Below are 57,671 nucleotides of genomic sequence, written 5' to 3' on the forward strand. Positions count from 1 at the left end.
GACGTCCTCCCCGAGGAAGTAGGGCTTGAACTGGTTCATGCCCGCGTTGGTCAGCAGCAGCGTCGGGTCGGACTGGACGAGCGGGCCGGACGGGACGGCGTGGTGGCCGCGTTCCCGGAAGAAGTCCAGAAAGGTCGAACGGATGTCAGAAGAGCGCATGGGACGGCCTCACGAGGTCGATGGGATGACGGCGCACACCGCCGAGCCGGGCCGGGCGCGACTGCCCGTTCCCCGGCTCGGCGCGGCTAGCTCGCCGTCCCACCTCGTGAAAGACCATCGGATTTCCCGCTCGATTCGCCTGTGACCCGATCACGCTACCAAGCGGTGCCGCTCCGCCGCACTTCCTTAAACGCTGCGGGAGCGGTACCGGGGCGGCCTCAGGACGACCGGAGCGCGTCGAGTTCGGCGGTGCGCGTGTCGTAGTCGGCGCGGGCGGCGTCGATCTCGTCGAGGTGGGCCTCGGCCCAGCCGACGAGGGCGCTGGCGGCGTCCAGGAGGGTCGCGCCGAGCGGGGTCAGCGCGTAGTCGACGCGGGGCGGCATGACCGGGAACACGGTGCGGCTGACGATGCCGTCGCGCTCCAGGCCGCGCAGCGTGACCGTGAGCATCCGCTGGCTGATGCCGTCGATCTCCCGTTTGAGCTCGGTGAACCGCTTGGTGCCCTCGCCGAGCATCGCGATCACCTGGAGCGACCACTTGTCGCCGACGCGGTCGAGGATCTCGCGGGCGCGGCACATCGAGGGGCGGTGCTCGCGGAACGCGTTCGGCTCCATGGTTCTCTCCAGGTGACCGGGGCAGTTAAAAGTGCCTTCTTGTGCAGGTATCCGGGGCGGAAGCACGATGGAGGCGGTTCCGATCCAGAACCGCCTTACTCTTCATAACAATAGGAGACACGATGACCGCCCAGCTTGTCGAGATCCCCGGCTACGTCGCGGGCACCTGGACGATCGACCCCGTGCACTCCAGCGTGGGCTTCGCGATCCGGCACCTGATGGTCAGCAAGGTCCGGGGGCGGTTCGCCGAGTTCGAGGGCACGATCGTGACGGGTGAGGACGTGCTGGACTCCTCGGTGACCGCCACCATCGACCTCGCCTCCGTCGACACCGGCAACGCCCAGCGCGACGAGCACGTCAAGGCCGCCGACTTCCTGGAGGTGGAGAAGTACCCGTCGATGACCTACCGCTCGACCGGCCTGCGGCGCGAGGGCGACGGGTTCGTCCTGGACGGGGAGCTGACCCTGCGCGGCGTCACCCGCCAGGTGCCGCTGCGGCTGGAGGTCGGCGGCTTCGGCCCCGACCCGTTCCTGCAGGACGACCCGTTCAGGGGGGCCCGCGCCGGCTTCACCGCGACCGGCGAGATCAACCGGCTGGACTTCGGCGTGGGGGACGACGGCACGATCCCCGGCGGCGGGCTCGCGCTGGGGGAGAAGGTGCAGCTCGTCCTGGAGATCGAGGCGTCCCTCCAGGTCTGACCGCCGGGCCCTCCGGAAAACCCGGCGTTCAACCTCCGTTTCCCTGTCGTTCCGACATCTCGCCGTATCGGGCGAGATCATGCGAGAAGGGTGAAATCTGCCCTTGATGCCGTGATCGTGGGGGCCCAGGATGGCGCGCGGGGGCGTCACGAGGCGGAGGGCGCGGAGCGACGCGGAGGGACGCGGATGCCGAACGGGACGTCCGGCACCGGGACGGGGACGGCCGGCGCGACCGGGGAGGGCGGCCGCCGCGCGCGGCTGGCGGCGCCGGGCATCGTGGGGCTCCTCGCCGCGGTGATCACGGGGGTCACGACCTCGCTGGACGCGCTGGAGCTGCCCGGCCCCGCGCAGCTCATGGTGACCGGCGGCGTCGCCGCGCTCGCCGGGGTGGCGGCCTGGGCGGCGCAGCCGCCGGGCCCGGGGGACGGGGGCGACCAGCGGGAGGTCGCCGGGCGGCCGCCGGCGCAGCTCCCGCCGGTCATCGCGCACTTCACCGGCCGCGGCGAGCCGCTGGACGCGCTGCGCCGCGCCGTCGCCGACGGCACCGCCTCGCCCGCGTCGCCGCTGGTGGTGTCGCTGCACGGGCCGGCGGGGGTGGGCAAGTCGGCGCTGGCCGCCCGGTTCGCGCACGAGATCGCCGACGACTATCCGGACGGGCGCCTCTACTTCGACCTGCGCGGCGCGGGGGACGCCCGGGTCCGCCCGGAGGAGGTGCTGATCGGGTTCCTCCAGGCGCTGGGCGTGCGGCTGGCGACCGACCCGGGGGGCCTGCCGGAGCTGCAGAAGCTGTGGTGGACGTGGACGCGCGGCCTGCGCCTGCTCGTCCTGCTGGACAACGCCCGCGACGGCGACCAGGTGAAGGCGCTGCTGCCGCCGGGCGGCGGCAGCGTGGTGCTGGTGACCTCGCGGCAGCCGCTGCACCTGCGCGGCACCTTCGACCGGAGGCTGCCGGAGTTCAGCGCCGCCGACGCCGTCGAGCTGCTCGGGCTGCTGGCGGGCCGGGAGCGGATCCTCGCCGACCCGGACGCGGCGGCCGAGATCGCCGACCTGTGCGGGTACCTGCCGCTGGCCGTCGGGATCTGCGGCGGGCGCCTGGCGGCCCGCGAGTCCTGGACGCCGCGCGCGATGGCCGACCGGCTCCAGGACGAGCGCCGCCGCCGGCTGGACGAGCTGGAGACCGCGCGGGAGATCGACAAGAGCGTCCGCGCGAGCCTCGCGCTCAGCTACGACGACTGCAGCCGCACGCAGCGCCGCCTGCTGCGCACGCTCGGCCTGCTGGCGGTGCCCGACGTCCAGGCGTGGGCGGCGGGCGCGCTGCTCGGCGTGTCGGACCTGGAGGGCGACGACCAGCTGGAGGCGCTGGTGGACGCCCAGCTCGTCGAGTGCTCGGGGACGGACGCGACGGGCGCGATGCGCTACCGGCTGCACGACCTCGTCCGCCTCTACGCGCAGGAGCGGGCCGAGCGGGAGGACACCGCGGCCGAGCGGGACGCGGCGGTCGAGCGCGTCCTGGACGGCTACCGCGAGCGCGCCGAGCGGGTCGCGGCGAGCCGCTGGCCGCAGGACTGGCAGCGCGGGGCCGGGCAGGTGCCGGGGCCGGAGTACTCGGCGGTGGACTGGCTGAGCAGTGAGCGGCTGGCCGTCCTCGCGCTGCTGGACCAGGGCGCGGGCCGCGGGATGTGGGGGCTGGTCTGGCGGCTCGGCCGGGCGTCCTGCTCGATCTTCCACTCGCTGCGCGTGTTCTGGCCGGAGTGGCGCGCGGCGGCCGAGGTGACCCACCGGGTCGCGGCGCACATGGACGACGAGCGCTCGCTGGGCATCGCGCTGCTGGAGCGCTCGTCGGTGGAGGGCAACCAGGGCCGCATGGAGAACGCGCTGGCCGACGCGTCCGCCGCGCTCGCGCTGTTCACCTCCGCCCGCGAGACGTGGTGGCGGGCCCGCGCGCTGCGCACGATGGGCATGTGCATGCGGGACGAGGGCAACCTCGACGAGGCCCAGCGCTACCTGCTTGAGGCCATCGAGGAGTTCCGGCGGGAGGACGACGCGTGGTGGCAGGCCCGCACCCAGCGGAACCTGGCCGAGCTGCGGCTGGCGCAGCGCCGCTTCGAGGAGGCGCGCGGCCTGCTCGAAAGCTCGCTGGAGGTCTTCCAGCGCAACGGCAACCGCTACTCGGAGGCGCAGACGCTGCGCGCGCTCGGCGAGGTGCTCGCCTCCGAGGCGCGCCGGCTCCGCGCGGCGGGCGACGACGCGGCGGCCGAGATCAAGTACAGCCTGGCCGCGCCCGCGCTGGAGCGGGCGGCCGAGGCGTTCCGGCTGCGCGGCGAGCAGTGGGAGGAGGCGCGCTGCCTGCGCGCGGCGGGCGAGGTCGGCGACCTGCGCAACGGGCTGCGCGAGCTGGCGTTCGTCCGGCACGCCGAGCAGATGCTGGACGCGCTGGGCGACACCTGGGGCGTCGCCCGCACCCGCATCTCCGAGGGCCGCGCGCTCGGCCGCCTGGGCCGCCACGCCGAGGCCGCCGCCGCGCTGCGCCGGGCCGTGGCCGACTTCGACGAGGTGGGGAACCGCTGGTGGCAGGCCCGCAGCCGGCGGACGCTCGCCGAGATCCTGCTGGACGGGGGCGCTCCCGCCGAGGCCGCCGAGCCCGCGCGCGAGGCGCTGGAGCTGTACCAGAGCCTCGGCAACGCGGCGGGCGTGGCGCGGGCGCGGTCCGTCCTGGACCGCGCCTCGGGATCCGGTGGGCAGTAGGGAGCAGTGGAAAAGGGGCGGGCCCCTGACCGGCGTCCGGTGTTGGTCAGGGGCCCGAAGTCTCGACTGTCTGAGGGGCTGGGAGGTGCCCCCTGCGAACAGCTCAGCCGAGACCGTTCTTGATCGCGGTGATCAGCTCACCGCCCGTCGTGTCTCCGCTCAGCTCCCAGAAGAAGGAGCCGCCGAGGCCCTCGCCCTTGGCCCAGGCCATCTTCCCGCGGATGGTGGCCGGGGTGTCATAGCTCCACCAGTCGCTGCCGCACTTGGCGTAGGCGGTGCCGGCGATGGTCTTGTTGGCCGGGCACTTGTTCTTGAGGACCTTGTAGTCCTCGATGCCCGCCTCGTAGGTGCCGCCCGCGGGACCGGTGGCGGTGCCGCCGGGGGCCTCTTCGGTGACGCCCGTCCAGCCGCGGCCGTAGAAGCCGATGCCGATCAGCAGCTTGTTCGCCGGCACACCGAGCCGCTTCAGCTTGCCGATCGTGTCGGCCGTGTTGAAGCCCTCGTGCGGGATGCGGTCGTAGCGGGTCAGCGGCGAGTGCGGCGCCGTCGGGCCCTTGGCGTCCCAGCCGCCGAAGTAGTCGTAGGTCATCGGGTTGTACCAGTCGACGTACTGCGCGGCGCCTCCGTAGTCGGTGGCGTCCATCTTGCCGCCCTCGCTGGCGTCGGCGGTGATGGCCGCCGTCACGAGGTTGCCGGTGCCGAACTTGGCCCGGACGGCGCCCAGGAGGTTCTTGAACGCGTCCTTGCCGCTGGTGTCGCAGCTCAGGCCGCACGCGTTCGGGTACTCCCAGTCGATGTCGATGCCGTCGAACACGTCCGCCCAGCGCGGGTCCTCGACCAGCTTGTAGCAGGAGTCCGCGAACGCGGCCGGGTTCTTGGCGGCCTCGGTGAAGCCGCCCGACCAGGTCCAGCCGCCGAAGGAGAACAGCACCTTGAGGTTCGGGTACTTCTTCTTGAGCTTGCGGAGCTGGTTGAAGTTGCCGCGCAGCGGCTGGTCCCAGGTGTCGGCGACGCCGTCGACGCTCTCACCCGCCTGGTAGGCCTTGTCGTAGTCGGCGTAGCTGTCGCCGATCGTGCACCGGCCGCCCTGGACGTTGCCGAAGGCGTAGTTGATGTGGGTCAGCTTCGCGGCCGAGCCACTGGTGTCGATGTTCTTGACGTGGTAGCCGCGCTGGTAGATGCCCCACTGGGCGAAGTAGCCGATGACCTTGTCACCGGTGCCGGGGCCGGTGCCGCCGCCCTCGTCGGTGGTGACCGAGACCGGGGCGGACGCAGGGGACACGTTGCCGGCCTTGTCGCGGGCCTTCACCGTGAAGTCGTAGGCGGTCTTCGGCGTCAGGCCGGTGACGGTGACACCGGTCCCGGTGACGGTGGCGGCCTTGGTGCCGCCGTTGTAGACGTCGTAGCCGGTCACGCCGACGTTGTCGGTTGACGCGTTCCAGCTCAGCGCCACGGTGGTGGCGGACTTGCCGGTCGAGTGCAGGTTCCCGGGAGCGGTGGGGGCCTGCGTGTCGATTTCAGGCTCACCGGAGCCGTCGCAGGGGGAGCCGTTGATCTTACAGCCGGTGAACCAGCCCGGTCCGGTGCCGCCGAAGCCGAAGCTCACGGTCTTGCCGGCGGCGAGGCTGCCGTTCCATCCCACGTTCGTGAACGTGTAGTGGTCGCCGGAGACCGCCTTGTTCGCGTCCCACACCGATCCGATGGACGTGCCGGAGGGAAGGTCGCCCTCGATCTTCCAGGAGCTGATCCCGGCGCCCGTCCCGTTCGTGATCGTGCAGTTGCCCTGGAAGCCGGAGCCCCAGTCGGAGGTCTTGGTACACGACGCGGTCACGGCCTCCGCCGACGACGCGGGTGGCGCCGAGAGCAGGGTCGAGGCCACCGCTAGGGTCGCTACGCCGACGAGCGCTGTCGCTCGCCGGCCGCCCGGTCTGGACATGAGTCTCCGTTCAGTCCGTCCCCCGAACCAACAGGAAATCTCGGCCTTCTCTTAGGAAACTTTCCTAAGAAATTGCGCTGATGGTAACCGGGCGCGCAGGGGCGTTCAAGGGGCCCGCGCCGCCCGCGAACCGGGGTGTGCCGGGTGGTCTGCGTGACTGCCTGGGGACATACGGTCGTCTCGGCGGACCGAAAAAATCAGGTCGTACCGAACCATCCGGGGGCGTCCAGGCGCCACAGCCCGGTGGGCGCGATCTCCTTCAGATCGGCCTCCAGGGCCCGCACGCGGTCCGCTCCGAGCCGCTCCGTCCACGCGTCCCGGATGCGCTCGAAGATCTCCGCCGACCGCACGAGCGAGTCCACCCCGTGCGCCGTCAGCCGGACGATCTTGCGCCGCGCGTCGGCGGGGTCGGCCGCGCGCTCCACGTATCCCAGGCGCTCCAGCGACTCGACCATCTTGCCCGCGGCCTGCTTGGACACGCCGAGCCGGCGGCCGAGTTCGACCGCCGTGGTGCCGTGGGGGCCGATCGCCTGGAAGACGAAGCCGTGCATGGGGCGCATGTCGGGATGGCCCTGCCTCGCCAGCTCCTCGTGGGCCTCGTCGATGATCGTGCGGAACGCGAGGAACAGGCGGAGCGGCAGCTCGAAGCCGGGCGGGTCACCGCTCGGGCCGGCGGGTGCGCTTGACATAAAAGACAACCTCATTGACTATATGGACAACCACATTGTCTAACTTAGGGGATCGAGAGCCATGACGCTCGTCCGCGACGCCGAGAGCCGCCGCACCGACACGCCGAACGGGACCATGACCACCTTCGCCTCGCCGACCCAGGGCGGCACGTCCGGCCTCGCCGTCTGGCGGGTCGACATGCACGCGGGCAGGACGGGGCCCCGGCACGCCTTCGACACCGAGCAGGTATGGACGTTCCTGGAGGGCACCGCGACCATCGACCTGGACGGCCGCACGCTGGAGGCCGGGCCGGGCGACACCCTCGTCCTGCCCGCCGGCGCGCCGCGCCAGATGACCGCCGCGCCGGACGCCGGGTTCACCGCCGTCGTCGCCGCGCCCGCCGGATGCCTCGCCTACGACCCCGACGCCCTGGTCGACCCGGGCAGGTGCGACCTCGCGCCGCAGGGCGAGGAGCGGATCGTTCCACTCTGGGCGCGCTAGGGGTCAGGTGCCGAGGTAGGCGAGGACGGCCAGCACCCTGCGGTTGTCGTCCTCGGACGGCGGCAGCCCGAGCTTGCCGAAGATGCTGTTGGTGTGCTTGCTGATCGCCTTCTCGGTGACGAACAGCTGCCCGGCGATCGCGGCGTTCGAGCGGCCCTCGGCCATCAGCCCGAGCACCTCGCGCTCGCGGGGGGTCAGCGCCTGCAGCGGCTCCTCGCGGGCGTGCCGGGTGAGCAGCTGGGACACCACGTCGGGGTCGAGGGCCGTCCCGCCGCCCGCGACCCGGCGCACCGCCTCGACGAACTGCGCGACGTCGGACACGCGGTCCTTCAGCAGGTAGCCGATGCCGCCCGAGCTGTCGGACAGCAGCTCGCGCGCGTAGAGCTGCTCGACGTGCTGCGACAGCACCAGCACCGGCAGGCCCGGCACCTGCTTGCGGGCCTCCAGCGCGGCGCGCAGGCCCTCGTCGGTGAAGGTCGGCGGGAGCCGCACGTCCACGACCGCGACGTCCGGACGGTGGGTGGTGAGCGCGCGCAGCAGCGACGGCCCGTTGTCCACGGCCTCGACGACCTCGAACCCGAACGCCCCCAGCAGGCGGATCAGCCCGTCCCGGAGGAGGGCAAGGTCTTCGGCGATGACAACGCGCACGGCAGCTCCATGGTCACGACGGTCGGTCCGCCCAGCGGACTCGTCACCGCCATCGTCCCATCGAACGCCCCCAGCCTGCGCTCGATACCGCGCATGCCGCTGCCCCCGCCGGGGTCGGCGCCGCCGGTCCCGTCGTCCCCGACGATCATCAGCAGCCGGCCCGACGCGTGCTCGATCTGGACCCACGCGCGGGCCGCGCCCGAGTGCTTGACGACGTTCGCGAGGATCTCCGCGACCGCGAAGTAGGCCGCCGACTCGACCGGGGCGTCCGCCCGTCCCGGCAGGTCGATCCGCACGTCGACCGGCAGCGGCAGCGTCAGCGCCAGCGCGCGGACGGCGCCGTCCAGGCCCCGCTCGGCCAGCACCGGCGGATGGATGCCCCGCACCAGGTCGCGCAGCTCGGTCAGCGCCGTGCCGCTGGACGCGCGCGCCTCGGCCAGCAACCGCTGCGCGGCCTCGGGGTCGTGCTTCATCATCTCCTCGGCGAGGCCGATGTTCATGCTCAGCGCCACCAGCCGCGCCTGCGCGCCGTCGTGCAGGTCGCGCTCGATGCGGCGCAGCTCGGCGGCCGAGGCGTCCACGGTCTCCGACCGGGACTCCGAGAGCCGGCGCACCCGCTCGGTCAGCGCGCCCTTCGTCGGCGCCAGCAGCGACTGCGTGAACAGCGCGTGCGCCTTCAGGACGACCCCGCCCAGCGGGACCGACACCACCGTGAGCGCGGCGCCCAGCACGACCGCGCCGGCGATCCCGAGCACGCCGTAGTCGTTCACCATCCAGAACGGGCCCCAGCCGTACTCGGTGATCAGCGTCAGCCACGGCGCCACGAACACGCCCTCCAGCCCGTACAGGGTCATGCCGCCCGCGAGCACGCCCGCGACCAGCCCGAGCGGGACGTTGAGGATCACCCAGAGCAGGTCGCGCCAGGTCGCCGGGTCGGTGAGCAGCCACCGCAGCCGGGCGAACGCGCCGAGCCCCCCGGGCGGCTCCGCGCGGTAGGGGACCGGGATCTCCACGCCCGACCACTCCGCCGCCCACGCGCGCTGCTGGTTCGCCACGCCGCGGATCGCCTGGATCGCGACCGGCGCCATCACCACCCCGAACCCCAGCGGGATGAACGCGATCGACAGCACGGTCAGGATGAACAGCGGCAGGTTCGCCGCGTACGCCACGACGATCTGGATCACGCTGCGCACGAAGTTGACGAGCGCCGTCCGCGCGCCCTCCGCGAAGCGGTCGACGAAACCCTCGCTCACCTGTGCTCCTCCTCCGGCCGGCCGAGGACCACCCCGTCCCAGTGTGCCCTTGCCCACCATTGTGGGCCGTCCCGGGAGGCCGGACGGTGGGGCTAGACCCCGTCTTCGCAGGGAACATGGGGGAGTTAACCCCACCCCCGAGGACGGCCGACGTCCGGGAGTGACAAGACAAGCGGCCCCGTTCCCTGGACAATGCTCAGCGATATCCAGGGGAGAAAGCGAATCCACGTCGTGACAGCCAGCACCAGCCAGACCTCGACCGACCAGACCGCCGCGAGCGGCCCGACCACGGGGGGCAAGGAGATCGAGGCGCCGCCGCCGATCACCCACCGGATCGCCGGGGAGCTCGGCGTCCGCGAGGGACAGGTGCGGGTCGCGGTCGACCTGCTCGACGGCGGGTCGACCGTCCCGTTCATCGCCCGCTACCGCAAGGAGGCGACCGGCGCCCTCGACGACGCGCAGCTCCGCGCGCTGGAGGAGCGGCTGCGCTACCTGCGCGAGCTGGACGAGCGGCGCGCCGCGATCCTGGAGTCGATCGAGTCCCAGGGCAAGCTGACCGACGAGCTGCGCGCCCAGATCATGGCCGCCGACGCCAAGGCCCGGCTGGAGGACATCTACCTCCCCTACAAGCCCAAGCGGCGCACCAAGGCGCAGATCGCCCGCGAGGCCGGTCTCGAACCGCTCGCCGACCTGCTGCTGGGCGACCCGTCCCACGACCCGCACGAGGCCGCCGCCCCGTACGTGGACGCCGAGAAGGGCGTCGCCGACGCGGCCGCCGCGCTGGAGGGCGCCCGCGCCATCCTCGTCGAGCGCTTCGCCGAGGACGCCGACCTCATCGGCGCGCTCCGCGAGCGCATGTGGACGCGGGGGCGCGTGGTGTCGCGCGTCCGCGAGGGCAAGGAGGAGACCGGCGCCAAGTTCGCCGACTACTTCGCCTTCGCCGAGCCGTTCGCGAAGCTGCCCTCGCACCGCGTCCTCGCGCTGTTCCGCGGCGAGAAGGAGGAGGTGCTCGACCTGGACCTGGAGCCCGAGGAGGCCCAGGACGACACCGACCCCTCCGCGCGCAGCTCCTACGAGGTGGAGATCGCGCGCCGCTTCGACGTCGTCGACCAGGGGCGCCCGGCCGACAGGTGGCTGCGGGACGCCGTGCGCTGGGCCTGGCGCACGCGGATCCTCGTCCACCTCGGCATCGACATGCGCACCCGGCTGCGGCAGGAGGCCGAGGACGAGGCGGTCCGCGTGTTCGCCGCCAACCTGCGCGACCTGCTGCTCGCCGCGCCAGCCGGGACCCGCGCCACGATGGGCCTCGACCCCGGCCTGCGCACCGGCGTGAAGGTCGCCGTCGTGGACGCCACCGGCAAGGTCGTCGCGACCGACACGGTCTACCCGCACGAGCCGCGCCGCAAGTGGGACGAGTCGATCGAGACCCTCGCCCGGCTCGCCCGCGAGCACAGGGTCGACCTCGTCTCGATCGGCAACGGCACCGCGTCCCGCGAGACCGACAAGCTCGCCGCCGACCTCATGGCCCGCCACCCCGACCTCGGGCTCACCAAGATCATGGTGTCGGAGGCGGGCGCGTCGGTGTACTCCGCCTCCGAGTACGCGGGACGGGAACTGCCCGGCATGGACGTCTCGCTGCGCGGCGCCGTCTCCATCGCCCGCCGCCTCCAGGACCCGCTCGCCGAGCTGGTCAAGATCGACCCCAAGTCGATCGGCGTCGGCCAGTACCAGCACGACATCTCCGAGGTGAAGCTGTCGCGCTCCCTCGACGCCGTCGTGGAGGACTGCGTGAACGCGGTCGGCGTGGACGTCAACACCGCGTCCGCGCCGCTGCTCACCCGCGTGTCGGGCATCGGCGAGGGGCTCGCCGAGAACATCGTCGCGCACCGCGACGCCAACGGCCCGTTCCGCAGCCGGGGCGGCCTCAAGGATGTGCCGCGGCTCGGCCCGAAGGCGTTCGAGCAGTGCGCGGGCTTCCTGCGCATCCCCGGCGGCGACGACCCGCTGGACGCCTCCAGCGTGCACCCCGAGTCCTACCCGGTCGTCCGCCGGATCCTGGACGCGGCGGGCAACGACATCCGGGGCCTGATCGGCAACACCGCCGTGCTGCGGGGGCTCAGGCCCGCGGAGTTCGTCGACGACACCTTCGGGCTGCCGACCGTCACCGACATCCTCGCCGAACTGGAGAAGCCCGGCCGCGACCCGCGTCCGGCGTTCCGGACGGCGACGTTCAAGGAGGGCGTCGACAAGCTCTCCGACCTCGAACCCGGCATGGTCCTGGAGGGCGTCGTCACCAACGTCGCCGCGTTCGGCGCCTTCGTGGACGTCGGCGTCCACCAGGACGGGCTCGTGCACATCTCCGCGATGTCCAGCAAGTTCGTGTCCGACCCGCGCGAGGTCGTCAAGCCGGGCGACATCGTCCGCGTCAAGGTCCTGGACGTCGACCTCCAGCGCAAGCGCATCTCCCTGACCCTCCGCCTGGACGAGGATCGGAGACAGGGCGGCGAGCGCGACCAGGCGCCCAACCGGGGCGGCGGCCGGGGCGGCCAGAACGGCCGCGGGAACCAGAGCGGCAGGGGGAACCAGAACGGCGGCCAGCGCGGCAAGGGCGGACGCGGCGGTCAGGGAGGTCAGGGCGGTCAGGGAGGCCAGGGCGGACGCGGCGGCCGAGGCGGGCAAGGCGGAGGCCAGCGCGGCCAAGGCGGGGGTGGGGGAGGTGGCGGAGGCGGCGCGATGGCCGACGCCCTCCGCCGCGCCGGGCTCGACAAGGGCCTTCCACCAAAGAAGCGATGACCCCGCCTCTACCGCATTGTCGACATGAAATCGACCGCTCTGTCCTCTGCCGGCCGTCTCGTGGCGCGATCACGCGGCCGCGAGGCGTGTTTCTCGGTGGTTGTGGCACACCGATGTCCGCAGACGTTGCCGGTACCCCATAGACTTGGCCGCGCGAAGGCGCGGAGCCCCGTTTCGGCATGCCCGCGCCACCTGAGAGACTGACTGGCTGAGCACGCGTCGAACGCCGCGGCCGAGACAGCGCCCGATCAAGGAGACCTACCCCAGTGAAGACCGATGTCGAGGAGCTGACCCCCACGCGGGTCAAGCTCACCGTCGAGGTTCCGTTCGACGAGCTCAAGCCGAACCTCGACAAGGCGTACAAGGAGATCTCGCAGCAGGTGCGGATCAAGGGCTTCCGGCCCGGCAAGGTCCCCGCCCCGCTGATCGACAAGTACGTCGGCCGGGGTGCGGTGCTGCAGGAGGCCGTCAACGACGCGCTTCCCGAGCTGTACGGACGCGCCGTCGAGGAGACCGAGATCTTCGTGCTCGGCCAGCCGGACGTCGAGGTCACCGAGCTCGACGACGGCAACCAGTTCGCCTTCACCGCCGAGGTGGACATCCGGCCCAAGTTCGAGGTGCCCGACTACGACGGCCTGGAGGTCGTCGTCGATGACGCCGAGGTCACCGACGAGCAGGTCGAGGAGACCGTCGGCAACCTGCGCGAGCGGTTCGCCTCGCTGACGACCGCCGAGCGGCCCGTCGAGGAGGGCGACTTCGCGACCGTCGACCTCGTCGCCAGGATCGACGGCGAGGAGGTGGAGGACGCCTCCACCTCCGGCTACTCCTACGAGGTCGGCAGCGGCTCCACCATCGAGGGCCTGGACGAGGCGCTCACCGGCCTGTCCGCCGGCGAGGAGAAGACCTTCACCAGCACCCTGGCCGGCGGCGAGCACGCCGGCGAGGAGGCCGAGATCACGGTCACCGTGCAGAGCGTCAAGGTCAAGAACCTCCCCGACCTCGACGACGAGTTCGCCCAGCTCGCCAGCGAGTTCGACACGCTCGATGAGCTGCGCGGCGACGTCCGCACCCGGCTCGGCCGCCAGGTCCGGCTCCAGCAGCTCTCCGACGCCCGCGACAAGGCGCTGGAGGCCCTGCTGGAGAAGGTCGACATCCCGCTTCCCGACAAGGTCGTGGAGGAGGAGGTCGGCCGCCGCAACCAGCAGCTCGACCAGCAGCTCCAGATGGCGGGCCTCACCCGGGCCGACTACCTCAAGGACGAGGAGAAGACCGAGGAGGAGTTCGAGGCCGAGGTCGCCGACGCCGCGCGGCTGGCGGTCAAGGGCGGGTTCGTGCTGGACCAGCTCGCCGTCCAGGAGGAGCTGGGCGTCGAGAACGAGGAGCTCAGCGAGTACGTCGTCTCGCAGGCCATGCAGATGGGCGTGCAGCCGCAGCAGCTCGCCGAGTACCTCACCCAGAACAACCAGCTCCCCGCGATCGTCTCGGAGGTGCTGCGCAGCAAGGCGCTGAACCTCGTGGTCGAGCACGTCACGGTGAAGGACGAGTCCGGCAACGAGATCGACGTCGACGCCGTCCAGCGGGAGCTGAACGGCGAGACGGGCGAGACCGTCACCGTCGAGGAGGACGCCGCCGAGACCGGCGATGCCGCCGAGACCGCCGAGGCTCCGGCGGCGGAGGAGACCTCCGCGCAGGAGGCCCCCGCCGCGGCTGAGGCCGCCGCTGAGGAGGCCCCGGCCGACAAGACGGACGATGAGGAGAAGAAGGACGCCTAACGCCTTCTCCGCCCAATCCAGGGCATCGGGCACGCCCCGCATCCGACCACCGGATGCGGGGCGTTTCCATGTCCCGCTGCTGTCGCGCGTCGGTCGGGTATTCGTCCCGAGGCGAACGAGCGCGTGTCGCGGGTGTGCCGCGCCCGCGTCCGGGGAGATCGTGACGGGGCGGGCGCCGACCGGATACGCCCCTGGCGAAAAGGCGGCCCCACGGGCTTGGCCAGGCCCCTGAGCGCGTTAATGTCCAATCATCCGAACCGATTAAAAGGACCGGAGGAACACCCGGTGAGCATGCCTCCGACTTTCGACGAGTCGTCGCGGATCCAGGCGCGGGTCGCCGAGGCGCCCCTGTTGCCTCTGGGCGACCAGCTGTTCCAGCGGCTGCTGCGCGAGCGCATCGTCTTCCTCGGCCAGCAGGTCGACGACGACATCGCCAACCGCATCTGCGCCGAGCTTCTGCTGCTGTCGGCCGAGGACGGCCGGCGCGACATCACGATCTACATCAACTCGCCCGGCGGCTCGGTCACGGCCGGCATGGCGATCTACGACATCATGCAGTACGTCCCGAACGACATCGTCACGGTCGGGATGGGTCTGGCCGCGTCGATGGGCCAGTTCCTGCTCTGCGCGGGGACCACCGGCAAGCGCTACGCGCTGCCGCACGCGCGCATCATGATGCACCAGCCGTCCGGCGGCATCGGCGGCACGGCCTCCGACATCAAGATCCAGGCCGAGCAGATGCTGTACGTCAAGAAGACGCTCGCCGAGAAGATCGCCGAACACACCGGCCAGCCGCTCGACCAGATCGAGCGCGACTCCGACCGGGACCGCTGGTTCACCGCCGACGAGGCCAAGGACTACGGGTTCGTTGACCACGTGGTGCTCAGTGCCACCCAGGTGCCCTCCGAGGGCACCGTCTCCTGACGACCTGAACCATTAATCGGAGGCACACAGTGAGCGACCTCATCCGACCCGGCTTCACCGATCTCACCCGTCCCGGCGTCCAGGCGGGCGGGTCCGCGACGCCGGTCGACAACCGCTACATCATCCCGTCCTTCGTCGAGCGCACCACGTACGGGGTCAAGGAGATGAACCCGTACAACAAGCTCTTCGAGGAGCGGATCATCTTCCTCGGCGTGCAGATCGACGACGCGTCCGCCAACGACGTGATGGCCCAGCTGATCACGCTGGAGTCGATCGACCCCGACCGCGACATCAGCATCTACATCAACTCGCCCGGCGGCTCGTTCACCGCGATGACGGCGATCTACGACACGATGCAGTTCGTCAAGCCCGACGTCCAGACGGTCTGCATCGGCCAGGCCGCCTCCGCCGCCGCGGTGCTGCTGGCCGCCGGCACGAAGGGCAAGCGGGCGGCGCTGCCGAACTCGCGGATCCTGATCCACCAGCCCGCCACCGAGGGCACCTACGGGCAGTCCAGCGACATCGAGATCCAGGCCCGCGAGATCATGCGGATCCGCGAACTGCTGGAGAGCATCCTCGCCGAGCACAGCGGCCGGGGCATCGAAGAGGTCCGCCGCGATATCGAGCGCGACAAGATTCTGACGGCGGACGAGGCGAAGGAGTACGGTCTCATCGACGACGTCTTCGTCAGCAGGAAGCGCAAGGCCGAGGTAGTGTCGTCCTGAGACGACACGAGGACGAGGGAGTCCCCCAGCCCGGTCGTCATACTTCCGGGCGAGGGGCTCACCTAGTCCGTTGGAGGCGGTAACGTCGAGTCCAACGTCGAGAGCCTTCGGGACGCAACCGAGCTGCGCCGCATCCTCTCAGGCGCGCGGCCCCACGAAAAGGAGACAGTTGGGTGGCACGCATCGGCGACGGTGGTGACCTGCTCAAGTGCTCGTTCTGCGGCAAGAGCCAGAAGCAGGTCAAAAAGCTCATCGCGGGTCCGGGCGTGTACATCTGCGACGAGTGCATCGATCTCTGCAACGAGATCATCGAGGAGGAGCTCTCCGAGACCTCCGACCTCAAGTGGGACAACCTGCCGAAGCCGCGGGAGATCTACGAGTTCCTCGATTCCTACGTCATCGGCCAGGAGACGGCGAAGAAGGCACTCTCCGTCGCCGTCTACAACCACTACAAGCGGATCCAGTCGGGTGACACCGGCAGGGACGACCCGGTCGAGCTGGGCAAGTCCAACATCCTGCTGCTGGGCCCCACCGGATCGGGCAAGACGCTGCTCGCGCAGACGCTCGCCAAACTCCTCAACGTCCCGTTCGCCATCGCGGACGCCACGGCGCTGACGGAGGCCGGATACGTGGGCGAGGATGTCGAGAACATCCTGCTCAAACTGATCCAGGCGGCCGACTACGACGTCAAGAAGGCCGAGACCGGGATCATCTACATCGACGAGGTCGACAAGATCGCCCGCAAGAGCGAGAACCCGTCGATCACCAGGGACGTCTCGGGGGAGGGCGTCCAGCAGGCGCTGCTGAAGATCCTGGAGGGCACTACCGCCAGCGTTCCGCCGCAGGGCGGCCGCAAGCATCCGCACCAGGAGTTCATCCAGATCGACACCACGAACGTGCTGTTCATCTGCGGCGGCGCGTTCGCGGGCCTGGAGAAGATCGTCGAGTCGCGGGTCGGCAAGCAGGGGATGGGCTTCGGCGCCCAGATCCGCTCCAAGTCCGACTTCGAGGACGCCTCGGCCGTCCTGGGCGACGTGATGCCCGAGGACCTGCTGAAGTTCGGGATGATCCCCGAGTTCATCGGCCGGCTGCCGTCGATCACCTCCGTCCACAACCTGGACCGCGAGGCCCTGATCAACATCCTCACCGAGCCGAAGAACGCGCTGGTGCGCCAGTACCACCGCCTGTTCGAGCTGGACGGTGTCGACCTGGAGTTCACCGACGACGCGCTGGAGGCCATCGCCGACCAGGCCATCCTGCGCGGCACCGGCGCCCGCGGCCTCCGCGCGATCATGGAGGAGGTGCTCCTGTCGGTGATGTACGAGGTCCCGAGCCGCCACGACGTGGCGCGCGTCGTGATCACGCGCGAGGCCGTCCTGGAGCACGTCAACCCCACCCTGGTCCCGCGCGACCGGCCCAAGCGCGAACCCCGCGAGAAGTCCGCCTGACCGGCGGCCGGAGCCCCGCCGGGGCCCCGGCCCCCAAGGTCCGGAGAGCAGCGCGCCCGTGGTCCCCACGGGCGCGCTGCCGCATTCCACGACAAAACCCCCGACGAGCCGCAACGGCCTCCCTCGGGCCGCCCGCCGCCACGCCCCGATCCCGCAGGAAGCGACCCGCGAGGCGCCAGCCGCCGCGGACGGCGCATCAGAGCCCGCGAGGGCTGCCCTGCTGCGCGCCAGCGGCCCGGATGGCGCGTCAGACCTTGCGGGGAGTCGCTCTACCGGGCGCGGATGGCCCGGACGACGTCTCAGGGTCCGCGAGGACGCCCTGCCGGGCGCGGGTGGCCCGGGTGGTGCATCAGAGTCCGCGAGGAAGCCCTGCCGGGCGTGGGGCCGCGCGGGGCCCGGGGGCCAGAGCCCATCAGGGGGAGGCGGCTGGGGGCGAGTCGCGCGGGCGGTGCGGCCGAGATGTGTCGGCCGAGGCCGGTCAGGGGGCGGCCGAGCCGGGCGCGGGTGGTGCGGCGGAGTCCGCGAGGGTGTTCGGCGTGGTGCGGGTGGCCTGGGGGACGGGCCGTTGGGGCAAGGCGGCTGGGGGCGGTGCGGCCGTGGTTGCCGGCTGCGCAGCCGGGCCGGTGAGGCCGGTCAGGTGCGGCTCGGCGGGGTCAGCGGGGGGTGGATTCGCCCAGGCCCGCCTCGCGGGCCAGCACGATGGCCTGGGCGCGGTCGGCGACGTGCAGCTTCATGAAGATGTTCGAGACGTGGTTGCGGACGGTCTTCTGGCTGAGGAAGAGCGTCCCGGCGATCTCGGCGTTGCTGCGGCCCTGCGCGATCAGTTCCAGGACCTCCCGCTCGCGCTCGGTGAGCTCGGGGAAGGCGGCCTGGCGCGGGTCGGGCATGTCGGTGAAGTAGGTGAGGACGCGGCGCGCGATCTCCGGGCCGTAGATGGCCTCGCCCGCCGCGACGGCCTTGACGGCGCGCGCGATCTCCTCGGCGCCCGACTCCTTCAGCAGGTAGCCGCGGGCGCCGGCGCGCATCGCGGCGAAGACCGAGTCGTCGTCGCGGAACATCGTGAGGACGAGGACGCCGATGCGCGGACTGGTGCGGGTGATCGTGCGGGTGGCCTCGATGCCGTTGCCGCCGGGCATGTGCAGGTCCATCACGACGACGTCGGGTTGCAGTTCGGCGGCCATCCGGACGGCGTCGGGGCCGCACTCGGCCTCGCCCACGACGTCCACGCCGAGCGCCTGGAGGAGCCCCTTGAGGCCCTGCCGGAACACCGGATGGTCGTCGGTGATGAGCACGCGGATGGACTCAGTGCCCACTGCCTCGCCTCCGCTCGGCGGTTCGGGCGCCCTCCGGCGCCGGGTTCCGTGGTCGCGTCGCAGGGCGATGGTACCCGGAGGTCGTCCCGGCCACAGCGAGCGGAAGATGCGCGGTGACGACGGTGCCGCCGCCCGTCCGGGACGCGACCGAGCAGCCGCCGCCGAGTTCGGCCGCCCACTCCTTCATCGCGGCGAGGCCGCGGCGCGACTTCGGCCGGCCGCCCCGGGACGTCTCGTGCAGGCCCGGACCGGTGTCGGCGACCAGCAGGTGGAGTTCGGTGTCGCGGGTCAGCAGGACCAGCACGGTGCTGCCGGGGGCGTGCAGGCGGACGTTGGTCAGCGCCTCCTGCGCGATCCGGTACGCGGCGACCTCCACGGCGGCGGGCAGCCCGGCGGGGTCGCCGTCGAAGCGGACGACGACCCGGTCGCAGCAGCCCTCGGCGAAGGACTGGATGGCGGCGACGAGGCCGAGGTCGTCCAGGGCGGGGGGCCGCAGCCCGTGCGCCATGTCGCGGATCTCCCCGACGGCGATCGCGAGCCGGTCCCGGACGTCCGACAGCAGCGGTTCCATCCGCTCGGGCTCGCAGGCGAGCGTGATGCGCGCCGCGTCCAGCGACATCGCGAGGCTCGCCAGCGTCGGGCCGAGCCCGTCGTGCAGATCGTGGCGGAGCCTGCGGCGCTCCTCCTCGCGGCTGGCGAGGATCCGTTCCCTGGAACGTTGCAGTTCTGAGGTGAGACGGAGGAGGTGGGGGATGCCCGCGGCATGTGCCGCCGCGGCCCCCGCGGCGAACGCGCCGGCCAGCACGGCGGCGCGTGCCAGTACCGCTCGCATCCCGTCCCAACCCCTCTCGCTCCGCGGCCGTGGACTCCCGCCCCGCGCACGCGGGCGTTCGCCGTCAAGCCTTGCGGGCGGGACGACCCGGTGTCAGGTGACCTGTGTCCCGACCGCGACGGGAAACGCCGGGACGCCCCGCCGGCGCCGCCCGGCGTTCCACCCCCGGTGGGCCCGTAGAATCGTCGGTCGTGACACAGCCCAGCACTGAGCGCGGCCAGGAGGCCGGCGCGGACGTCGACCTGCCCACCCAGTACCGACCGGCCGATGTCGAGGGCCGGTTGTACGAGCGCTGGGTATCGGCGGGGCTGTTCACCGCCGACCCGGAACGCGACCCCTCCCGCCCCGCCTTCTCGATCGTGATCCCGCCGCCGAACGTCACCGGTTCGCTGCACATGGGGCACGCGCTCGACCACTCCATCCAGGACACGCTCGTCCGGCGCAACCGGATGCGGGGCCGGGAGGTGGTGTGGGTGCCCGGCATGGACCACGCGGGCATCGCCACGCAGAACGTGGTGGAGCGCGAGCTGGCCAAGGAGGGCCTGTCCCGGCACGACCTCGGCCGCGAGGCGTTCGTGGAGCGGGTCTGGAAGTGGAAGGGCGAGTTCGGCGGCCGCATCCTCGGCCAGATGCGCCGGCTCGGCGACAGCGTCGACTGGACGCGCGAGGCGTTCACGATGGACGAGGACCGCGCCCGCGCGGTCCGGACGATCTTCAAGCGGCTGTTCGACGACGGGCTCATCTACCGCGCCGAGCGCATCATCAACTGGTGCCCGCGCTGCCTGACCGCGCTGTCGGACATCGAGGTCGAGCACGCCGACCGCGAGGGCGAGCTGGTGTCGATCCGGTACGGGTCGGGCGAGGACGCGATCGTCGTCGCGACGACCCGGGCGGAGACGATGCTCGGCGACACCGCCGTCGCCGTCCACCCGGACGACGAGCGGTACCGGCACCTGGTGGGCCGCGAGATCGAGCTGCCGCTGACCGGCCGCCGCATCCCGGTCGTCGCCGACGAGCACGTCGACCCCGCGTTCGGCACCGGCGCGGTGAAGGTCACCCCGGCGCACGACCCGAACGACTTCGAGATCGGCCGCCGCCACGGCCTGCCGTCGCTGACCGTCCTGGACGAGCGGGGCGTCGTCACCGCGCACGGCCCCTTCGAGGGCCTGGACCGCTTCGAGGCGCGGCCCGCCGTGGTCGCGGCGCTGCGCGAGCAGGGCCGGATCACCAAGGAGGTCCGCCCGTACGAGCACTCGGTGGGGCACTGCCAGCGCTGCGCGACGGTCGTCGAGCCGCGCGTGTCGCTCCAGTGGTTCGTGAAGGTCGAGCCGCTGGCGCGGGCGGCGGGCGACGCCGTCCGGGACGGGCGGGTCGCGGTCCACCCGCCGGAGATGGCGGCCCGCTACTTCGAGTGGGTCGACAACATGCACGACTGGTGCATCAGCCGCCAGCTCTGGTGGGGGCACCGGATCCCCGTCTGGTACGGGCCCGGCGGCGAGGTCGTCTGCCCGGGGCCCGACGAGGCGGCGCCCGAGGGCTGGACGCAGGACACCGACGTCCTCGACACCTGGTTCTCCTCGGCGCTGTGGCCGTTCTCGACGCTCGGCTGGCCGGCCAAGACGCCCGAGCTGGAGCGCTTCTACCCGACGTCGGTGCTGGTCACCGGCTACGACATCCTGTTCTTCTGGGTCGCGCGGATGATGATGTTCGGCCTGTACGCGATGGACGGCGTCGTGCCGTTCAAGGAGATCGCGCTGCACGGGATGGTCCGCGACCAGCACGGCAAGAAGATGTCGAAGTCGTTCGGCAACGTCGTCGACCCGCTCGACTGGATCGACCGGTACGGCGCCGACGCGACCCGTTTCACGCTGCTGCGCGGCGCGAACCCGGGCGGCGACGTCCCGGTCGCCGAGGACTGGGCGCAGGGGTCGCGCAACTTCTGCAACAAGCTGTGGAACGCGACGCGGTTCGCGCTGATCAACGGCGCGCACGTGCGCGGCGCGATGCCCGCCGAGGTGTCGACCGTGGACGCGTGGGTGCTCTCGCGCCTGCACGCCGTCATCGCCGAGGTGGACGCCCACCTGGACTCCTACGACTTCGCCAAGGCGTGCGAGACGCTCTACCACTTCGCGTGGGACGAGGTCTGCGACTGGTACGTGGAGCTGGCGAAGGTCCAGCTCGCGGACGAGCGGGCGGAGGCGACGCGCCGCGTCCTCGGCGAGGTGCTCGACAACCTGCTGCGGCTGCTCCACCCCGTGATCCCGTTCGTCACCGAGGAGCTGTGGACGTCGCTGACGGGGCCGTTCCGGGGGGAGCGGGGGGTCGCCCCCCCGCAAGAGACCCGCGAGGCCACGGTGGTCACCGCGTCCTGGCCCGCGGCGGACGCCGGGCGCGCCGACCGCGCCGCCGAGGCGACGGTCGAGTCGCTGCAGCGCCTGGTCACCGAGGTCCGCCGGTTCCGCGCCGACCAGGGCCTCAAGCCGGGCCAGCGCGTCGCCGCCGAGCTCGCGTGGGGGGACTCGCCGCTGGCCGCGCACGAGGAGGGCGTCCGCGCGCTGCTGCGGCTCACGCCGCCCGGCGAGGCGTTCACGGCGACCGCGGCGCTGCCGGTCGAGGGCGTGACGGTCCGGCTCGACACGGCGGGCGCCATCGACGTCGCCGCCGAGCGCAAGCGGCTGGAGAAGGACCTCGCCGCCGCCCGCAAGGAGGCGGGGCAGGCGCGCGGCAAGCTCGGCAACGAGGCGTTCATGGCCAAGGCGCCCGAGGCGGTCGTGGCGAAGAACCGGGAGCGGCTGGGCCAGGCCGAGGCCGACATCGAGCGGCTCCAGGCACAGCTCGCGGCGCTTCCGGCGGGCTGATCCAGGCTACGATCCGTCTCGTCCGCGGGCCGTGGGCGGCGCCCCCGCGCGGGCAAGGGAATCTTCGGGAGTGCAATGGCCGGTTCACCTTCTCCGTCCGACGCGCCGGACGTCCCGTCCGGTGACGACGTGGCCGTGGCGCGGGCCGCCGACGACGCCGACCCGCAACCGCCGCCCGGACCCGTCCCCGAACCGGGGCCGGAGCCGGGGTTGGAGCCGGGGTTGGAGGCGGCGCCGTGGGGCGCGTCGCTTCCGTGGTGGTCGGTGGACCAGGGCGGCGGCACCGGCCCGCAGAACGTCCAGGACGGCACGGGCCCGCACGCGGTCCCCCCTCCGCCGAACGGCACCGGGCCGCTTCCGGTGGCGCCCCAGCCTCCGCTTCCGGGGGCCGGGCTCGGTGAGCGCAAGCCGGTCCCGAGGCTGCTGCTCGGCGCGGGCGTCGGCGCGCTCCTCGTCGTGGTGCTCCTGGCGGGCGTGCTGGCGTTCCGCTCGAACGGCGGGAAGAAGACCGGCTCGGAGATCACCGCGTCCAAGCGGCGGATCACGGCGGTCGCGGTCGCGGGCGGGCTGCGCCGGGACGGCACCGCGCAGCCGGTGACGAGCGCGGCCTACCCGTTCGTCGCGGCGGCGGTCAGGGCGGGCGGCGTCCCGGTGAGCAAGGACGGCGCGGCCGTCTACGCCGACGCGCCGGGCGGGCCGCTGAACGTGCTGTTCATGGGCGGGACGGGCGCGGTCGGCGACCCGGTCGCCTTCCTGCGGACGATCCGCCCGCCGACGTTCATCGCCGCGCAGAGCACCGGCCCGGGCAAAGAGGGCGGGCGGGCGCTGTGCGGGTCGTTCGCCGTGCTGGCCGAGGTGCACGTCTACTGCGCGTGGGCGACGAAGGACTCCTACGGCGTCGTCGCGTCCAACATCGCCGTGCGCGCCGCCGCGAACACGACGAACACGACGAACACGACGAACACGACGAACACCGTGGACGCCGCGGGCTCCCCGGGCACCGCCCTCGACGTGACGGCGGCGGCGAACCAGGAGATCCCGGTGGTGGCCGACCTCATGCGCCGGATCCGCCAGGACGTGGAGAAGCCCCGGCGTTGAACAGCCGCCGCGTCCCGGCGTCCACCGCGTCGAGGACGAGGCCGGTGAAGTAGACGGTCCCGACGGCGAGGACGCGGTGCCCGAGGGTGGCGAGCGAGGCGGGCGTGATGGCGGCCGCCTCGACGACGTCCCAGGACGGCGGGAGCGCGCGGGTGAAGCGCAGGTGCGCCGCCGGGAGCCGGACGAACGTCACGGGCACGTCGCCGAGCGCGGCGACCGCGCCGTCCAGGTCCTTGTGGTCGGGCAGGCAGACGACGGCGTGGTCGACGGCTCCCCAGCGGGCGCGGGCGGCGGCGAGCGCGGCGGCGACGCCCGTCCGGTCGACGGCGGAGTCGACGAGCACGGTGGTCGCGGACCCGGGGACGCGGTGCCAGGACAGCCGCCCCGGCAGGACGACCGACGCCAGCACCGCCGCCGTCCGCGCGGGGTCGGGCTCGCCCACGCCGGGCACGCGCCGCGCGGCGGCGACGCCGAGTTCGGCGCTGACCCGTCCGAGCCCTTCGGGCAGCAGGTCGGGGGCGAGGCCGCCGTCGCCGGGTGCGACGTACTCGACGCGTCCCGCCAGCGCGTCCGCGACCTCGGGGGACTGCGGCGCGGAGAGAACGGCTCGCGTGCGCGGCCCGGCCACGCCGAGCTTGTCGAGCGCGATCTCCGCGGCCGTGTCGCCGAGGACGCCGAGGTGCTCGCCGAAGACGGGGGTGAGGGCGACGACGTCCGGGGGGAACAGGCCGACCTCGTCCGAGCGTCCGCCCATGCCCGCTTCCAGGACCAGCACGTCCGCGTCCACGTCCCGCGCGTGCAGGACGCCCGCGAGCGTGAACAGCCCGGCGGGGGACAGGTAGCCCTCGGAGGGCGCGAGCACGGCGATGCCGTCGCGGAGCCGCCGCCCCAGGGAGGCGAGGTCGCCCTCCGACACGGCTCGGCCGTCCACACGGAGGCGGTCGCGGTTGTCGCGCAGGCCGGGGCTCGTCACCGTGCACACGCGCCTGCCCGCCGCCGCCAAGAACGCCGACGCGTAGGTCGCGGCCGTGCCCTTTCCCTTGGAGCCCACGACGGTCAGGAGCGGAACGTCCAGGGAGAGGACGCCAAGGACCTCCGCCAGCGCGCGCGCACGGGGAAGGCTGCGTTTCGCCCCGGCGGCGCGTCGTTCCCACTCCGCGAAGAAGACCTCATCGGCGCCCATGCGTCCCATGCTCGCAGTGCCCGGCCCGGGGCGGGCCGGGCGGCGGTGCCGAGTAGGCTCTGAGGGTCACTTTCCGCAGTCATGGAGCATCGTGAGCCAGCCAACCGAGCCGCTCGACTACCGGGACGCCATCGGCGTGATCATGAGCCGCGGCGTCGAGTGGGAGATCGACCCCACGCTCGACCGCGTCCGCGACCTGGTCGACGTCCTGGGCGACCCCCATCGCGCCTACCCCGTCATCCATGTGGCCGGGACGAACGGCAAGACCAGCACCGCGCGGCTCATCGAGGCGCTGCTGCGCGAGCGCGGGCTGCGCACCGGCCTCTACACCAGCCCGGAGATGACCACGCTGCGGGAGCGGATCGCGATCGACGGGGAGCCGCTCAGCGAGGAGCGGTTCGTCGAGACGCTGCGCGACGTCCTGCCCTACGTCCAGATGATCGACGGCAAGCACCCGGTGCCGCTGTCGTTCTTCGAGGTCCTCACCGCCATGGCCTACGCGGCGTTCGCCGACGCGCCGGTCGACGTCGCGGTCGTCGAGACCGGGATGGGCGGCACCTGGGACGCCACCAACCTCGCCGACGGCGCCGTCGCCGTGATCACCCCGATCGGCCTGGACCACACCCGCTACCTCGGCGACACCGTCGAGGAGATCGCGGGCGAGAAGGCCGGGATCATCAAGCCCGGCGCGGTCGCCGTGCTGGCGCAGCAGCCGGTGGAGGCGGCCGAGGTGCTGCTGCGGCGGGTCGTGGAGAGCGGCGCGACGGCGGCCCGCGAGGGCATCGAGTTCGGCGTGCTCGGCCGCGAGGTCGCGTTCGGCGGCCAGATGCTGCGCCTCCAGGGCCTGCACGGGATCTACGACGAGGTCTTCCTCCCGCTGTTCGGCGAGCACCAGGCGGGCAACGCCGCGACCGCGCTCGCCGCCGTCGAGGCGTTCGCGGGCGGCGCGGCGAGCGCGGGGGAGGCGGGCCTGGAGGCCGCCACCCGCGTCGCGCCCGGCGAGACCTACACCGGCGGCGACGGAGGGCTCGACCCGGCGCTCGTGCGCAGCGGGTTCGCCAAGGCCGCGTCGCCGGGGCGCCTTGAGGTCGTCCGGACGGGCCCGACCGTCCTGCTGGACGCGGCGCACAACCCCGCCGGGATGGCCGCGAGCGTCCAGACCGTCACCGAGTCGTTCGGCTTCACCCGGCTGGTCGGGGTGCTCGCCGCCGCCGCCGACAAGGACGTCGCGGGCATGCTCGACCAGCTCGAACCCGTCCTCGCCGAGCTGGTCGTGACCCGCAACACCTCGCCGCGCTCGCTGCCGCCCGAGGAACTGGCCGAGATCGCCGGGGGGATCTTCGGGCCCGAGCGCGTGCACATCGCCGACCGGCTCGACGACGCCATCGACCGGGCCATCGGGCTGGCCGAGGAGACCGGCGAGTACCAGGGCGCGGGCGTCCTGATCACCGGGTCGGTGGTCACGGTCGGCGACGCCAGGACGCTGCTGCGCGTAGGGGAGGGCCGGTGACGGTCATGGACGCATCCGGCGCGGGCGACGACACGAGCGCGGGCACGGGCGGCGCGGGCACGGGCCGGGGCACGGGCGGGCCGGGGGCCTCCCGGGCGCGGCCCGCCGGGGATCCGGTGCGGCGGCTGCTGGCCACGGTGCTGGCCTGCGAGGCGGTCGTGATCGCGCTCGCGATCCCGGTGGCGGTGGCCGTCCTGGACGTGAGCGGGGGCACGGCGGGCGCGGTGTGCGGGGGGCTGGCGGTCGTCTGCCTGCTGATGGCCGGGCTGCTGCGGTTCTCCTGGGCGGTCCCGGCGGGCACGGTCCTCCAGGTGCTCGTCATCGCGACCGGGTTCATGGTGCCGACCATGTTCTTCCTCGGCGCCCTGTTCGGGGCGCTCTGGGGAACGGCGATTTGGATGGGACGCAAGGCGCGGGAAGCGGCGGCGCGCTAAATTCGGAGGCGGCGCCCATTCCCGTCCGCCTGCGCTTTCCCTTCCCGGTCAATTCCGACATCTTTCTCTTTTGGGAAATGCTGGACGTTGGTGGACGGCGACCTCCGGAGGAGAAGGTCGTGTCCACCCGCACATACCAACACCCGGCCCGGCGGGGCCGGGCGGCCACCGTCGCCGCCACGTCCGGCGCGCTGGTGATGGCCGCGACCGTGCTGCCCGCCGCCGTGCTGACCGTCCCCGACACCACCGCGAACGTCGCGCCCGCGGCCGCCGAGGCGCTGCGCCTCGGCACGGGCGACGTCGCCGGGCTGCTGCGCGCCACCGGCCTGTCGCTGCCCGCGCTGCTGCTCGCGGTGCCGCTCGCCGCCGTCGCCGCCCGCCGGTTCTCCGCGTGCTCGGTGGCCGCCGCCGGGCTGCTCCTGCTGCTCGCCGGGATCGGCGCGGCGCGGTTCGCCGGATCGGTGCCGCAGGCCGGGTTCGTCCGCGCGGCGGAGGGCGCGGGGGCGGGCATCGTGCTGCCCGCCTCGCTCGTCCTGATCTGGGAGCGGCGCAGCCGCGCGCTCGCCGCGCTCTGGGCGGGCGGCCTGGTGTGCGCGCTGCTGGCGGCGATGCCGGTGGCGCTGCGCCTCGTCCCGATGTCGCGCGGGGACGCCGCGCGCGGCCCGGACTGGCACCGCGCGCTCGCCCCCACCCCCTGGCCCGCGATCGCGGCCGTCGCCGCCGTCGCGCTGTTCCTGTTCCTGCGCGGGCGCGGCCCGTGGCGGCTGCCCGCGCCGCGGCACATCGAGCGCGGCCAACTCGTGCTGCCGCTCGTCCCCTCGGCGGGGTTCGCGTTCCTCGCCGTCGTCGCGGCGGACGGGTGGTCGCCGGGCGCGCGGCTCGCCGTCGGCGCGCTCGCGCTGCCCGCCCTGCTCGCCCTCGCGCTCGCCTGCGGCGGGGACGCCTCGGTGGGCGGCCCGCACGGCTGCGCGGTCGTCATGATCGCGACCGGGCTGCTCACCTACCCGGTCGCCGCGCCGCTGGCGGGGCTCGCCGCCGTGGGCGCCCACGCGCGCGGCGGCACCGGCGTGCCGCTGACGCCGTTCGCGCTCGCCGGTGCCGCCGCGATCGCGGGGGCGCTCGCGTCCCTGCGGGCGAGGCCCAAGGCCGGCGTCCTGGCGGGGTACGGCCTGATGCTCGCCGCCCTGCCGTTCGGCCTCGCGACCGGCCGCACGTTCGGGCTCGCGGACGGCCTCGCGGGCGGGACGGCGGGGCAGGCGAGCCTGTGCGCCCTCCTCGTCCCGCTCGGCGCCGGGGCGGGCCTGGCGCTGGCCGCCTCGCTGCGCGACGCGTCCGCCGGCGCGGCGCTGTTCGGGCTGGCGCTGCTGTTCCCGGCCGTCCTCGCGGGTCAGCTCGTGGTGCTGTCGCTCCAGGCGTCCTGGCTCGTGCGGGCGCGCCCGGTGACGCAGGCGCAGCAGTTGGACGCGCTGGCCGGCGGCTACCACGCCTGGCTCGCCGCCGCGGCCGGGGCGCTCGTGCCGCTCGCCGCCGCGACGGTCCGCGCGGGCGCCCTCGCCGGCGCCCGCTCCCGGGCCCGCGCCGCCGCCCGCGCCGCGCGTGCCGGCGCGCGGGCGACGGGACGCGCCGCCGCCGCGATCGACCCGGCCCCCGGGGCCGCCGCCGGAGAGGCCGAGGCCGCCGCGGGGCCCGGCGCCGGGTAGGATTCGCGCGCAGTGGTGCGCGGGCCGCGGCGTGACCGGTCACGCCTGGCCGGCCCCGTCGGACGGGGCGGCGCCACCCCGATCCGAAACTCATCGAGGAGAGTCTTCCGTGTCCGAGCGCACTCTTGTCCTGGTCAAGCCCGACGGTGTCCGCCGCGGCGTCGTCGGCGAGGTGATCTCGCGGATCGAGCGCAAGGGCCTGTCGCTCGTCGCGCTCGAACTGCGCACGCTCGCGCGCGAGACCGCCGAGGCGCACTACGAGGAGCACGCCAGCAAGCCGTTCTTCGGCGAGCTGGTCGAGTTCATCACCGGCGGCCCGCTGGTCGCGATGGTGGTCGAGGGCCCGCGCGCCATCGAGGCGTTCCGCGCCCTCGCCGGCGCCACCGACCCGGTGAGCGCCACCCCCGGCACCATCCGCGGCGACTTCGCGCTGGAGATCGGCGAGAACATCGTGCACGGCTCCGACTCCACCTACTCCGCCGAGCGCGAGATCAAGCTGTTCTTCCCCGAACTGGGCTGACCCCCCTCCGGGCGGCGCCCGGACGAGGCACATCGACACACGCGGGCCGGCGGACCGGCCCGCGTTGTGTTTTAACTAAAACAAGGCTGCTCAGCACACGAATTTTTGGCGACGCGCGCGCCGGGGGTGACTGCCCGCTGGCGCGTGAGCACGTTACGATGGACAAGCCGCTATACACGCCCGTCAAGATGAAGGGCTCCCTTTCTTCATGGGTAACAAGCTGTCGTTTCTTGGCCGTGACATGGCGGTCGATCTTGGCACCGCCAACACGCTGGTGTACGTGCGCGGGCGTGGCATCGTCCTGAACGAACCCTCGGTGGTGGCGATCAACACCAACACCGGGAAGATCGTCGCGGTCGGCATCGAGGCGAAGCGGATGATCGGCCGCACGCCCGGCAACATCGTCGCCGTCCGCCCGCTCAAGGACGGCGTGATCGCCGACTTCGACGTCACCGAGCGGATGCTCCGCTACTTCATCCAGAAGGTGCACAAGCGCCGGCACTTCGCCAAACCGCGCATCGTGGTGGCGGTGCCGAGCGGCATCACCGGGGTGGAGCAGCGCGCCGTCAAGGAGGCCGGGTACCAGGCCGGCGCCCGCCGCGTCTACATCATCGAGGAGCCCATGGCCGCCGCGATCGGCGCCGGGCTGCCCGTCTACGAGCCCACCGGCAACATGGTCGTCGACATCGGCGGCGGTACCACCGAGGTCGCGATCATCTCGCTCGGCGGCATCGTCACGAGCCAGTCGGTCCGCGTCGGCGGCGACGAACTCGACCAGGCGGTCATCTCCTTCTCCAAGAAGGAGTACTCGCTCATGCTCGGGGAACGGACCGCCGAGGAGATCAAGATGGCGATCGGCTCCGCCTACCCGGGCGGGGACGAGGAGCCGCACGCCGAGATCCGCGGCCGCGACCTGGTCAGCGGGCTGCCGAAGACCGTCGTGATCTCCGCCGAGGAGGTGCGGCGCGCGATCGAGGAGCCGGTCAACTCCATCGTGGACGCGGTGAAGACCACGCTCGACAAGTGCCCGCCCGAGCTGTCGGGCGACATCATGGACCGCGGGATCGCCCTCACCGGCGGCGGAGCCCTGCTGAAGAACCTCGACGAGCGGCTCCGCGAGGAGACCGGCATGCCGATCCACCTCGTGGACAACCCGCTCGACTCGGTCGTGCTCGGCACGGGCAAGTGCGTCGAGGACTTCGAGTCGCTCCGGCAGGTGCTCGTCCCGGAGCCGCGGCACTGAGCTCCCGGCGGATTCAGGAGAAACGGGAGGTCGGTGGGTGAAGGACACCCGGCGGACCCGCGTGGTCCTCGGCGCGCTGATCGTCACGGCGCTCGCGATGATCACCGTTGACTACCGCGGCGGGGAGCACTCCCCGCTGCGCGGGCTGCGCGACGTCGGCGCGGCGGTGTTCGGCCCGGTCGAGCGGGCCTCGGCCTCGGTCGTGCGGCCGGTCGGGGACACCTTCGACGCCATCACCGACGCGCCGGGCGAGCGCCACCGCGCCGACCGGCTCGAACGGGAGAACCAGCGGCTGCGCGAGCAACTGCGCGCGGGCCGCCTCGACCAGGACCGCTCCGCCCAGCTCCAGCGGCTGCTCGGCACCGCCGGGGCGGGCGGCTACCGGATCCGCGCGGCGCAGGTGATCTCCGCCGGGCAGGGCTTCGAGGACACCGTCACGATCGACGTCGGCACCCGCAACGGCATCAGGACCGACATGACCGTGATGAGCGCGCAGGGGCTCGTCGGCCGCGTCACCCGCGTCGGGCCCGCCACCGCGACCGTGCTGCTCGCCACCGACCAGACGTCCTCGATCGGCTCCCGCCTGGAGGACTCCAAGGAGATCGGGATCGTGCAGGGCCGCGGCCGCCGCGGCCTCGGCAACGGCGCCACCCCGCTGCGCTTCCAGCTGCTGGACGCGGCGGCGCCGATGCGCGTCGGGCAGCGCGTCGTCACGCTCGGGTCGCAGGGCGAGCGGCCGTACGTGCCGGGCGTCCCTATCGGCGTCGTCGAGCGCATCGACAACTCCAGCGGCGGGCTGACCCGCACCGCCTACGTCCGGCCGTTCGTCCGCTTCACCAGCCTGGACGTGGTCGGCGTCGTCGTCGCGCCGCCCCGGCACGACCCGCGCGACGCGGTGCTGCCGCCCAAGCCGGCCCCGCCGCCGACCCCGACCCCGGCGCCGACCGGGAAGCCGAGCCCCGGCGCGTCGCCCTCCGGGGACCCGGCCAAGGCGAGGCCGCGCGGCACCAAGAGCCCGCACCCGAGACCGACCTCAGAGGACTGACGTGCTGAACGTGCCGGAGAAGTCGCAGACCGGGCGTCGGGTGATGACCGTCCTGGTGGTCGCGGTCGCGCTGATCCTCCAGGTGTCGGTGGCCAACCGGCTGCCGACGCCCGGCGGGGTCCAGCCCGACCTCGTCCTGCTGGCCGTGGTGGCGCTCGCCCTGGTCAGCGGCTCGATGACCGGTATGGTCACCGGGTTCCTGGCGGGCCTGGCCGCCGACATCGTCCCGCCCGCCGACCACACGCTCGGGCGCTACGCCCTCGTCTACTGCCTCATCGGCTACCTGTGCGGGATCGCCTCCGCCGAGATGGACCGCCAGTCGGTCGTGCCGTTCTTCGCCGTCGCCGCCGGGGCCCTCGCGGGCGCCGTGCTGTACGCGGCGACCGGGATGATCCTCGGCGACCCGCGCGCCGAGTGGGGCACGGTGTCGCGGATGGTGCCGCTCCAGGTCGTCTACGACGTGGTCGCCAGCCCGTTCGTCGTGTGGGCGGTGCTGCGCGTCACCCGGAGGTTCGAGCGCGGCGACCGCGCGCGCGGCGACCGCTTCTCGGTGCCCGCCGCCCGCTACCGCGCGATGTCGGGGCGGAGCGGGAGCCTGTGAACCCCAGGACGCACTTCCGGCTGGTGGTGCTGTACGTCCTCGTGGCGGCGCTGCTGCTGGTGCTGGTCGGGCGGCTCTGGTCGCTCCAGGTGCTGTCGGGCACGCACTACCGGCAGGTCGCCGCGCAGAACCGCACCCGCGACATCGTCGTCCCCGCGATCCGGGGCATGATCCTGGACGGCCAGGGCCGCCCGCTGGTCCGCAACCGCAGCGCGCTGGTCGTCTCGGTCGACCGCACCTCGCTGTCGCGGCAGCGCGACCACGGCACCTCCGTCCTGAGGCGGCTCGCCGGGGTCCTCGGCACGAGCCAGGAGGAGATCGAGAAGCGGATCCGGCTGTGCGGCCCCGGCATCAAGCGGCCGTGCTGGCCGGGCTCCCCCTACCAGCCGATCCCGGTGGACGACCGCGTCGACCCCCGCCGGGCGTTGCAGATCATGGAGCGGCAGGAGGACTTCCCCGGCGTCACCGCGCAGGTCCAGGCCGTCCGCGACTACCCGCGGCCCGAGGGCGCGGGCGCCGCGCAGGCGCTCGGCTACCTCCAGCCGATCACGCAGGAGGAGCTCGACCAGCGCAAGGGCCTGAAGGTCACCGGCTACAGCGGCGTCGACCTGATCGGGCGCGCCGGTCTGGAAGCGCAGTACGACGCCGACCTGCGCGGCGAGCCCGGCTACCGCAAGGTGCTCGTCGACAGCCAGGGCCGCGTCACCGGGACCGCCGCCGAGAAGGCGCCGGTCGTCGGCGGCAACCTCGTCACCAGCATCGACGCGGGCGTGCAGGGCGCGGCGGAGAAGGCGCTCCAGACCGCGGTCGAGGGCGCGCGCAAGCAGGGCCACAAGGCCGACGCGGGCGCCGCCGTCGTGATGGACGTGCAGACCGGCAAGATGGTCGCGATGGCGAGCTACCCCACCTACGACCCGAGCATCTGGACCGGCGGCATCTCCCAGGACGAGTACGACGGGCTGCTCGGCAAGAAGAAGGGCGAGCCGCTCACCTCGCGCGTCACGCAGGGCCAGTTCGCGCCCGGCTCGACGTTCAAGATCTCCTCGGTGGCGGCGGCGGTGAAGGACGGCTACGGGCTGAACGGCATCTACCCCTGCCCCGGCTCCTACAACGTCGGCAGCCGCGCGTTCACGAACTTCGAGGGCCAGGGCCACGGCAACATGAACCTGCACGAGGCGCTGGTCGTCTCCTGCGACACGATCTTCTACAAGTTCGCCTACGAGGAGTGGCTGCGCGACGGGGGCATGAAGCCGAAGAAGAACCCGTCCGACCCGATGGTGGGGATGGCCCGCTCCTTCGGGTTCGGCGCCCGCACCGGCATCGACCTGCCGAGCGAGACGCCCGGCCGCATCCCCGACCGGGCCTGGAAGCGCTCCTACTGGGAGGCGACCAGGAAGGCCGACTGCAAGGGCGCCAAGGAGGGCTACCCGAGCGTCGCCAAGACCGACCCGGCCCGCGCCGCCTACCTGCGCTCGATCGCCTCCGAGAACTGCACCGAGGGCTTCGTCTGGCGCGCGGGCGACGCCGCGAACTTCTCCGTCGGGCAGGGCGACGTGCTGGTCACGCCGCTCCAACTCGCCCGCGCCTACGCGGCGCTCGCCAACGGCGGCCGCCTGGTCACCCCCCACCTCGGCGTCGCGCTGATGCGGCCGGACGGCTCGCTCCTGCGCCGGATCTCCCAGCGGCCGGAGCGGAGGCTGCCGGTGGACGGCAAGGTCCTCAGGTACGTCCGCAGTGGCCTCGCCGACGTGACCAAGAAGGGCACGGCCGCCGGAGCGTTCTCCGGGTTCGACTTCGACCGCGTCGACGTCGCCGGGAAGACCGGCACCGCCGAGGTCTACGGCAAGGACGACACGTCCTGGTTCGCCTCGTTCGGCCCGGTGAAGAAGCCGCGCTTCGCGGTCATCGCGATGGTGTCGCAGGGCGGCACGGGCGCGTCCACGGCGGCCCCCACCGTCCGCGCGATCTGGGAGGCCATGTACGGGACGAAGGACAAGAAGCCCCTCCTGAAGGACGGCAAGCTGCCGTCCGAGCTGCCCAAGCCTCCGGCCGATGGAGCCGCACCGTGAACGAGGCCAACGTCGGATCGGTCGGCGGGTACCGCGACCGGGCGCTCTGGCAGAGCGTGGTCGCCGGGTTGCGGCGCCTCGACTGGACGCTGTGCCTGACCGTCCTCGTGCTGTCGCTGATCGGAGCGCTGCTGGTCCGCTCGGCGACCTTCCAGCTCATGACCGACCAGGGCAAGGACCCGGAGGGCTTCCTCAAGCGGCACATCCTGAACCTGCTGATCGGGTTCGCGCTCGGCGGCCTGGTGACCGTGCTCGACTACCGGCTGCTGCGCGCCTACGTCCCGATCCTGTACGGGCTGGCCTGCGTGGGGCTGGTCGCCGTCCTCACCCCGCTCGGCTCGACGATCAACGGCTCGCACTCGTGGATCGTGGTCGGCGGCGGGTTCCAGGTGCAGCCCTCGGAGTTCGCCAAGGTCGGGCTCGTCGTGCTGCTCGCGATGATCCTCGGCGAGCCGCGCGACGGCGAGATCGGGCCGGGCCGCCGCGACGTGCTGCTCGCGCTCGCGCTCGCGGGTGTGCCCGCCGCGCTGATCATGCTCCAGCCCGACCTCGGCACGACGCTGGTGTTCACCGCCGTGGTGCTCGGCATGCTGGCGGTCTCGGGCGCCCGCAAGCGCTGGCTCGCCGGGCTGGTCGGCGGCGGCCTGGCCGCGGGCTTCGCGGTGTGGTTCTTCGGCCTGCTCAAGCCCTACCAGCTCGACCGGTTCACCGCGTTCATGGACCCCTCCGCCGACCCGCGCGGCGCCGGGTACAACGCCCAGCAGGCGCGGATCGCGATCGGCTCCGGCGGGACGTTCGGCAAGGGCCTGTTCAACGGCGAGCAGACCGGCGGGCACTTCGTCCCCGAGCAGCAGACCGACTTCATCTTCACGGTCGCGGGGGAGGAGCTCGGCTTCGTCGGCGCCGCCGTGATCATCCTGCTGCTCGGCGTGGTGCTGTGGCGCGGGCTGCGCATCGCGACCCAGGCCGCCGACCTGTTCGGCACGCTGGTCGCGACCGGCGTGGTGTGCTGGCTGGCGTTCCAGACGTTCGAGAACGTCGGGATGACGGTCGGGATCATGCCGATCACCGGGCTGCCGCTGCCGTTCGTGTCCTACGGCGGCTCCGCCACGTTCGCGAACATGATCGCCTTCGGCCTGTTGCAGGCGGTGCACGTCCGCCGCAGGCCCTTCGACTGAGCGGCGGTCCTCCGACCGGGCGGCGGGCCCCGGCCGGGCGGGCCGCCGGTCGCGCGGCGGTAGGCTGGACGTTCGCCCATGGCCCCACCACGGAGGACACCGCCATGCCCGTCCAGTCGATCTTCCCGCGACTGGAGCCGCTGCTCCCGCGCGTGCAAAAGCCGATCCAGTACGTCGGCGGGGAGTTGAACTCCCAGGTCAAGGATTGGGACGAGGCCGAGGTCCGGTGGGCGCTCATGTACCCGGACGCCTACGAGGTCGGGCTGCCGAACCAGGGCGTCCAGATCCTCTACGAGATCCTCAACGAGCGCGACGGCGTCCTCGCGGAGCGGACCTACTCGGTCTGGCCCGACATGGAGGCCGTCATGCGCGAGCACGGCCTCCCGCAGTTCACCGTGGACGCGCACCGCCCGGTCGCCGCGTTCGACGTGTTCGGCGTCTCGTTCTCGACCGAACTCGGCTACACCAACCTGCTGACGGCGCTCGACCTCGCCGGGATCCCGCTGCGCGCCGCCGACCGGGGCGCGGAGCACCCGATCGTGCTGGCGGGCGGGCACGCCGCGTTCAACCCCGAGCCGATCGCCGACTTCCTCGACGCGGCCGTCCTCGGCGACGGCGAGGAGGTCGCGCTGGCGATCACCGAGGTGGTCCGCGAGTGGAAGGCCGAGGGCGAGCCGGACGGCCGCGACGGGCTGCTGCTGCGCCTCGCCGCGTCCGGCGGCGTGTACGTGCCGCGCTTCTACGACGTGAGCTACCTGCCGGACGGGCGGATCCAGCGGGTCGCGCCCAACCGTCCGGGCGTGCCGTGGCGGGTCGAGAAGCACACGGTCATGGACCTCGACCAGTGGCCCTACCCGCGCAAGCCGCTGGTCCCGCTCGCCGAGACCGTGCACGAGCGGTTCAGCGTCGAGATCTTCCGCGGCTGCACCCGGGGCTGCCGGTTCTGCCAGGCCGGGATGATCACCCGGCCGGTGCGGGAGCGGTCGATCACCACGATCGGCGCGATGGTCGAGCAGGGCCTGTCGGAGTCGGGCTTCCAGGAGGTCGGGCTGCTCAGCCTGTCCAGCGCCGACCACAGCGAGATCGGCGAGGTCGCCAAGGGGCTCGCCGACCGCTACGAGGGCACCAACACCTCGCTGTCGCTGCCCTCCACCCGCGTGGACGCCTTCAACATCACGCTCGCCAACGAGTTCTCGCGCGGCGGGCGGCGCTCCGGGCTGACGTTCGCGCCCGAGGGCGGCTCCGAGCGGATGCGCAAGGTGATCAACAAGATGGTCACCGAGGACGACCTGATCCGCACCGTCGGCACCGCCTACGAGAACGGCTGGCGCCAGGTCAAGCTGTACTTCATGTGCGGGCTGCCCACCGAGGAGGACGAGGACGTCCTCGCGATCGCCGGGATGGCCAGGCGCGTCATCCAGGCCGGCCGCGAGGCCACCGGCCGCAAGGACATCCGCTGCACGGTGTCCATCGGCGGGTTCGTCCCGAAGCCGCACACCCCGTTCCAGTGGGCCGCCCAGTGCGACCACGAGACCGTCGACCGCCGCCTGCACGCCCTCAAGGACGCGCTGCGCGCCGACCGCGAGTACGGCCGCGCCATCGGGCTGCGCTACCACGACGGCCGCCCGTCCATCATCGAGGGCCTGCTGTCGCGCGGCGACCGCCGGGTCGGCGAGGTCATCCGCGCCGTCTGGGAGGACGGCGGGCGCTTCGACGGCTGGAGCGAGCACTTCTCCTTCGAGCGCTGGACGGCCGCCGCCGGCAAGGTCTTCGCCGGTCAGCCCGTCGATCTCGACTGGTACACCGTCCGCGAGCGCGACGAGGTCGAGGTGCTCCCCTGGGACCACCTCGACGCCGGGCTCGACCGCGAGTGGCTCTGGCAGGACTGGCAGGACGCGGTCGACGAGACCGAGGTCGAGGACTGCCGCTGGACGCCCTGCTACGACTGCGGCGTCTGCCCCACGATGGGCACCGAGATCCAGATCGGCCCCACGGGCAAGAAGCTGCTGCCGCTCTCGGTCGTCTGACCGGCGCCGCCCCGGGCCCGCCGCGCCGGGCGTATCCCCAGGCCGAACGGGATTCGACCGGGCCTGAACCGGCCGTGTGAACGCCCTGAGCTGCGGGGCTTGCGCTCGCCCGACCCCGGCCAGGGGCGAAAGGGCGCGCCGGGCCCCGTACTCTATAGGGAGACGTTTTCGACTCGACCACGAGTAGGAAGGACGAAGAGCCCTGGCACCCATGCCGGAGGGGCCGGCCCCGGCCCCCGTGATCCAGCGCCTTCGCGTCCGCTACGCCAAGCGGGGCAGGCTGCGGTTCACGAGCCACCGCGACATCTCCCGGGCCGTGGAACGCGCCGTACGGCGCGCCGGGATACCTGTCGCGTTCAGCGCCGGATTCACCCCCCACCCGAAGATCTCGTACGCGGGTGCGGCGGCGACGGGGGTGGCCAGCGAGGCCGAGTACCTTGAGATCGGGCTCACCGAGACCCGCGACCCCGCGCGGGTCCGGGACGAGCTCGACGCCGCACTGCCCGCCGGGCTCGACATCGTCGATGTCGTGCCGGTGCGGGCGGGACGCGCCGGGGACGCGCCGGTCAAACCGGGCGCGTTCACCGATCGGCTCCAGGCGTCGCGGTGGCGGATCCGGCTGGACGGGGTGTCCTACGACGACGCCGCCGCTGCCGTGGCCGCCTTCCTGGACGCCGGGGAGATCGAGGTCGAGCGCCTCACCAAGAAGGGGCGGCGCCGGTTCGACGTGCGCGCCGCCGTCCAGGCCCTGGAGGCACAGTCCCCGGAGCCGGACCGGCGCGCCGCCGAGGCGGCGGATGCCCCTTGTGCGATACTTCGAATGGTTGTTCGGCATTCCACACCCGCCGTACGACCCGACGACATCCTCACCGGACTGCGCCAGGTCGCCGACCTCGCGCCGCCGTCACCGCCACTGGTGACCAGGCTGGCGCAGGGGCCCCTCGACGCGGCCACCGGTGGCCTCGCGGATCCCCTGGATCCCGACCGGGAGAGCGGCCTGCCGTCCGGCGACGACGCCGAGACGGCTCGCGACCGTACGCGGCCGCAGCCCGGGGACGCCGCGAGCGCGGATGCCGTCAGCGCCTGACCGTGGGACCGAAGCCGTGGCGACACGGAACCGGACCGCAGGGGACGGTCGGCGCACCCCCGACGACTTCGTCGTCATCACCGGACGACCGTCCGGCGGTGGCGACGCCGACGACTGACGGAGTGCTCCCGCGCGGCGCACCGCCCCGATCCGCCCCCTGGCGGAACAGGCGGTCGCGCCCGGGAGCCTGACGGGAGATTGCCCGGATGCTTGACAACGACGCCGATTCGGCCACCGATAACGAGACCACCGACACCACCGCGCCCGGCGTGACCACGCGTACCCGCCGCCGCGCCAGCCGTCCGGCGGGGCCCCCGCCGGACGTGGAGGACACGCCCGCGCAGGCCAAGACGGAGGAGCCCGCTCCCAGCGACACCGGCTCCCCGTCCGCCGACGCCGGGAGTGAGCAGGAGGCGGGACGTCCCGCGGCGCGCGGGCGGCGCGCCACGGCGGCGCGGGCCGGGGCGGCGGCCGCGCCCGAGGCGGCCGCGCCCGAGCAGCAGCAGGAGGAGGCCGGCGAGGCGGCGCCGGTGAAGAAGACCACGCGGACGCGGACCCGCGCCAAGAGCGGCACCGCCAGGAGCGCGGCCGCCAAGGGCGAGGAGACCGCCGAGGCCGTGCCGCTGACCGGGGCCGAGACGTCCCCGGCCGCCGAGGCACCGAAGGGCGAGGCGCCTGAGGTAGGCGCGTCCAAGAGCGAGGCGCAGGCCGAGGCGCCGGAGGCCGAGGCCCCGGCAGAGAAGGCTCCCACCACCCGGACGCGCACCCGCCGCCGCACCAGCGCCGCCGCCCCGCCCGTCACGCCCGACGAGCCGGACGTGCCCGCCGCTCCGATCGTCCCCGAGGTCCCGGCGGTGCCGGGCACCGGCGGCGAGCCGGACGCGTCCCGGGTGTCGGAGACCGAGCCCGCGAGCGGCGTCGGCGTGCCCGGCGTGATGTTCCAGCCGCCCATGGTCGTGTTCCAGCCGCCGCAGCCGAAGGCCGAGGCGCCGGCGCGGCCCCGGGAGGAGCCGAAGGCCGAGGAGCCCGCGGACGAGGCCGAGCACGGGCCGGCCGTCCACGACGACGAGGACGAGGGCGATGACCGCCCCTCGCGCCGCCGCCGCCGCAGGGGCGGCCGCGGCCGCGGCCGCGGCAAGGACGGCGTCGAGGACGACGCGCACGCCGACGAGGGCGCCGACGCCGAGGAGGCGGGCGAGGCCCGGGAAGCGCGGGAGTCCAAGGAGGCCAAGGAGGCCAAGGACGAGCAGCCCGCCAAGGCCGCCAAGGCGACCAGGGGCGGGAAGGCCAAGGCCGCCAAGGAGGCCAGGGAGGCCAAGGAGGCGGCGAAGGAGACCGCCAAGGCCGAGCAGGACGAGGACGACGACGAGGGCGACGGCCAGGGCGCGACGAGCCGCCGGCGCCGCCGCCGCAGGCGCCGGTCCGGGGCCGACGGCGAGGGCGGGCCGCAGGACGACCCGCCGAACACCGTCGTGCACGTCCGCGACGCGCGCGCGGTGGAGGACGAGGTCCAGTCCGTCCGGGGCTCGACCCGGCTGGAGGCCAAGAAGCAGCGCCGCCGCGAGGGCCGCGAGCAGGGCCGCCGCCGTCCGCCGGTGATCACCGAGGCGGAGTTCCTGGCGCGCCGCGAGTCGGTCGAGCGGGTCATGGTGGTGCGGCAGGAGGGCGAGCGCACGCAGATCGCCGTCCTGGAGGACGACGTCCTCGTCGAGCACTACGTCAACCGCGCGACCCACCAGTCGTACGTGGGCAACGTCTACCTCGGCAAGGTCCAGAACGTGCTGCCGTCGATGGAGGCGGCGTTCGTCGACATCGGCAAGGGCCGCAACGCGGTCCTGTACGCGGGCGAGGTCAACTGGGACGTCGCGGGCCTGGAGGGCCAGCCGCGCCGCATCGAGTCGGCGCTGAAGTCGGGCCAGTCGGTGCTCGTCCAGGTCACCAAGGACCCGCTCGGCCACAAGGGCGCCCGGCTGACCAGCCAGGTCTCGCTGCCCGGCCGCTACCTGGTCTACGTCCCCGACGGCTCGATGACCGGCATCAGCCGCAAGCTCCCCGACAAGGAGCGCAGCCGCCTGAAGTCGATCCTGAAGAAGGTCATGCCGGAGAACGCGGGCGTGATCGTCCGCACGGCGGCCGAGGGGGCGACCGAGGAGGAGCTGTCCCGGGACGTCTCGCGCCTGGCCGCGCAGTGGGAGAGCATCCAGAAGAAGGTCAAGTCCGCGTCGGCGCCGTCGCTGCTGTACGGGGAGCCCGACCTCACGATCCGCGTCGTCCGCGACATCTTCAACGAGGACTTCAGCAAGCTCGTGGTCTCCGGCGGCGACGCCTGGGACACGGTCTCGGACTACGTCGAGTACGTCGCGCCGCACCTCGCCGACCGGGTCGAGCGGTGGGAGGGCGCGCAGGACGTCCTCGGCGCGTTCCGGGTGGACGAGCAGATCGCCAAGGCGCTGGACCGCAAGGTGTGGCTGCCCTCCGGCGGCTCGCTGGTGATCGACCGGACCGAGGCGATGACGGTCATCGACGTCAACACCGGCAAGTTCACCGGCCAGGGCGGCAACCTGGAGGAGACCGTCACCCGCAACAACCTGGAGGCGGCGGAGGAGATCGTCCGCCAGCTCCGGCTGCGCGACATCGGCGGCATCGTCGTGATCGACTTCATCGACATGGTGCTGGAGAACAACCGCGACCTGGTGCTGCGCCGGCTCGTGGAGTGCCTGTCGCGGGACCGCACCAAGCACCAGGTCGCCGAGGTCACCTCGCTCGGCCTGGTCCAGATGACCCGCAAGCGCGTCGGGCAGGGGCTGCTGGAGGCGTTCTCGGAGACCTGCGAGTCCTGCAACGGGCGCGGCATCCACGTCCACCTGACGCCGGTCGAGCCGAAGCCCGACAAGGCGGCGGGCAAGGAGAGCGGCCGCCGCCGCAAGCGCAAGGGCGAGGTCGAGCGGGCCGTCGAGGAGAAGATCGCCAAGCACGACGCGAAGTCCGAGGCCAAGAGCGAGGCGAAGGCCGAGACGAAGGCCGGGGAGGCGGAGGAGCCGGAGGCGGCGCGTCCGGCGCGGACGCGGGCGAAGAAGTCCGGCCCCGCCAAGCGCCCCGCGGGCCCGCCGCCCGACGTCGACGCCGAGGAGGCTCCGGCGCAGGCCGCCGTGGAGGCCGCCCAGGCCGCGGCGGAGGCGGCCGACACCTCGCCCGGCGCGCTGGACTCGGCGGAGCCGGTCGCGGTCAACGGCGCCGCGCCCGCCGAGTCGAACGGCGCCGCGCCCGCTCCGGACGAGGACGCCGAGGACGCCGAGGGCGGCACCGCGCGGCGCCGCCGCACCCGCCGTCCGCGCGCCGCGGCGCAGGCCGCCGCCGAGGCCGGGGACGCCGACGCCTGAGCCCGGATGCCCTGGCCGGACGCGTTCGCGTTCCGGTCAGGGCTTCGGGCTTCGACCCTGCTCTACTGCTGCACAGATTTGCCCGCGTGCTAAGTCAGGGTACAATTTGATTCGGCGCGCCGTGGGCGCGCCAGTCGACCATGCACCGCGAGTCCCCCTCCGGGGCCCGTCCGGTGCGCACCCCGCCGATCCGGTGGGGACGAGCAGAGAGCGCCAGGGGTCTCCCCTGGTGTGCCGCCTCCGGCACCGGTGCCGGGGGTAGGCCCCCATCCGGGGGCTGGTGAGCCACGCGCGGGGCCGGTTCAGTCCGGAAGCGCGCGCAGACGAAGGGTTTCCGCGGTGTACGCGATTGTCCGCGCAGGCGGCAGGCAGGAGAGGGTCGCGGTCGACGACGTGCTGACCGTCGACAAGCTGGCCGGTGAGGTCGGCTCGACCGTCACGTTCCCGGCCGTGCTGGTCGTGGACGGCGACGACGTCGTCAGCGGCTCGGCCGACCTCGCGCGCTACGAGGTGACCGCCGAGATCCTCGGCGCCGTCAAGGGCCCGAAGATCAACATCATGCACTACCGGAACAAGACCGGGTACAAGCGGCGGATGGGTCACCGTCAGCCCTACACCGAGGTCAAGATCACCGGTATCAAGGCCGGGAAGTAAGGGAGCGGTCAGATGGCACACAAGAAGGGCGCGTCGTCCAGCCGTAACGGCCGCGACTCCAACGCCAAGCGCCTCGGTGTGAAGCGCTACGGCGGCCAGCTCGTCAACGCCGGCGAGATCATCGTCCGGCAGCGCGGCACCCACTTCCACCCCGGCCCCGGCGTCGGGCGCGGCGGCGACGACACGCTGTTCGCGCTGGTCGCGGGCGCCGTCGAGTTCCGCCGCTACCGCGGTCGCAACGCGGTCGCGATCGTGCCGTCGGCGGAGTAGTCCGCCTGCACGAGACGTTCACCGAAGGGGCGGGCCGGCGACGGTCCGCCCCTTCGCCTTTTTCGACTTCGCCTTTTTCGAGTCGCCCTGTACCGAGGAGAGTCACCGTGGCCGCTGGAGCGGGATCGGGCGCGCAGTTCGTCGACCGGGTGGTGCTGCACGCCGCCGCCGGAAACGGCGGGAACGGCTGCGCGTCGGTCCACCGGGAGAAGTTCAAGCCGCTCGGCGGCCCGGACGGCGCGAACGGCGGACGCGGCGGCGACGTGGTGCTGGTGGTCGACGCGAACGCCGCGAGCCTGCTGGAGTACCACCGGCGGCCGCACCGCAAGGCGGGCAACGGCAGGCCGGGGCAGGGCAGCCTGCGCACCGGCGCGGACGGCGCGGACGTCATCCTGCCCGTCCCCGACGGCACGGTCGTGAAGGCGGGCGAGGAGGTCCTCGCCGACCTGGTCGGCGAGGGCACCCGGTACGTGGTCGCGCAGGGCGGGCGCGGCGGGCTCGGGAACGCGGCGCTCGCGACCGCCAAGCGCAAGGCGCCCGGGTTCGCGCTGCTCGGCGAGCCCGGCGACGAGCGCGACGTGGTGCTGGAGCTGAAGAGCGTCGCGGACGTCGCGCTCGTCGGCTTCCCGAGCGCGGGCAAGTCCTCGCTGATCGCGGCGCTGTCGGCGGCCAAGCCGAAGATCGCCGACTACCCGTTCACGACGCTGGTGCCGAACCTCGGCGTGGTGGGCGCGGGCGACACGACGTTCACGGTCGCCGACGTCCCCGGGCTGATCGAGGGCGCGAGCGAGGGCCGGGGCCTCGGCCTTGAGTTCCTGCGGCACATCGAGCGGTCCTCGACGCTCGCGCACGTTTTGGACTGCGCCACGATGGAGCCGGGGCGCGACCCCGTCAGCGACTTCGAGGCGATCGAACGGGAGCTGCGGGCCTACGACCGGGTCCTCGGCGACCGCCCGCTGTCGGACCGGCCGCGCATCGTCGTGCTCAACAAGGTGGACGTGCCCGACGGCCGCGAGCTCGCCGAGATGGTCAGGCCCGAGTTCGAGGCGCGGGGCCTCGCGGTGTTCGAGGTGTCGGCGGCCTCGCACGAGGGGCTGCGGGAGCTGTCGTTCGCGATGGCGGCGATGGTCACCGAGTATCGTGCCGCGCTGCCCGCGGTCGAGCCCACCCGCACCGTGATCCGGCCCGAGCCGGTCGGCGGCGACACCGGCTTCGAGGTCAGGCCGATGGGCGAGAACACGTTCCTGATCACCGGGAACAAGCCCGTCCGGTGGCTGCGGCAGACCGACTTCGCCAACGAGGAGGCCGTCGGCTACCTCGCGGACCGGCTCGCGCGGCTCGGTGTGGAGGAGGCCCTGGAGAAGGCGGGCGCCTCCCGGGGCGCGACCGTGCTGATCGGGACGCCCGACGACTCGGTCGTCTTCGACTGGGAGCCCGAGGTCGTCGCGGGCGAGGCCGCGGCCGGCCCCCGCGGCACCGACCGCCGCCTCGACGGATACCGCTAGCCCCCGGAGGAGATGGCTCGATGAGCGAGCGCGAGGCGATCGCGAAGGCCCGGCGGATCGTGGTGAAGGCGGGGTCCTCCTCGCTCACCACCCCGGAGGGGACGATCGACGCCGCCCGCATCGACGCGCTGGTCGACGTCCTCGCGGCGCGGCGCGACGCGGGCACCGAGATCGTGTTCGTCTCCTCGGGGGCGATCGCGGCGGGGCTCGGGCCGCTCGGGCTCGTCCGCCGCCCGCCCGACCTCGCGACGCAGCAGGCGGCGGCTAGCGTCGGGCAGGGCCTGCTGTTCGCGCGCTACACCTCGGCGTTCACCCGGCACCGGATCACGGTCGGGCAGGTGCTGCTGACCGCCGACGACATGATGCGCCGCTCCCACCACCGCAACGCGCAGCGGACGCTCGCGCAGCTGCTCGCGCTCGGCGTGCTGCCGATCGTGAACGAGAACGACACCGTCGCCACCGACGAGATCCGGTTCGGCGACAACGACCGGCTCGCCGCGCTCGTCGCGCACCTGACCCGCGCGGACGCGCTGATCCTGCTCTCCGACGTCGACGCCCTCTACACCGGCGACCCGCGCCGGCCCGGGGCCCGGCGGATCGAGGACGTGCGGGGCCCGGCCGACCTCGCGGGCGTCGAGCTGGGCGGGTCCGGGCGGGTCGGCACCGGGGGCATGGTCACGAAGGTGGAGGCGGCGCGGATCGCGGGCGTCCCGGTCGTGCTGACGAACGCCGCGTCCGCCGCGCAGGCCCTCGCGGGCGACCCCGCCGGCACCCTCTTCCACCCGGCGGACGGGCGGCGCCGCTCCACCCGGCACCTCTGGCTCGCCCACGCCACCACCGGCGCCGGGCGGGTCATGCTGGACGCGGGCGCCGTCGAGGCGGTCGTGCGGCGCCGCAAGTCGCTGCTCCCGGCGGGCGTCACCGGCGTCGAGGGCGACTTCGCCGCCGGCGACCCGGTCGACCTGTGCGACCCGGCGGGCCGCGTCGTCGCGCGCGGGCTCGTGAACTACGACGCCGCCGAGGTCCCCGAGCTGATGGGCCGCTCCACCCGCTGGCTGGCCCGCGAGCTCGGGCCCGAGTACGAGCGCGAGATAATCCACCGCGACGACCTGGTCGTCCTGGCCGACGAAGGAGGACGTGATGAGTGAGCGCGAGGAGTTCCTGCGGGTGGCACGGCGCGCCGGGGACGCCGCGTCCGGGCTGGCCCCGCTGCCGCGCGCGGCCAAGGACGCGGCGCTGCACGCGGTCGCGGACGCGCTGGTCGAGAGCGCGCCCGAGATCGTCAAGGCGAACGAGGCCGACGTCGCGCGGGCGCGCGAGGCCGGGACGTCGGAGTACATGATCGACCGGCTGGGCCTGACCGTCGAGCGGATCGCGGCGATCGCCGAGGCCGCCCGCAAGGTCGCGGCGCTGCCCGATCCGGTGGGGGAGTCGGTGCGCGGCGGCGTCCTGCCGAACGGGCTGGAGCTGCGGCAGGTGCGGGTGCCGCTCGGCGTGGTCGGGATCATCTACGAGGGCCGCCCGAACGTGACCGTGGACGCGGCGGCGCTGTGCCTGAAGAGCGGCAACGCGGCCCTGCTGCGCGGCTCGTCGTCGGCGCACGAGTCCAACACGGCGCTGGTCGGCGTGATGCAGGCCGCGCTGGCGGGCACCGACGTCCCGGCGGACGCGGTGCAGCTCGTCCCCGGCACCTCCCGCGAGTCGGTGAAGCACCTGATGCGGGCGCGCGGGCTGGTGGACGTGCTGATCCCGCGCGGCGGCGCCTCCCTGATCAACTCGGTGGTCGAGGAGTCCACGGTGCCGGTGATCGAGACCGGCGTCGGGAACTGCGCGGTGTACGTGGACGCCTCCGCCGACGTCGCCATGGCCGTGGACATCCTGCTGAACGCCAAGACGCAGCGCCCGTCGGTGTGCAACGCGGCGGAGACCTTCCTGGTGCACGCCGACATCGCGGACGCGTTCGTCCCGCGCGCGCTTGAGGCGCTCCGGGAAGCGGGCGTCACCGTCCACGGCGACGAGCGGATCCGCTCCTACGGCGGCGACGTCGTCGAGGCCACCGAGGACGACTGGTACGCCGAGTACCTCTCCCTGGACATCTCCGGACGCGTCGTCGACTCCCTCGACGACGCCGTCGCCCACATCCGCACCTACGGCTCGGGCCACACCGAGGCGATCGTCACGACGTCGCAGCCCGCCGCGAAGCGGTTCGTCGCCCGGGTGGACTCGGCGGCCGTGATGGTGAACGCCTCGACGCGCTTCACCGACGGCGAGGAGTTCGGGTTCGGCGCGGAGATCGGCATCTCGACCCAGAAGCTGCACGCCCGCGGCCCGATGGGTCTGCCGGAACTGACCTCGACCAAGTACGTGGTGACCGGCGAGGGCCACCTCCGCGGCTGAGCCGACCGTGCCGTCGGCGAGTGCGGCATCGCTTCGCGATCGTCGCGGTGGGGCTCGCCTCCGGCGTCGCCCCAGGTCACGCACTCGCGCGACGGCCGAGGCTCACGGCAAAGGGGAGGGCCGCCGCGTCCGTGTCGCGGCGGCCCTGCTCGGGGACTCCGGGCTCGGTGGGACCGATGCTCAGTTGGAGCGGTCGGTGGGCCCGGGGTCGCGGCGGGTGAAGCGGTCGAACAGGCCGCCCGCGGCGCCCGCCGCCGCGTCCGCCATGTCGCGGACCCTGCCGACGAACGGGTCGGCGGTGCGCTCCCACGACTCGCGGTAGGACTTGGCCGCGTTGCGGACCTCCTCGGAGACCGAGGCGCCGTCGTCGTCCGCGCGGCGCGGGTAGTCGCCCGCCATGATCCGCTCGTACTCGCCCTCGCGCGCCCACCGGTCGATCTCGGCGAACCGGATCACCGCGTAGGGGTGCGACTGCGGCAGCAGGTTCAGGAACTTCAGCAGCCCGTCCCGGACGTCGCCGGCCGCGTCGTACTCGCGCGCCTGCTCCAGGAACGCCTCGCTGCTCATCTCGCCGAGGCGGGTGCCGCCGGCGAGCTTCATCATCGTCCGCTTGGCGGCGTCGAGGTCCTGCCCGGCCAGCAGCCCGGCCCGGTCGGAGGACAGCTCGGCCTTGCGGAACCACTCCCGCAGCCCGATGATGATCGCCGCGATGCCGATGTTCCCGAGCGGCAGCCAGGCCAGCCGGGACCCGAGCTGGAGCAGGATCTGCATCATCGTCTGGTACACCGCGTGCCCGGACAGGATGTGCCCGACCTCGTGCCCGATGACGAAGCGCAGCTCCTCCTCGTCCAGTAGATCGATCAGCCCGGTGTTCAGCACGATGAACGGGTGGTCGGAGCCGATCGCCATCGCGTTCGGCGTCGGGTCCTGCTTGACGTACAGGTCGGGGATCTCCTGGAGGTCCAGGATGTAGGCCGCGTCGCGCACCATGTCGTGGATGTTGCGGAACTGGTTCTCACCCACCCGGACCGTTCCGCCGAGGAACATCAGGCGCAGCGCCCGCTCGTTCACCAGCCCGGACAGCTTGCGCAGAACGACGTCGAACCCCGACAGGGAGCGCAGCGCCACCAGCGCCGACCGGTCCGCCGGGTGTTCGTAGGCCCGGGAGCTGATCCCGGGGAATCGGGTCCGGGCCCGGTCGGGCGCGTTCTCCGTCATGCGTGGTCTCCTGAGGCGTGTAGTGCCCCGCCTTCTGGCGGGCGGAAGGCGGCGCCGAGCCGTCGCGGGCTGGGACGAGCGGATGTGGACGACGCCAGGTCTGGCATGGTAGTTCCGACGAACCACCGTGCCGCAGGGTTCCCCAGCGCGGCATGACGTCCGGCTCCGGCCCCGGGAGGCCCGATGTTCGATCCGCAGGCCGAGGCGATGCCCGTCGACGAGCGCGCCGCGCTCCAGCGCGACCGGCTGCGGGGGCTGGTCGACCGGCTGCTCGCGACCGGGGGAGTGCAGGGCGCGCGGCTGAAGGAGGCCGGCGTCGGCGGCGGCTCCGACGTGGCGCCCGCCGACCTGCACCGGCTCCCGTTCACCACCAAGCGGGACCTCTGGGACCACTACCCGTTCGGGATGCTCGCCGTCCCGCGCGACCAGGTCGCCGCCGTGCACGGGTCCAGCGGGACGCGCGGCCGCCCCACCCTCGTCGCCTACACCAGGGCCGACCTCGACCTGTGGGCGGCGATGTGCGCGCGCTCGCTCTCGTGCGCGGGCGCCGCGCCGGGCAGCATCGTGCACAACGCCTACGGCTACGGGCTGTTCACCGGCGGCATCGGCGTCCACCAGGGCGCGGTGGCGCTCGGCGCGACCGTCGTGCCGATGTCGGGCGGGATGACCGCCCGGCAGGTCCGGATGCTCGCCGACCTGCGTCCCGACATCCTGACCTGCACGCCCGCCTACGCGCTGCGGCTCGGCGAGGCCGCCGCCGAGGCCGGGGTGGAGCTGGACGCGCTGCGGGCGGGCCTGTTCGGCGCCGAGCCGTGGTCGGAGGGCCTGCGCGGCGCCATCGAGCGCGTCCTGCCCATCAAGGCCATGGACATCTACGGCCTGTCGGAGATCATCGGCCCCGGCGTCGCCACCGAGTGCCTCGAACAGGACGGCCTGCACGTCAACGAGGACCACTTCATCGTCGAGGCCGTCGACCCCGCCTCCGGGGAGCCCGTCGCCGACGGCACGCCCGGCGAGCTGGTGTTCACGACCCCGACCAAGCAGGCGCTGCCCCTCCTGCGCTACCGGACGGGCGACATCGCCTCCCTCGACCGCCGCGCCTGCCCCTGCGGCCGCACGCTCGTCCGGATGAGCAAGGTCATCGGGCGCGCCGACGACATGATCGTCGTCCGGGGCGTCAACGTGTACCCGAGCGAGGTCGAGCGCGCCCTGCTCGCGACCGGGCTCGTCGCGCCGCACTACCAGCTCGTCGTGGACCGGCGCGGGCCCTCCGCCCGGCTCCTGGTCGCCTGCGAGGCGCTCACCGGCGACCCGCGCGCGGAACTCACCCGGGCCCTGCACGAGGCCCTCGGCTTCACCGCCGAGGTCTTCCCCCTGCCGGGCGGGACCGTCCCGCGGGTCGAGGTCGGCAAGGCCGTCCGCGTCGTCACCTGGGACGAGGGCGACCCGCCGCTCCCGGGCCTGGCCTGACGCGCGGGACCGCGGGGGGCGGACGTTCCGGGCATCGCACCCGCTGGTTATTCTCGTCGGCATGACGCAAAAGCGGCGGCTGGGGATCATGGGCGGCACCTTCGACCCGATCCACCACGGCCACCTCGTGGCCGCGAGCGAGGTGGCCCACTACTACTCGCTCGACGAGGTCGTGTTCGTGCCCACCGGCCTGTCGTCGCACAAGGAGACCAGCAAGGTCGCCGCCGCCGAGGACCGCTACCTCATGACCGTGATCGCCACCGCGTCCAACCCCCGCTTCTCCGTCAGCCGCATCGACATCGACCGGCCGGGCCCCACCTACACCGTCGACACCCTGCGCGACATGCGCGACCTCCAGGGCCCCGACGCCGAGCTGTTCTTCATCACCGGCGCGGACGCCCTGGAGAAGATGCTCACCTGGCACGACACCGCCGAACTCGTCGAACTCGCCCACTTCGTCGGCGTCACCCGCCCCGGCCACCGCCTCGCCGACCCCGGCCTGCCCAACGGGCGCGTCTCCCTCATGGAGGTCCCCGCCCTGTCGATCTCCTCCACCGAGTGCCGCGACCGCGTCGGCTCCGGCGAGCCGATCTGGTACCTCGTCCCGGACGGGATCGTCCAGTACATCAACAAGCGCGGCCTCTACCGCGCGACCGCCGCCTGACCGGGGGCGAGCGGCCCGTCCGGCCACATACCCTGGGGATGGAAAGGGCCACCGGGCGAACCCGGCCGAAGGTAAAGGGATGCCAATGGAAATGCACAGGCCGGCGGCACCCTCCCGTGAGAAGGTGGACCCCGAGATGACCCCTACAGGGAGGATCGCGAGCGCATCGTGACCGCATCGGACAGGGCGGCGACGCTGGTCCGCATCGCCGCCGAGGCGGCGGGCGACAAGCTGGCCGACGACATTCTTGCCTACGACGTGAGCGAGCAGCTCGTCATCACCGACGCGTTCCTGCTCTGCTCCGCCCCCAACGACCGGCAGGTCCGCGCCATCGTCGACGAGATCGAGAAGCGGCTGCGCGAGGAGGCGGGCGCCAAACCCGTCCGCCGCGAGGGGGAGCGCGAGGGCCGCTGGGTGCTGCTGGACTACGCCGACATCATCGTGCACATCCAGCATGAGGAAGACCGCCTGTTCTACGCCCTCGAACGGCTCTGGAAGGACTGCCCGCTCATCGGGCTCCCCGAGAGCGTCACCGCCCACCAGGCGCAGCGCGCCCGCGCCGTCGGGAGCGCGAGTGAGTGACGCCCGCCCCGTCCGCGAACCGGGCGCGCGGCGGCTCGTGCTCTGGCGGCACGGCCGGACGGCCTGGAACCTGGAGAACCGCTTCCAGGGCAAGACCGACATCCCGCTCGACGACACCGGCGTCCAGCAGGCCCACCGCGCCGCGCGGCTCCTCGCCGGGCTCCGGCCCACGCACCTGCTCGCCTCGCCCCTCCGCCGCGCCGCCGACACCGCCGAGGCGCTCGCCGCCGTCACCGGACTGCCCGTCCGCACCGACGGCGACCTCACCGAACGCGACGGCGGCGCCTGGGAAGGGCTCACCTCCCGGGAGATCCGCGAACGCTACCCCGAGGAGCACAAGGCCTGGCAGCCCCCCGGCGGGGAGACCAGCGCCCAGGTCGCCAAGCGCGTCGCCGCGGCCCTGGAACGCGCCGCCGACGACCTGCCGCCCACCGGCCTGCTCGTCGTCGCCTCCCACGGCGCCGCCCTCCGGCTCGGCATGTCGGCGCTCCTCGGCCTCCCCGAGGACGTCTGGAAGCACATCGGCGGCCTGTCCAACTGCTGCTGGTCCGTCCTCACCGAACTCCGCGACGGCGGCTGGCGGCTCGCCGAGCACAACGCCGGCACCCTCCCCGAACCCGTCCTCGGCGACGACCGCACCGACAACGGCTCCTGACCCCAAACGATTCGAGACCAGCCCCCACCGTCCTATACACTGACCACGCGCCACAGGATGAACGTCCACGTGGCCGCGCGGGGCTATGGCGCAGTTGGTAGCGCGCCTCCATGGCATGGAGGAGGTCTGGGGTTCGAATCCCCATAGCTCCACTCGGAGTGAGGAGTGGCGTGGTCGGAGCTGACGCTCCTTCCCCGCCACTCCTCGTCTTTTCCCCAGGGGGACGACCCCCTGGAACCCCCGAGTCGGGCCTTGGTGCTCGCCGAGCTTTGCTCGGCTTCGCCAAGGCCCGCAGTGTTTTCCCAGGGGGACGACCCCCTGGAACCCCCGATGTGGGGGGCTTCGCCCCCCACGCCCCCCGTCGCGCGCTGCGCGCGCTTTTGGGGCTCCGCCCCTTGCCCCCGCTTCGGGACTTCGTCCCTTGCGGTCTCTGGCTCGGGTTGTTGGTTTTAGTGGGTCGGGGTGTGCTTGGTCTCGGCGCCTTCGGCGAAGGCGGCTCGGAAGGTGCGGGGGCCGAAGACGCCGTCGGCGCTGATGCCCTTGCGCTTCTGGAAGGCGGTGACGGCCTTCACGGTGGCGGGGCCGTACAGGCCGTCGACCTTGAGGGTGGGGGCCTGCAGCTTCTGCATGGCGTACTGGATGCCCTTCACCTGGTTCTTGCGGGCGTCGTTCTGGCCGGTGTTGCCGACCCGGTCGCGGAGGGCGCCCCAGGTCTCGACGTCGATCCGGCCGGTGACCGGGAGGTCGTAGGCGGTCTGGTAGCGCTTGACCGGTTGGACCATGTCCTGCGTGAACACGTCGCCGTCGCAGTGGTTGTAGTAGCCGAACTGCGTCAGGAAGCAGCGGACGGACGTGACGCGGTAGTCGCGGTCGCCCGCCTCCAGCTCGACCCACTGCTGTGACTCGATGGCGCGGACGATCGCCGGGCTGGTGCCCGCGCCGTCTGCGTGGGCCGTGGCCGTGTAGGTCGTGGCGGTGAGCGCGAGGGCGGTGGCCGTCAGGCCCAGCGTCGTTCGTCGCATGGTCTTCATGTGGAACCCCCGAGTTCCGTTGGCTGATCCTGCTATGGGGTGAGATGCCAGGCGGTGGTTAATGGTTCTCGGGGACCCGCGGAATTGTCGGCCGGGGTGCGACGTATTGGGGGCGCTAAAGGTTGACGTGGTTTCTGGTTCTTTTGCTCGGGGTGGGGGCGGGCGGGTAAAGATCATTCCGGCGAACGGGACGAACGGCTCGAACAGTCGTGCCGGGATGGTTTCATGCGTGGTATGGGAAGACATCGCAGAGGTGTGACACGGGAGGTCACCGTGGCGGACCTCATCGAAGAGCTGCGCCGGTTCGACCCCGGGATGGAGGTGCGGCTCGCGATCCAGCCGAGGATGCCCCAGGAGCACGCGGTCGGCGCGGTGGCGGAGGCGGACGGCATGGTCTGGATCGGCGAGGCCGGGCAGCGGGGCTACGCGCCCGACGAGGTCGGCGAGCGGCTCGGCTGGGTGTGACGCAAAGGCTTCGCCATGGCGGCGGCTTCCTTTCGCCGTGTCGGGCTTCGCAATCTTGATCATGCGGAACAGCCACCGGAGTGGCGATGTGATCGAGATGAGGACGACCCTATGAAAATACGGATCACCGGCAGGCGGCTCGTTCCGGCGGCGCTCGCCGCCGCCTCCGTCCTGGCCCTGGCGGCGCCCGCGAACGCGGCGCCGCCCGACCCGCTCGTCCAGGGCGAGGAGAGCCGGGAGGACTGCCTGCGGGCGCTGAAGGTGCTGACGATCCTGCGGCTGCTCCCGGACGACAAGCCGGAGCTCGCCGACGCGCTGTGCGCCGACAAGAAGTCGAAGGGCTCCGACCAGGAGACCCGCGGTTCCGCGCGGGACGAGCAGCTCTTCAACGTCCCGGACCTGCCCAAAAGCCTCACGGTCCGCATCCCGGACCTCGCCCGCCAGCAGCGCTGACCCGTGCCCGGGCCGCGGGGGCATGCCCTCCGCGGCCCGAGCCGCTCCCAACGTGCACTAAGCTCGTCTTCGGCCGGTTCGCCGGCGCGGGGCTATGGCGCAGTTGGTAGCGCGCCTCCATGGCATGGAGGAGGTCTGGGGTTCGAATCCCCATAGCTCCACTCGTCGGAGTGGTGTGGTCGTCCGCACCGCTCTTTTCGTTTCTCTAGGCGGTGAAGCGCAGGACGGCGCCGACGTGCAGGCCCGGGTTGCCTTCCGCGGGCAGGACCACCAGGTTCCCGTCCGTCGCCGCCACCGCCCGGACGAGCGCGGCGTCCGCGCGGTCCTCGCGGGGGGCGTCCACGCCGAACTCCTCGCGCAGTTCCTCGGGCGACGCGGCGACCTGGGCGGGGTCGGGGCCGACCCACAGGCGGGCGGGCGAGTCGGGGTCGTCGTCCAGGAGAAGCGTCTCGACCTGGCCGTTGCGGACGGCCTCGACCGTGGCGGGGAGCCCGGCGACGGCGCGCTGGCCGTTGGCGAGCTCCCGGTCGAAGCGCTCGGCGACGGCCATGACGCGCTCGGTGCTCTTCAGCCGCAGGACGCGGTCCAGCTCCGCGCCGAGGTCGGGGTCGTTCATGTCGATGTTGCGGTCGGACTCGACGGTGTGCGCCAGCACGGTGTCGGAGACCTCCTCCAGCACGGCGGTCCGGGCGCGGGTGTCACCGGCGATCACGATGGCCTCGGCGCCGCAGCGCTCGGCGGCGCGGTCGATCTCGTGCGCGACCTTCTTGGCGTTGGCCTTCCAGACGTTCTCCGAGGAGCGCTGGAAGCGGGACTGGTTCCAGTCGCCCGCCTTGGTCTTGCGGATCGGATAGTCCTCGTCCCCGCGCACGTCGATGTGGCGGTGGTCGCCGGCGGCGGTCACGCAGTCGATGGCGCCGCCCCGGCGGTCCACGACGGCGACCAGGTGCGAGAACCGCTCGCCGCGCTCGGCGAGGTAGGGCAGGACGTGGGGGAGCGGGGCGACGCGGGCCTGGGGGACGCGGGGCGCGGTGGGGAGCCGCTCGGTGTGCAGCACCTCGCCGTCCGCCGCGAAGAGCACCAGGCCCTCGGACTTGCGGAGGTCCATCTCCTCGCCGACGGCCTGTTCGACCGCGCGGAGGGTCCCCTGCGGGGCGTGCTGGGCCTCCAGGTCCGCGCGCAGCGCCCGCCACCGCAGCTCGGCGGCCTTGGACGCGTCCTCGGTGGTCCGGGTGAGATCGGCGTACACCGACGCGTAGGGGCCCGGACGTTGGTACAGCGTTTTGAGGAATGCCAGATCCATGGAGGCGCCCTACCCGCCCCGGCTGAGGCAAACGTAGACAACGGGGCGGGTGGGGCTCACTCAGGCGCCCCCGTCCGGGGCGCGGATCAGGCAGAACTCGTTGTCCTCGGGGTCGGTGAGGACCGTGGTCAGCCAGCCTTCGTCGTCGAACGGCCCGCGGACCACCCGGGCGCCGAGCGCCGTGACGCGGGCCAGCTCGGCGTCCATGTCGGTGATCCGCAGGTCCGGGTGCATCCGGTTCTTGGCGGCCTTGTGCTCGGGGACGCGCTGCAGGAGCAGCGTGGGCCGCTTTCCGTCCCGGTCCGTGAGGCGCACGTAGGGCGGGTCGTAGCGGCCGCGCTCGTAGCCGAGCGCGGCCGCCCAGAACTCCGCCAGCGCCTCGGGGTGGAGGCAGTCCAGGACGAGGACCAGCTCCATCAGTGGTTGCGCAGCGCGTCGATCAGTTCCGACTTGTTCATGGACGAGCGGCCCTCGACACCGATCTCGCGGGCGCGCTTCATGAGGTCGTCCTTCGTCCAGTCGTCGTAGGCCGGGCTCTTGCCACCCCTGCGTCCGACCTTCTTCTTCCCCTCGCCCGCCGCCGCGTTGGCGATCCGCGCGGCCTTCTCCTTGCTCTCGCCCTGCTCCCGGAGCCGCTGGTACATCTTCTCGTTCTTGATCTGTGCTCTAGGCATACAAGAACCCCTACCCGTCGTGCGTCGCCCACACATCGGGGACGGGGACGAACGGCTCGGGCAGATGGGGCGCGGCGAGGACGCCGCCGCGCTCGCGGACGCGTTCCAGGAGCGCCGTCCGGGTGACGGCGGCCTTCACGGCGTCGTCGTCGTAGATGTAGGTGACCGAGGGGTCCGCGAGCTGGACGGGGTGCAGGACGAGGTCTCCCGCTACGAGCAGGTCCATGTCTCCGACGATGACCGACTGGTGGCCCGGCGTGTGGCCAGGGGTCAGTGTGGTCGCCGTGTCCGGCGCGAGTGTTCGATCGCCCCGCACCCGGTCGATGAGGGGGGTCAGCGGGCGCACGACGTCTTCCAGGACGGCTCCTCCGGTGCTCTCCAACCAGTCCAGTTCGTCGGCCTGGACGAGGTGCCGCGCGTTGGGGAACACCGGCTCGCCGTCCACGACCGCGCCGCTCGCGTGGTCGCTGTGCAGGTGGGTGAGGACGACGACGTCGATGTCCCCGGGGGCGAGGCCGATTCCGGCCATCGCCGTCAGCAGCCCGCCCGGCACCGGCGCCCAGGACGCGGCGGGCGAGTCCTCCGCGCCGATCCCGGTGTCGACCAGGATCGTCGGCCCCTGCGGCGGGCGCAGCACGAAGCAGTGGAAACGCAGGACCCACTCGCCCCGCGGGCCGAACGCCTCGGGGACCTCGCGGCGGAGCCGGTCCCAATGCGGGTCGGATCCCGGGAACGTCTCGGGCAGGGGACGGCGCAGGGATTCGCCCATGGGCCCGACCGCGTCGCACAGCGCGACGACCTCGATCCCTGACACGATCACGGATTGCTGGTGCATGTCCTCACGATCCCAGGCGAGGGCGTCATCGGGGACAATGGCATCCGGAGAGGGGAAACGTGCGCATCTGCATCCTGGGCCCGCTCGAAGTGCGGGACGAGGCGGGCCGCCCCGTCGAGGTCGGCGGCCCCCGGCTGCGCGCGCTCCTGGTCAGGCTGGCGGCCGAGGGCGGCCGCCCCGTGTCGGCCGGGCGGCTGCTGGACGACCTGTGGGACGACCCGCCCGGCGGCAACGCGCTCCAGGCCCTCGTCTCGCGGCTGCGCGCGGTCGCGGGCCGCGACCTGGTCGGGCACGGCCCCGGCGGCTACCGGCTCGCCGTCGACCCGGGCGAGGTGGACGCGTTCGCGTTCGAGCGGGCCGTCGCCTCCGCCCGCGCGGAACCGGACCCCGGCCGCCGCGCCGCCGCGCTGCGCCGCGCCCTGGACCTGTGGCGCGGGCCCGCGCTGGCCGATGTCGCGGGCGCCGACTACGCGCTCGCCGCGGTCGCGCGGCTCGGGGAGCTGCGGCTCGCCGCCGTCGAGGATCTCGCGGACGCCGAGCTGGCCGCCGGGCGGCAGGCGCCGTCCGCCGCCGAGCTCGAACCGCTCGCCGCCGCGCATCCCCTGCGGGAACGCCTCCGCGGCCACTACATGCGCGCCCTCTACCTGGCCGGCCGCCAGGCCGACGCCCTGGAGGTCTACGAGGAGACCCGCCGGGCGCTCGCCGACCGGCTCGGCGTCGACCCCTCCGACGAGCTGGCCTCCGTCCACCTGGCCATCCTGCGCCGCGACGACGACCTCGGCTGCGGCCGGCCCGCCGAACCCCCGCCCCGCGCCGGGGCGCCCGCCGCCGAGGCCGCGCCCGCACGTCCGCCGCGCACCGCGCGCACCAACCTGCCCGCACAGCTGACCAGCTTCGTCGGGCGCGAGGAGGAGTCCCGGCGGGTCGGCAAGCTGCTGCGCGAGAGCCGCCTGGTCACCCTCACCGGCCCCGGCGGGGCGGGCAAGACGCGGCTCGCCGCGGAGAGCGCCGCCGCGTTCCTCGACGAGATGCCCGACGGCGTCTGGTTCGTGCCGCTCGCCCCCGTCAGCGCGCCCGGCGACGTGGTCCACGCCGTGCTGGCGGCGCTGGACGTCCCCGAGACCGTGCGGCCCGCCGAGCGCACCGCCGTGCGCCCGCTGGACCGGCTGGCCGACTACCTCGCCGCCAAACAGATGATCATCGTGCTGGACAACTGCGAGCACCTCGTGGAGGCCGCCGCCGGGCTCGTCGACCGCGTCCTCGGGCTGGCCGCCGGGGTCCGCGTCCTCGCCACCAGCCGCGAGCCGCTCGGCATCACCGGCGAGTCGCTGTGCCCCGTGCCCTCGCTGCCGCTGCCGCGCGAGGACGAGACCGACCCCGGCGAGGCGCTGAGCCATGGATCGGTCCGGCTGTTCGCCGACCGCGCCGCCGCCGTCCGCCCCGGCTTCGCCGTGGACGCCGAGACCGTGGCCGACGTCGTCGCGATCTGCCGCGCCCTCGACGGCATCCCGCTCGCGATCGAACTCGCCGCCGCTCGGCTGCGCTCCCTCACCCCCGGCCAGGTCGCCGCGCGGCTCGGCGACCGGTTCCGGCTGCTCGGCGCGGGCACCCGCGCGGCGCTGCCCCGGCACCGCACGCTGCGCGCCGTCGTCGACTGGAGCTGGGAGCTCCTGGACGACGTCGAGCGCGCCGTCCTGCGCAGGTTGTCGGTGTTCGCCGGCGGCGCGACACCGGCCGCCGCCGTCCGCGTCTGCGGGCTCCCCGCGCCGGACGCGCCCGACCCCGGCGACGTCATCGACGTGATCGCCGCGCTGGTCGACAAGTCCCTCGTCATGGCCGAGGGCGACCCCGAGGTCCGCTACCGGCTGCTGGAGACCGTCCGCGTCTACGCCGGGGAGCGGCTGGAGCAGGCGGGGGAGGCGGGCCGCGTCCGCGACGAGCACACGGCCTACTTCGTCTGGCTGGCCGAGCACGCCGAACCGGAGATGCGCGGCCCCGACCAGCTCCTGTGGGCCGACCGGCTCGGCGCCGAGCGCGGCAACTTCGCCGCCGCCTTCCGGCACATCGGCGACACCTCCGACACCGAGAGCGCGCTGCGGCTCGTCGCGGCGCTGGCCTGGTACTGGCTCATCCGCGACCAGGAGGTCGAGGCCAGCGGCTTCGCGCGGATGGCCCGCCGGCTGGCGGGCGAGACCCCGCCGCCCGGCCTGAGCGAGCAGTACGCGATCTGCGTCGTCTCCGCCGACCTCGTCGCCGAGATGATGTCCGAGCGCGGCCCGACCGCCGAGTCGCTGCGCGCGTCGTTCGCCCACGCGCTGTCGTTCGTCCCCGAGGTGCCCCGCCACCCCGCGCTCGTCCTCGTCCGCGCGGGCAGCCACCTGTTCGCGGGCGACCTCGGCGCCACCCGGCTCGCCTTGGAGGCCGTCTCCGAACACGACGACCCGTGGGTCCGCGCCGCCGTCCGCGTCCTGCTCGGCCACATCGCGATGAACAACGGGCGGGTCGAGGACGCCGCGCAGATCACCGCCGCCG

The 57,671-nt window shown here is 73.2% G+C and carries 49 protein-coding genes and 2 tRNA genes (2 of these 51 only partly in view); 36 read left to right on the forward strand and 15 right to left on the reverse strand.

Annotated features, from left to right (window positions below):
• On the reverse strand, window positions 1-159 hold the 5' portion of the coding sequence (gene alaS, locus GNZ18_RS20235; protein ID WP_156218018.1) for an alanine--tRNA ligase. Its footprint begins 2,430 nt before the window's first position; the window shows 159 of its 2,589 coding nt (coding positions 1-159); its start codon is at window positions 157-159; the stop codon falls past the left edge of the window.
• A 218-nt stretch (window positions 160-377) separates the two neighbouring features.
• Entirely contained in the window at window positions 378-773 is a 396-nt protein-coding gene (locus GNZ18_RS20240) for a winged helix-turn-helix transcriptional regulator (protein WP_156218019.1), read from the reverse strand.
• A 122-nt stretch (window positions 774-895) separates the two neighbouring features.
• Between GNZ18_RS20240 and GNZ18_RS20245 the strand changes: the two genes are divergently transcribed.
• Entirely contained in the window at window positions 896-1,471 is a 576-nt protein-coding gene (locus tag GNZ18_RS20245; RefSeq protein WP_156218020.1) for a YceI family protein, read from the forward strand.
• A gap of 186 nt (window positions 1,472-1,657) precedes the next feature.
• Window positions 1,658-4,216, forward strand: coding sequence for an ATP-binding protein (locus GNZ18_RS20250; RefSeq protein ID WP_156218021.1), 2,559 nt, complete (start codon window positions 1,658-1,660; stop codon window positions 4,214-4,216).
• Between the two features lie 103 nt (window positions 4,217-4,319).
• Here the strand turns inward: GNZ18_RS20250 and GNZ18_RS20255 are convergent, their stop codons facing one another.
• Both GNZ18_RS20255 and GNZ18_RS20260 read right to left on the reverse strand, forming a co-directional pair.
• Window positions 4,320-6,095, reverse strand: a complete 1,776-nt coding sequence (locus tag GNZ18_RS20255; RefSeq protein WP_216651369.1) for a glycosyl hydrolase family 18 protein — start codon at window positions 6,093-6,095, stop codon at window positions 4,320-4,322.
• A 254-nt stretch (window positions 6,096-6,349) separates the two neighbouring features.
• Complete coding sequence (locus tag GNZ18_RS20260; protein WP_173390833.1) at window positions 6,350-6,841, reverse strand: MarR family winged helix-turn-helix transcriptional regulator; 492 nt, start codon at window positions 6,839-6,841, stop codon at window positions 6,350-6,352.
• 61 nt (window positions 6,842-6,902) lie between these two features.
• Here GNZ18_RS20260 and GNZ18_RS20265 point away from each other — a divergent pair, with 61 nt between their 5' ends.
• A complete protein-coding gene (locus GNZ18_RS20265; protein ID WP_156218024.1) occupies window positions 6,903-7,322 on the forward strand; it encodes a cupin domain-containing protein in 420 nt (139 codons plus the stop codon).
• Window positions 7,323-7,325: 3 nt separating this feature from the next.
• Here the strand turns inward: GNZ18_RS20265 and GNZ18_RS20270 are convergent, their stop codons facing one another.
• Window positions 7,326-7,970: a response regulator transcription factor gene (locus tag GNZ18_RS20270; RefSeq protein ID WP_214620627.1), complete on the reverse strand. Its 645-nt coding sequence runs from the start codon at window positions 7,968-7,970 to the stop codon at window positions 7,326-7,328.
• On the reverse strand, window positions 7,922-9,223 hold the full coding sequence (locus GNZ18_RS20275) for a sensor histidine kinase (protein ID WP_312874636.1): 1,302 nt from the start codon (window positions 9,221-9,223) through the stop codon (window positions 7,922-7,924). The genes GNZ18_RS20270 and GNZ18_RS20275 overlap by 49 nt, the downstream gene beginning before the upstream one ends.
• A 303-nt stretch (window positions 9,224-9,526) precedes the next feature.
• Between GNZ18_RS20275 and GNZ18_RS20280 the strand changes: the two genes are divergently transcribed.
• The 5 genes from GNZ18_RS20280 to clpX all read left to right on the forward strand — a co-directional run bounded on the left by GNZ18_RS20280 (window position 9,527) and on the right by clpX (window position 16,885).
• The gene (locus tag GNZ18_RS20280) at window positions 9,527-12,016 is read left to right on the forward strand and encodes a Tex family protein (RefSeq protein WP_312874641.1); all 2,490 of its coding nucleotides are present in this window, start codon (window positions 9,527-9,529) and stop codon (window positions 12,014-12,016) included.
• A 266-nt stretch (window positions 12,017-12,282) separates the two neighbouring features.
• Window positions 12,283-13,788, forward strand: a complete 1,506-nt coding sequence (gene tig, locus GNZ18_RS20285) for a trigger factor (protein WP_312874637.1) — start codon at window positions 12,283-12,285, stop codon at window positions 13,786-13,788.
• Between the two features lie 291 nt (window positions 13,789-14,079).
• A complete protein-coding gene (locus tag GNZ18_RS20290; RefSeq protein WP_067461358.1) occupies window positions 14,080-14,712 on the forward strand; it encodes a ClpP family protease in 633 nt (210 codons plus the stop codon).
• Between the two features lie 119 nt (window positions 14,713-14,831).
• Window positions 14,832-15,437, forward strand: coding sequence for an ATP-dependent Clp protease proteolytic subunit (locus GNZ18_RS20295; protein ID WP_214620667.1), 606 nt, complete (start codon window positions 14,832-14,834; stop codon window positions 15,435-15,437).
• Between the two features lie 173 nt (window positions 15,438-15,610).
• Window positions 15,611-16,885, forward strand: coding sequence for an ATP-dependent Clp protease ATP-binding subunit ClpX (clpX, locus tag GNZ18_RS20300; RefSeq protein WP_214620631.1), 1,275 nt, complete (start codon window positions 15,611-15,613; stop codon window positions 16,883-16,885).
• A gap of 653 nt (window positions 16,886-17,538) precedes the next feature.
• On the opposite strand, the gene GNZ18_RS20305 is transcribed toward clpX, so the two are convergent.
• Complete coding sequence (locus tag GNZ18_RS20305; RefSeq protein ID WP_214620632.1) at window positions 17,539-18,198, reverse strand: response regulator; 660 nt, start codon at window positions 18,196-18,198, stop codon at window positions 17,539-17,541.
• The gene (locus GNZ18_RS20310) at window positions 18,188-19,030 is read right to left on the reverse strand and encodes a sensor histidine kinase (RefSeq protein ID WP_156218028.1); all 843 of its coding nucleotides are present in this window, start codon (window positions 19,028-19,030) and stop codon (window positions 18,188-18,190) included. The genes GNZ18_RS20305 and GNZ18_RS20310 overlap by 11 nt, the downstream gene beginning before the upstream one ends.
• Window positions 19,031-19,221: 191 nt before the next feature.
• Here GNZ18_RS20310 and GNZ18_RS20315 point away from each other — a divergent pair, with 191 nt between their 5' ends.
• On the forward strand, window positions 19,222-21,888 hold the full coding sequence (locus GNZ18_RS20315) for a valine--tRNA ligase (RefSeq protein WP_312874638.1): 2,667 nt from the start codon (window positions 19,222-19,224) through the stop codon (window positions 21,886-21,888).
• A gap of 75 nt (window positions 21,889-21,963) precedes the next feature.
• Window positions 21,964-22,986, forward strand: a complete 1,023-nt coding sequence (locus tag GNZ18_RS20320) for a hypothetical protein (RefSeq protein ID WP_156218029.1) — start codon at window positions 21,964-21,966, stop codon at window positions 22,984-22,986.
• Here the strand turns inward: GNZ18_RS20320 and GNZ18_RS20325 are convergent.
• On the reverse strand, window positions 22,943-24,169 hold the full coding sequence (locus GNZ18_RS20325; protein ID WP_156218030.1) for a folylpolyglutamate synthase family protein: 1,227 nt from the start codon (window positions 24,167-24,169) through the stop codon (window positions 22,943-22,945). The genes GNZ18_RS20320 and GNZ18_RS20325 overlap by 44 nt on opposite strands.
• A gap of 142 nt (window positions 24,170-24,311) precedes the next feature.
• Between GNZ18_RS20325 and GNZ18_RS20330 the strand changes: the two genes are divergently transcribed.
• The 17 genes from GNZ18_RS20330 (at window position 24,312) to GNZ18_RS20410 (ending at window position 45,789) form a co-directional block, all read left to right on the forward strand.
• Window positions 24,312-25,679, forward strand: coding sequence for a bifunctional folylpolyglutamate synthase/dihydrofolate synthase (locus GNZ18_RS20330; RefSeq protein WP_156218153.1), 1,368 nt, complete (start codon window positions 24,312-24,314; stop codon window positions 25,677-25,679).
• Between the two features lie 5 nt (window positions 25,680-25,684).
• A complete protein-coding gene (locus GNZ18_RS20335) occupies window positions 25,685-26,113 on the forward strand; it encodes a DUF4233 domain-containing protein (RefSeq protein ID WP_156218154.1) in 429 nt (142 codons plus the stop codon).
• A 119-nt stretch (window positions 26,114-26,232) separates the two neighbouring features.
• On the forward strand, window positions 26,233-27,813 hold the full coding sequence (locus tag GNZ18_RS20340; RefSeq protein ID WP_156218031.1) for a hypothetical protein: 1,581 nt from the start codon (window positions 26,233-26,235) through the stop codon (window positions 27,811-27,813).
• A gap of 109 nt (window positions 27,814-27,922) precedes the next feature.
• Window positions 27,923-28,333, forward strand: coding sequence for a nucleoside-diphosphate kinase (gene ndk / locus GNZ18_RS20345; RefSeq protein ID WP_214620637.1), 411 nt, complete (start codon window positions 27,923-27,925; stop codon window positions 28,331-28,333).
• 208 nt (window positions 28,334-28,541) lie between these two features.
• Entirely contained in the window at window positions 28,542-29,576 is a 1,035-nt protein-coding gene (locus GNZ18_RS20350; protein WP_067461266.1) for a rod shape-determining protein, read from the forward strand.
• Between the two features lie 37 nt (window positions 29,577-29,613).
• Window positions 29,614-30,621, forward strand: a complete 1,008-nt coding sequence (gene mreC / locus GNZ18_RS20355; RefSeq protein ID WP_214620638.1) for a rod shape-determining protein MreC — start codon at window positions 29,614-29,616, stop codon at window positions 30,619-30,621.
• 1 nt (window position 30,622) lies between these two features.
• Complete coding sequence (gene mreD / locus GNZ18_RS20360) at window positions 30,623-31,222, forward strand: rod shape-determining protein MreD (RefSeq protein ID WP_214620639.1); 600 nt, start codon at window positions 30,623-30,625, stop codon at window positions 31,220-31,222.
• Window positions 31,219-33,291 (forward strand): penicillin-binding protein 2, encoded by a 2,073-nt coding sequence (gene mrdA, locus GNZ18_RS20365; protein ID WP_214620640.1) that lies wholly within the window; start codon window positions 31,219-31,221, stop codon window positions 33,289-33,291. Before mreD ends, mrdA begins: the two co-directional genes overlap by 4 nt.
• Window positions 33,288-34,469 (forward strand): rod shape-determining protein RodA, encoded by a 1,182-nt coding sequence (rodA, locus tag GNZ18_RS20370; protein ID WP_214620641.1) that lies wholly within the window; start codon window positions 33,288-33,290, stop codon window positions 34,467-34,469. Before mrdA ends, rodA begins: the two co-directional genes overlap by 4 nt.
• A 104-nt stretch (window positions 34,470-34,573) precedes the next feature.
• Window positions 34,574-36,496 carry a TIGR03960 family B12-binding radical SAM protein gene (locus GNZ18_RS20375; protein WP_156218032.1) on the forward strand — a complete coding sequence of 641 codons (1,923 nt, stop codon included), beginning with the start codon at window positions 34,574-34,576 and terminating at the stop codon, window positions 36,494-36,496.
• Window positions 36,497-36,707: 211 nt separating this feature from the next.
• The gene (locus GNZ18_RS20380) at window positions 36,708-37,583 is read left to right on the forward strand and encodes a TIGR03936 family radical SAM-associated protein (RefSeq protein ID WP_156218033.1); all 876 of its coding nucleotides are present in this window, start codon (window positions 36,708-36,710) and stop codon (window positions 37,581-37,583) included.
• A 206-nt stretch (window positions 37,584-37,789) separates the two neighbouring features.
• Window positions 37,790-40,963: an Rne/Rng family ribonuclease gene (locus GNZ18_RS20385; RefSeq protein ID WP_156218034.1), complete on the forward strand. Its 3,174-nt coding sequence runs from the start codon at window positions 37,790-37,792 to the stop codon at window positions 40,961-40,963.
• A gap of 339 nt (window positions 40,964-41,302) precedes the next feature.
• Complete coding sequence (gene rplU / locus GNZ18_RS20390) at window positions 41,303-41,617, forward strand: 50S ribosomal protein L21 (RefSeq protein WP_214620644.1); 315 nt, start codon at window positions 41,303-41,305, stop codon at window positions 41,615-41,617.
• Between the two features lie 12 nt (window positions 41,618-41,629).
• The gene (gene rpmA, locus GNZ18_RS20395) at window positions 41,630-41,887 is read left to right on the forward strand and encodes a 50S ribosomal protein L27 (RefSeq protein WP_156218035.1); all 258 of its coding nucleotides are present in this window, start codon (window positions 41,630-41,632) and stop codon (window positions 41,885-41,887) included.
• Between the two features lie 107 nt (window positions 41,888-41,994).
• Window positions 41,995-43,392: a GTPase ObgE gene (obgE, locus tag GNZ18_RS20400; RefSeq protein WP_312874639.1), complete on the forward strand. Its 1,398-nt coding sequence runs from the start codon at window positions 41,995-41,997 to the stop codon at window positions 43,390-43,392.
• A gap of 20 nt (window positions 43,393-43,412) precedes the next feature.
• Window positions 43,413-44,540 carry a glutamate 5-kinase gene (gene proB, locus GNZ18_RS20405; protein WP_156218037.1) on the forward strand — a complete coding sequence of 376 codons (1,128 nt, stop codon included), beginning with the start codon at window positions 43,413-43,415 and terminating at the stop codon, window positions 44,538-44,540.
• Entirely contained in the window at window positions 44,533-45,789 is a 1,257-nt protein-coding gene (locus GNZ18_RS20410; protein WP_156218038.1) for a glutamate-5-semialdehyde dehydrogenase, read from the forward strand. Before proB ends, GNZ18_RS20410 begins: the two co-directional genes overlap by 8 nt.
• A gap of 180 nt (window positions 45,790-45,969) precedes the next feature.
• On the opposite strand, the gene GNZ18_RS20415 is transcribed toward GNZ18_RS20410, so the two are convergent.
• Window positions 45,970-47,007 carry a M48 family metallopeptidase gene (locus GNZ18_RS20415; RefSeq protein ID WP_156218039.1) on the reverse strand — a complete coding sequence of 346 codons (1,038 nt, stop codon included), beginning with the start codon at window positions 47,005-47,007 and terminating at the stop codon, window positions 45,970-45,972.
• Window positions 47,008-47,190: 183 nt separating this feature from the next.
• Here GNZ18_RS20415 and GNZ18_RS20420 point away from each other — a divergent pair, with 183 nt between their 5' ends.
• The 5 genes from GNZ18_RS20420 to GNZ18_RS20440 all read left to right on the forward strand — a co-directional run bounded on the left by GNZ18_RS20420 (window position 47,191) and on the right by GNZ18_RS20440 (window position 50,530).
• Window positions 47,191-48,477, forward strand: coding sequence for a phenylacetate--CoA ligase family protein (locus GNZ18_RS20420; RefSeq protein WP_214620647.1), 1,287 nt, complete (start codon window positions 47,191-47,193; stop codon window positions 48,475-48,477).
• A gap of 61 nt (window positions 48,478-48,538) precedes the next feature.
• Window positions 48,539-49,141 (forward strand): nicotinate-nucleotide adenylyltransferase, encoded by a 603-nt coding sequence (gene nadD / locus GNZ18_RS20425; RefSeq protein ID WP_156218040.1) that lies wholly within the window; start codon window positions 48,539-48,541, stop codon window positions 49,139-49,141.
• Between the two features lie 168 nt (window positions 49,142-49,309).
• Window positions 49,310-49,723: a ribosome silencing factor gene (rsfS, locus tag GNZ18_RS20430; protein ID WP_214620649.1), complete on the forward strand. Its 414-nt coding sequence runs from the start codon at window positions 49,310-49,312 to the stop codon at window positions 49,721-49,723.
• The gene (locus GNZ18_RS20435) at window positions 49,716-50,378 is read left to right on the forward strand and encodes a histidine phosphatase family protein (RefSeq protein WP_173390804.1); all 663 of its coding nucleotides are present in this window, start codon (window positions 49,716-49,718) and stop codon (window positions 50,376-50,378) included. Before rsfS ends, GNZ18_RS20435 begins: the two co-directional genes overlap by 8 nt.
• A 79-nt stretch (window positions 50,379-50,457) precedes the next feature.
• Window positions 50,458-50,530 (forward strand) — tRNA-Ala (locus tag GNZ18_RS20440).
• Window positions 50,531-50,827: 297 nt separating this feature from the next.
• Here the strand turns inward: GNZ18_RS20440 and GNZ18_RS20445 are convergent.
• Window positions 50,828-51,400: a peptidoglycan-binding domain-containing protein gene (locus GNZ18_RS20445; RefSeq protein ID WP_173390834.1), complete on the reverse strand. Its 573-nt coding sequence runs from the start codon at window positions 51,398-51,400 to the stop codon at window positions 50,828-50,830.
• 282 nt (window positions 51,401-51,682) lie between these two features.
• Here GNZ18_RS20445 and GNZ18_RS20450 point away from each other — a divergent pair, with 282 nt between their 5' ends.
• The 3 genes from GNZ18_RS20450 (at window position 51,683) to GNZ18_RS20460 (ending at window position 52,488) form a co-directional block, all read left to right on the forward strand.
• On the forward strand, window positions 51,683-51,874 hold the full coding sequence (locus GNZ18_RS20450; protein ID WP_214620650.1) for a hypothetical protein: 192 nt from the start codon (window positions 51,683-51,685) through the stop codon (window positions 51,872-51,874).
• A 111-nt stretch (window positions 51,875-51,985) separates the two neighbouring features.
• Complete coding sequence (locus GNZ18_RS20455) at window positions 51,986-52,327, forward strand: hypothetical protein (protein WP_156218044.1); 342 nt, start codon at window positions 51,986-51,988, stop codon at window positions 52,325-52,327.
• Window positions 52,328-52,415: 88 nt separating this feature from the next.
• Window positions 52,416-52,488 (forward strand) — tRNA-Ala (locus tag GNZ18_RS20460).
• Between the two features lie 44 nt (window positions 52,489-52,532).
• Here GNZ18_RS20460 and GNZ18_RS20465 read toward each other — a convergent pair.
• From GNZ18_RS20465 to GNZ18_RS20480, 4 genes are read right to left on the reverse strand one after another with little or no spacing between them, the layout of a single operon-like run.
• Window positions 52,533-53,630, reverse strand: coding sequence for a baeRF2 domain-containing protein (locus tag GNZ18_RS20465; RefSeq protein WP_156218045.1), 1,098 nt, complete (start codon window positions 53,628-53,630; stop codon window positions 52,533-52,535).
• Between the two features lie 60 nt (window positions 53,631-53,690).
• Entirely contained in the window at window positions 53,691-54,047 is a 357-nt protein-coding gene (locus GNZ18_RS20470) for a VOC family protein (RefSeq protein ID WP_156218046.1), read from the reverse strand.
• Entirely contained in the window at window positions 54,047-54,304 is a 258-nt protein-coding gene (locus tag GNZ18_RS20475; protein WP_156218047.1) for a DUF7218 family protein, read from the reverse strand. Before GNZ18_RS20475 ends, GNZ18_RS20470 begins: the two co-directional genes overlap by 1 nt.
• 10 nt (window positions 54,305-54,314) lie before the next feature.
• Window positions 54,315-55,139: an MBL fold metallo-hydrolase gene (locus tag GNZ18_RS20480; protein ID WP_156218048.1), complete on the reverse strand. Its 825-nt coding sequence runs from the start codon at window positions 55,137-55,139 to the stop codon at window positions 54,315-54,317.
• Window positions 55,140-55,198: 59 nt separating this feature from the next.
• Between GNZ18_RS20480 and GNZ18_RS20485 the strand changes: the two genes are divergently transcribed.
• On the forward strand, window positions 55,199-57,671 hold the 5' portion of the coding sequence (locus GNZ18_RS20485) for an AfsR/SARP family transcriptional regulator (RefSeq protein ID WP_156218049.1). 791 nt of this gene lie beyond the right edge of the window; 2,473 of the gene's 3,264 nt are visible here — the first part of the coding sequence; the start codon lies at window positions 55,199-55,201; its stop codon lies beyond the right edge, outside the window.

The organism is Actinomadura litoris, assembly GCF_009733595.1.
Taxonomy (GTDB): Bacteria; Actinomycetota; Actinomycetes; order Streptosporangiales; family Streptosporangiaceae; genus Spirillospora; species Spirillospora litoris.

Coding starts and splice junctions, on each gene's coding strand:
- GNZ18_RS20240 (WP_156218019.1), bottom strand. CDS start 773: ATGGAGCCGAACGCGTTCCGCGAGCACCGCCCCTCGATGTGCCGCGCC.
- GNZ18_RS20245 (WP_156218020.1), top strand. CDS start 896: ATGACCGCCCAGCTTGTCGAGATCCCCGGCTACGTCGCGGGCACCTGG.
- GNZ18_RS20250 (WP_156218021.1), top strand. CDS start 1,658: ATGCCGAACGGGACGTCCGGCACCGGGACGGGGACGGCCGGCGCGACC.
- GNZ18_RS20260 (WP_173390833.1), bottom strand. CDS start 6,841: ATGTCAAGCGCACCCGCCGGCCCGAGCGGTGACCCGCCCGGCTTCGAG.
- GNZ18_RS20265 (WP_156218024.1), top strand. CDS start 6,903: ATGACGCTCGTCCGCGACGCCGAGAGCCGCCGCACCGACACGCCGAAC.
- GNZ18_RS20290 (WP_067461358.1), top strand. CDS start 14,080: ATGCCTCCGACTTTCGACGAGTCGTCGCGGATCCAGGCGCGGGTCGCC.
- GNZ18_RS20310 (WP_156218028.1), bottom strand. CDS start 19,030: ATGCGAGCGGTACTGGCACGCGCCGCCGTGCTGGCCGGCGCGTTCGCC.
- GNZ18_RS20320 (WP_156218029.1), top strand. CDS start 21,964: ATGGCCGGTTCACCTTCTCCGTCCGACGCGCCGGACGTCCCGTCCGGT.
- GNZ18_RS20325 (WP_156218030.1), bottom strand. CDS start 24,169: ATGGGCGCCGATGAGGTCTTCTTCGCGGAGTGGGAACGACGCGCCGCC.
- GNZ18_RS20330 (WP_156218153.1), top strand. CDS start 24,312: ATGAGCCGCGGCGTCGAGTGGGAGATCGACCCCACGCTCGACCGCGTC.
- GNZ18_RS20335 (WP_156218154.1), top strand. CDS start 25,685: ATGGACGCATCCGGCGCGGGCGACGACACGAGCGCGGGCACGGGCGGC.
- GNZ18_RS20350 (WP_067461266.1), top strand. CDS start 28,542: ATGGGTAACAAGCTGTCGTTTCTTGGCCGTGACATGGCGGTCGATCTT.
- GNZ18_RS20375 (WP_156218032.1), top strand. CDS start 34,574: ATGCCCGTCCAGTCGATCTTCCCGCGACTGGAGCCGCTGCTCCCGCGC.
- GNZ18_RS20380 (WP_156218033.1), top strand. CDS start 36,708: ATGCCGGAGGGGCCGGCCCCGGCCCCCGTGATCCAGCGCCTTCGCGTC.
- GNZ18_RS20385 (WP_156218034.1), top strand. CDS start 37,790: ATGCTTGACAACGACGCCGATTCGGCCACCGATAACGAGACCACCGAC.
- rpmA (WP_156218035.1), top strand. CDS start 41,630: ATGGCACACAAGAAGGGCGCGTCGTCCAGCCGTAACGGCCGCGACTCC.
- proB (WP_156218037.1), top strand. CDS start 43,413: ATGAGCGAGCGCGAGGCGATCGCGAAGGCCCGGCGGATCGTGGTGAAG.
- GNZ18_RS20410 (WP_156218038.1), top strand. CDS start 44,533: ATGAGTGAGCGCGAGGAGTTCCTGCGGGTGGCACGGCGCGCCGGGGAC.
- GNZ18_RS20415 (WP_156218039.1), bottom strand. CDS start 47,007: ATGACGGAGAACGCGCCCGACCGGGCCCGGACCCGATTCCCCGGGATC.
- GNZ18_RS20420 (WP_214620647.1), top strand. CDS start 47,191: ATGTTCGATCCGCAGGCCGAGGCGATGCCCGTCGACGAGCGCGCCGCG.
- nadD (WP_156218040.1), top strand. CDS start 48,539: ATGACGCAAAAGCGGCGGCTGGGGATCATGGGCGGCACCTTCGACCCG.
- GNZ18_RS20445 (WP_173390834.1), bottom strand. CDS start 51,400: ATGCGACGAACGACGCTGGGCCTGACGGCCACCGCCCTCGCGCTCACC.
- GNZ18_RS20455 (WP_156218044.1), top strand. CDS start 51,986: ATGAAAATACGGATCACCGGCAGGCGGCTCGTTCCGGCGGCGCTCGCC.
- GNZ18_RS20465 (WP_156218045.1), bottom strand. CDS start 53,630: ATGGATCTGGCATTCCTCAAAACGCTGTACCAACGTCCGGGCCCCTAC.
- GNZ18_RS20470 (WP_156218046.1), bottom strand. CDS start 54,047: ATGGAGCTGGTCCTCGTCCTGGACTGCCTCCACCCCGAGGCGCTGGCG.
- GNZ18_RS20475 (WP_156218047.1), bottom strand. CDS start 54,304: ATGCCTAGAGCACAGATCAAGAACGAGAAGATGTACCAGCGGCTCCGG.
- GNZ18_RS20480 (WP_156218048.1), bottom strand. CDS start 55,139: ATGCACCAGCAATCCGTGATCGTGTCAGGGATCGAGGTCGTCGCGCTG.